Origin of the sequence: Kribbella catacumbae DSM 19601, from assembly GCF_000372465.1 — a bacterium.
GTDB lineage: Bacteria > Actinomycetota > Actinomycetes > Propionibacteriales > Kribbellaceae > Kribbella > Kribbella catacumbae.
In genome coordinates this window covers 1-57671 of the sequence record NZ_AQUZ01000008.1, presented here as the reverse complement: position 1 = coordinate 57671, position 57671 = coordinate 1, and the positions used below count along the sequence as shown (strand labels likewise).

49 protein-coding genes and 1 pseudogene (1 of these 50 running past the window's edge) are annotated in these 57671 nt (G+C 68.1%); 26 read left to right on the top strand and 24 right to left on the bottom strand.

The window, feature by feature from the left end; all coding sequences use genetic code 11:
- The 3 genes in view from A3ES_RS0111010 to A3ES_RS46885 are tightly spaced (each overlapping or abutting the next) and all read right to left on the bottom strand, a layout consistent with a single transcriptional unit that may run on beyond the window.
- Positions 1-5600, bottom strand: partial view of a WXG100-like domain-containing protein gene (locus tag A3ES_RS0111010; protein WP_020386860.1) — the 5' end (the start) only. 16972 nt of this gene lie to the left of the window's left edge; only the first 5600 of its 22572 coding nucleotides appear in the window; it begins with the start codon at positions 5598-5600; its stop codon lies beyond the left edge, outside the window.
- Positions 5601-5969, bottom strand: coding sequence for a hypothetical protein (locus tag A3ES_RS0111005; protein WP_020386859.1), 369 nt, complete (start codon positions 5967-5969; stop codon positions 5601-5603).
- Entirely contained in the window at positions 5966-6292 is a 327-nt protein-coding gene (locus tag A3ES_RS46885) for a YbaB/EbfC family nucleoid-associated protein (protein WP_020386858.1), read from the bottom strand. Before A3ES_RS46885 ends, A3ES_RS0111005 begins: the two co-directional genes overlap by 4 nt.
- A 113-nt stretch (positions 6293-6405) precedes the next feature.
- Here A3ES_RS46885 and mycP point away from each other — a divergent pair, with 113 nt between their 5' ends.
- Complete coding sequence (gene mycP / locus A3ES_RS46880) at positions 6406-7608, top strand: type VII secretion-associated serine protease mycosin (protein WP_020386857.1); 1203 nt, start codon at positions 6406-6408, stop codon at positions 7606-7608.
- A 232-nt stretch (positions 7609-7840) separates the two neighbouring features.
- Here the strand turns inward: mycP and A3ES_RS0110990 are convergent, their stop codons facing one another.
- On the bottom strand, positions 7841-8602 hold the full coding sequence (locus A3ES_RS0110990) for a neutral zinc metallopeptidase (protein WP_020386856.1): 762 nt from the start codon (positions 8600-8602) through the stop codon (positions 7841-7843).
- Between A3ES_RS0110990 and A3ES_RS56005 the strand changes: the two genes are divergently transcribed.
- Positions 8586-8870, top strand: a complete 285-nt coding sequence (locus tag A3ES_RS56005; protein ID WP_020386855.1) for a hypothetical protein — start codon at positions 8586-8588, stop codon at positions 8868-8870. The genes A3ES_RS0110990 and A3ES_RS56005 overlap by 17 nt on opposite strands.
- 83 nt (positions 8871-8953) lie before the next feature.
- Here the strand turns inward: A3ES_RS56005 and A3ES_RS0110980 are convergent, their stop codons facing one another.
- The 5 genes from A3ES_RS0110980 to A3ES_RS0110960 form a co-directional block, all read right to left on the bottom strand.
- Entirely contained in the window at positions 8954-9256 is a 303-nt protein-coding gene (locus tag A3ES_RS0110980) for a WXG100 family type VII secretion target (protein WP_020386854.1), read from the bottom strand.
- A gap of 14 nt (positions 9257-9270) precedes the next feature.
- Entirely contained in the window at positions 9271-9588 is a 318-nt protein-coding gene (locus A3ES_RS0110975) for a WXG100 family type VII secretion target (protein ID WP_020386853.1), read from the bottom strand.
- Between the two features lie 104 nt (positions 9589-9692).
- Positions 9693-11204 carry a hypothetical protein gene (locus tag A3ES_RS0110970; protein WP_026162756.1) on the bottom strand — a complete coding sequence of 504 codons (1512 nt, stop codon included), beginning with the start codon at positions 11202-11204 and terminating at the stop codon, positions 9693-9695.
- A 17-nt stretch (positions 11205-11221) separates the two neighbouring features.
- Entirely contained in the window at positions 11222-11650 is a 429-nt protein-coding gene (locus A3ES_RS0110965) for a hypothetical protein (RefSeq protein WP_020386852.1), read from the bottom strand.
- 103 nt (positions 11651-11753) lie between these two features.
- Positions 11754-15668 (bottom strand): type VII secretion protein EccC, encoded by a 3915-nt coding sequence (locus A3ES_RS0110960; protein WP_040454486.1) that lies wholly within the window; start codon positions 15666-15668, stop codon positions 11754-11756.
- 113 nt (positions 15669-15781) lie between these two features.
- On the opposite strand from A3ES_RS0110960, the gene eccD reads away from it, so the two are divergent.
- The 7 genes from eccD (at position 15782) to A3ES_RS0110925 (ending at position 24499) form a co-directional block, all read left to right on the top strand.
- The gene (eccD, locus tag A3ES_RS0110955) at positions 15782-17140 is read left to right on the top strand and encodes a type VII secretion integral membrane protein EccD (RefSeq protein WP_020386850.1); all 1359 of its coding nucleotides are present in this window, start codon (positions 15782-15784) and stop codon (positions 17138-17140) included.
- Positions 17141-17143: 3 nt separating this feature from the next.
- Positions 17144-18571 (top strand): type VII secretion protein EccB, encoded by a 1428-nt coding sequence (eccB, locus tag A3ES_RS0110950; RefSeq protein WP_020386849.1) that lies wholly within the window; start codon positions 17144-17146, stop codon positions 18569-18571.
- Positions 18572-18674: 103 nt separating this feature from the next.
- A complete protein-coding gene (locus tag A3ES_RS0110945; protein WP_020386848.1) occupies positions 18675-19025 on the top strand; it encodes a hypothetical protein in 351 nt (116 codons plus the stop codon).
- Between the two features lie 12 nt (positions 19026-19037).
- A complete protein-coding gene (locus tag A3ES_RS0110940; RefSeq protein WP_157630452.1) occupies positions 19038-20327 on the top strand; it encodes a hypothetical protein in 1290 nt (429 codons plus the stop codon).
- 344 nt (positions 20328-20671) lie between these two features.
- On the top strand, positions 20672-21445 hold the full coding sequence (locus A3ES_RS0110935) for a type VII secretion protein EccE (protein ID WP_157630451.1): 774 nt from the start codon (positions 20672-20674) through the stop codon (positions 21443-21445).
- Positions 21446-21590: 145 nt separating this feature from the next.
- A complete protein-coding gene (locus tag A3ES_RS52120) occupies positions 21591-22694 on the top strand; it encodes a helix-turn-helix transcriptional regulator (protein WP_020386846.1) in 1104 nt (367 codons plus the stop codon).
- Positions 22691-24499 carry a right-handed parallel beta-helix repeat-containing protein gene (locus A3ES_RS0110925; RefSeq protein WP_020386845.1) on the top strand — a complete coding sequence of 603 codons (1809 nt, stop codon included), beginning with the start codon at positions 22691-22693 and terminating at the stop codon, positions 24497-24499. The genes A3ES_RS52120 and A3ES_RS0110925 overlap by 4 nt, the downstream gene beginning before the upstream one ends.
- Before the next feature lie 273 nt (positions 24500-24772).
- On the opposite strand, the gene A3ES_RS0110920 is transcribed toward A3ES_RS0110925, so the two are convergent.
- Positions 24773-25384, bottom strand: coding sequence for a hypothetical protein (locus tag A3ES_RS0110920; protein ID WP_157630450.1), 612 nt, complete (start codon positions 25382-25384; stop codon positions 24773-24775).
- A gap of 130 nt (positions 25385-25514) precedes the next feature.
- Between A3ES_RS0110920 and A3ES_RS0110915 the strand changes: the two genes are divergently transcribed.
- Positions 25515-27026 carry a serine/threonine protein kinase gene (locus A3ES_RS0110915; protein WP_026162752.1) on the top strand — a complete coding sequence of 504 codons (1512 nt, stop codon included), beginning with the start codon at positions 25515-25517 and terminating at the stop codon, positions 27024-27026.
- A 3-nt stretch (positions 27027-27029) separates the two neighbouring features.
- Here the strand turns inward: A3ES_RS0110915 and A3ES_RS0110910 are convergent, their stop codons facing one another.
- From A3ES_RS0110910 to A3ES_RS51180, 6 genes are all read right to left on the bottom strand, one after another.
- Positions 27030-29051: a transglutaminase TgpA family protein gene (locus tag A3ES_RS0110910; protein ID WP_020386842.1), complete on the bottom strand. Its 2022-nt coding sequence runs from the start codon at positions 29049-29051 to the stop codon at positions 27030-27032.
- Complete coding sequence (locus A3ES_RS46870; protein WP_085955555.1) at positions 29048-30202, bottom strand: DUF58 domain-containing protein; 1155 nt, start codon at positions 30200-30202, stop codon at positions 29048-29050. The genes A3ES_RS0110910 and A3ES_RS46870 overlap by 4 nt, the downstream gene beginning before the upstream one ends.
- Positions 30199-31194: an AAA family ATPase gene (locus tag A3ES_RS0110900; protein WP_020386840.1), complete on the bottom strand. Its 996-nt coding sequence runs from the start codon at positions 31192-31194 to the stop codon at positions 30199-30201. Before A3ES_RS0110900 ends, A3ES_RS46870 begins: the two co-directional genes overlap by 4 nt.
- Complete coding sequence (locus A3ES_RS53940) at positions 31188-32993, bottom strand: fibronectin type III domain-containing protein (protein WP_020386839.1); 1806 nt, start codon at positions 32991-32993, stop codon at positions 31188-31190. Before A3ES_RS53940 ends, A3ES_RS0110900 begins: the two co-directional genes overlap by 7 nt.
- Positions 32994-33071: 78 nt before the next feature.
- Positions 33072-34382 (bottom strand): AfsR/SARP family transcriptional regulator, encoded by a 1311-nt coding sequence (locus A3ES_RS51185; RefSeq protein WP_169501764.1) that lies wholly within the window; start codon positions 34380-34382, stop codon positions 33072-33074.
- Positions 34383-34410: 28 nt separating this feature from the next.
- Entirely contained in the window at positions 34411-35181 is a 771-nt protein-coding gene (locus A3ES_RS51180) for a FadR/GntR family transcriptional regulator (RefSeq protein ID WP_020386837.1), read from the bottom strand.
- A gap of 309 nt (positions 35182-35490) precedes the next feature.
- On the opposite strand from A3ES_RS51180, the gene A3ES_RS0110880 reads away from it, so the two are divergent.
- From A3ES_RS0110880 to solA, 4 genes are read left to right on the top strand one after another with little or no spacing between them, the layout of a single operon-like run.
- Positions 35491-36366: an ABC transporter substrate-binding protein gene (locus A3ES_RS0110880; RefSeq protein ID WP_020386836.1), complete on the top strand. Its 876-nt coding sequence runs from the start codon at positions 35491-35493 to the stop codon at positions 36364-36366.
- Entirely contained in the window at positions 36366-37220 is an 855-nt protein-coding gene (locus A3ES_RS0110875) for an amino acid ABC transporter permease (protein WP_020386835.1), read from the top strand. The genes A3ES_RS0110880 and A3ES_RS0110875 overlap by 1 nt, the downstream gene beginning before the upstream one ends.
- Positions 37217-37975, top strand: a complete 759-nt coding sequence (locus A3ES_RS0110870) for an amino acid ABC transporter ATP-binding protein (protein ID WP_020386834.1) — start codon at positions 37217-37219, stop codon at positions 37973-37975. The genes A3ES_RS0110875 and A3ES_RS0110870 overlap by 4 nt, the downstream gene beginning before the upstream one ends.
- A gap of 10 nt (positions 37976-37985) precedes the next feature.
- Positions 37986-39191 (top strand): N-methyl-L-tryptophan oxidase, encoded by a 1206-nt coding sequence (solA, locus tag A3ES_RS0110865; protein WP_020386833.1) that lies wholly within the window; start codon positions 37986-37988, stop codon positions 39189-39191.
- Here solA and A3ES_RS0110860 read toward each other — a convergent pair.
- Positions 39103-39702: a TetR family transcriptional regulator gene (locus A3ES_RS0110860; RefSeq protein ID WP_202806481.1), complete on the bottom strand. Its 600-nt coding sequence runs from the start codon at positions 39700-39702 to the stop codon at positions 39103-39105. The genes solA and A3ES_RS0110860 overlap by 89 nt on opposite strands.
- A gap of 71 nt (positions 39703-39773) precedes the next feature.
- Here A3ES_RS0110860 and A3ES_RS0110855 point away from each other — a divergent pair, with 71 nt between their 5' ends.
- Complete coding sequence (locus tag A3ES_RS0110855) at positions 39774-40466, top strand: alpha/beta fold hydrolase (protein WP_020386831.1); 693 nt, start codon at positions 39774-39776, stop codon at positions 40464-40466.
- A gap of 518 nt (positions 40467-40984) precedes the next feature.
- On the opposite strand, the gene A3ES_RS0110850 is transcribed toward A3ES_RS0110855, so the two are convergent.
- Positions 40985-41926 (bottom strand): acyl-CoA desaturase, encoded by a 942-nt coding sequence (locus A3ES_RS0110850; RefSeq protein ID WP_020386830.1) that lies wholly within the window; start codon positions 41924-41926, stop codon positions 40985-40987.
- A 224-nt stretch (positions 41927-42150) separates the two neighbouring features.
- Between A3ES_RS0110850 and A3ES_RS0110845 the strand changes: the two genes are divergently transcribed.
- Entirely contained in the window at positions 42151-43197 is a 1047-nt protein-coding gene (locus tag A3ES_RS0110845; RefSeq protein WP_020386829.1) for a fatty acid desaturase family protein, read from the top strand.
- Between the two features lie 103 nt (positions 43198-43300).
- Positions 43301-43681, top strand: coding sequence for a GntR family transcriptional regulator (locus A3ES_RS46855; RefSeq protein WP_020386828.1), 381 nt, complete (start codon positions 43301-43303; stop codon positions 43679-43681).
- A gap of 57 nt (positions 43682-43738) precedes the next feature.
- Here A3ES_RS46855 and A3ES_RS0110835 read toward each other — a convergent pair whose 3' ends face one another.
- Positions 43739-44479 carry a DUF4097 family beta strand repeat-containing protein gene (locus tag A3ES_RS0110835; RefSeq protein WP_272944610.1) on the bottom strand — a complete coding sequence of 247 codons (741 nt, stop codon included), beginning with the start codon at positions 44477-44479 and terminating at the stop codon, positions 43739-43741.
- Positions 44480-44631: 152 nt separating this feature from the next.
- Between A3ES_RS0110835 and A3ES_RS0110830 the strand changes: the two genes are divergently transcribed.
- The gene (locus tag A3ES_RS0110830; protein WP_020386826.1) at positions 44632-45384 is read left to right on the top strand and encodes a GbsR/MarR family transcriptional regulator; all 753 of its coding nucleotides are present in this window, start codon (positions 44632-44634) and stop codon (positions 45382-45384) included.
- On the opposite strand, the gene A3ES_RS0110825 is transcribed toward A3ES_RS0110830, so the two are convergent.
- Positions 45381-45911 (bottom strand): hypothetical protein, encoded by a 531-nt coding sequence (locus tag A3ES_RS0110825; RefSeq protein WP_020386825.1) that lies wholly within the window; start codon positions 45909-45911, stop codon positions 45381-45383. The two genes, A3ES_RS0110830 and A3ES_RS0110825, sit on opposite strands and share 4 nt — an antisense overlap.
- 559 nt (positions 45912-46470) lie before the next feature.
- Here A3ES_RS0110825 and A3ES_RS57020 point away from each other — a divergent pair.
- Positions 46471-46791 (top strand): annotated as a pseudogene (locus A3ES_RS57020) (GNAT family N-acetyltransferase); the annotation flags it as partial.
- Here the strand turns inward: A3ES_RS57020 and A3ES_RS0110815 are convergent.
- Positions 46776-47441, bottom strand: coding sequence for a class I SAM-dependent methyltransferase (locus A3ES_RS0110815; protein WP_083933342.1), 666 nt, complete (start codon positions 47439-47441; stop codon positions 46776-46778). The pseudogene A3ES_RS57020 and the gene A3ES_RS0110815 overlap by 16 nt on opposite strands.
- A 115-nt stretch (positions 47442-47556) precedes the next feature.
- On the opposite strand from A3ES_RS0110815, the gene A3ES_RS0110810 reads away from it, so the two are divergent.
- From A3ES_RS0110810 to dapB, 3 genes are all read left to right on the top strand, one after another.
- Positions 47557-48252, top strand: a complete 696-nt coding sequence (locus A3ES_RS0110810; protein WP_020386822.1) for a class I SAM-dependent methyltransferase — start codon at positions 47557-47559, stop codon at positions 48250-48252.
- Positions 48253-48460: 208 nt separating this feature from the next.
- Entirely contained in the window at positions 48461-49312 is an 852-nt protein-coding gene (locus A3ES_RS0110805) for an EamA family transporter (RefSeq protein WP_020386821.1), read from the top strand.
- A gap of 301 nt (positions 49313-49613) precedes the next feature.
- On the top strand, positions 49614-50429 hold the full coding sequence (gene dapB, locus A3ES_RS0110800) for a 4-hydroxy-tetrahydrodipicolinate reductase (RefSeq protein WP_020386820.1): 816 nt from the start codon (positions 49614-49616) through the stop codon (positions 50427-50429).
- A gap of 246 nt (positions 50430-50675) precedes the next feature.
- Here dapB and A3ES_RS0110795 read toward each other — a convergent pair whose 3' ends face one another.
- Together A3ES_RS0110795 and A3ES_RS51175 are read right to left on the bottom strand one after the other, a co-directional pair.
- Positions 50676-51317, bottom strand: a complete 642-nt coding sequence (locus tag A3ES_RS0110795; RefSeq protein WP_020386819.1) for a response regulator transcription factor — start codon at positions 51315-51317, stop codon at positions 50676-50678.
- The gene (locus A3ES_RS51175) at positions 51308-53194 is read right to left on the bottom strand and encodes a sensor histidine kinase (RefSeq protein ID WP_083933340.1); all 1887 of its coding nucleotides are present in this window, start codon (positions 53192-53194) and stop codon (positions 51308-51310) included. Before A3ES_RS51175 ends, A3ES_RS0110795 begins: the two co-directional genes overlap by 10 nt.
- Before the next feature lie 155 nt (positions 53195-53349).
- Between A3ES_RS51175 and A3ES_RS0110785 the strand changes: the two genes are divergently transcribed.
- The 4 genes from A3ES_RS0110785 (at position 53350) to A3ES_RS0110765 (ending at position 56116) form a co-directional block, all read left to right on the top strand.
- Positions 53350-53937: a hypothetical protein gene (locus tag A3ES_RS0110785; RefSeq protein ID WP_020386817.1), complete on the top strand. Its 588-nt coding sequence runs from the start codon at positions 53350-53352 to the stop codon at positions 53935-53937.
- Between the two features lie 28 nt (positions 53938-53965).
- Positions 53966-54283 (top strand): hypothetical protein, encoded by a 318-nt coding sequence (locus A3ES_RS0110780; protein ID WP_020386816.1) that lies wholly within the window; start codon positions 53966-53968, stop codon positions 54281-54283.
- Between the two features lie 583 nt (positions 54284-54866).
- Positions 54867-55892 carry an urease accessory protein UreH domain-containing protein gene (locus tag A3ES_RS0110770; RefSeq protein WP_157630449.1) on the top strand — a complete coding sequence of 342 codons (1026 nt, stop codon included), beginning with the start codon at positions 54867-54869 and terminating at the stop codon, positions 55890-55892.
- Positions 55893-55894: 2 nt separating this feature from the next.
- A complete protein-coding gene (locus tag A3ES_RS0110765) occupies positions 55895-56116 on the top strand; it encodes a heavy-metal-associated domain-containing protein (RefSeq protein ID WP_020386813.1) in 222 nt (73 codons plus the stop codon).
- A gap of 122 nt (positions 56117-56238) precedes the next feature.
- Here A3ES_RS0110765 and A3ES_RS46840 read toward each other — a convergent pair whose 3' ends face one another.
- Positions 56239-57591, bottom strand: coding sequence for an MFS transporter (locus A3ES_RS46840; RefSeq protein ID WP_475008780.1), 1353 nt, complete (start codon positions 57589-57591; stop codon positions 56239-56241).
- Between the last annotated feature and the right edge of the window lie 80 nt (positions 57592-57671).

Genomic DNA, 57671 nt, shown 5'->3' with positions numbered 1-57671 from the left:
AGGTTCTGGTACGGGTCCGCCGTGATGGCTTGTCCCAGTGGAGACAGAGCGGTCGGATCGGCAGTATCCGCCGGCGTCGGCTGGGTGTCCGGATCGGCCGGCATCTCGGCCCGCGGAAAGAGCTTCTCGCGGTTCGGGTTCCGGCTCGGCCGCACGGCCGGCGTAGTGGCAGGCGGCGGCTCGGGCCGGGCGCGGAGGGCATCGCGGTCGTAGCTGCCGAGGTCGACGGTCTTCAGCGCGGTGTATGCCGCGTCGACGGCCCCGGCGCGCTGATCGGCGCCCTGCTCGGGTTTCCGCTGCCCGAACTGCTCCGCAGCCTGTACTACGTGGTCGGTGAAGCGGGTATGAATCGTCTCCGCGGAGTCTGCGAACTTGATCTCGACGTCGCGGAACTCGCCGAACGCGTCGTTCAGCTCCGCGGTACCGGGAGCGAAGAACCCGTCCCGCACCGTGGTGAGCACGAACGAGCCACGATCGCCCAAGGTGACCACGTAGCGTCGAACGTGGTTATCCGGCGCAGGCGAGATGGCGTCGATCCGGGTGATCCCCGCGTCGCGCAATCTCCCCTCATCGAGAAGCGGCATGCGTTCGCCCAGAACGCCACGGCCCGATGGCTGCGCAGCGTTGGCCGGGGCGGCTTGCCCGCCCGGATCGCCGGCCGTGACACCGTGCGGGTGACCCTCCGCGGTACGGCGTAGGAGCTCCAGCTTGTCAGCGGCCCCGCCCGGCCTCATCCAGCTGTCACCATCAAGGTCAGGCGGTCCGTAGCGGTAACGCGGCCGGTTCGACTCGGCCGGGTCCCGCTGCGGTACAACGGTGTGAGTCACTTGCCCAGGAGACTCGGTCCGCTTGCCCTGGTCATCGGGCTGCCCGACGCTGTCGTTCTGGGACGCTGGTTGCAGATTCGAGAGCCGTTCCTGGTAGTCCCAGTGCGCTCCGAACTGGAGATTCTCCTCAGCCCTGCGCAGGTTGTCGTGCGCTCGGCGGAGAGCCTCACCGGTCTGGTGCATGGTCTGCTCGGCGCTCCGCACGTCGGCTGCGACTGCGGCGGTGGCTATTGGCGCGCTCGCGCTCGCCTGGGCAGCGACGGCCTGCGCGTGGGCGATTGCAGCCTCGGTGTAGATCCGCTGTGCGGAGTCGCGGCTGGCAGCCTGCTTCTGGTAGGCGGCGGCTATTGGCGGCGCATCCTTGTGGTTCAGGAACAGTGCGTCTTGTTTTGAGACGTAGACGCCGGCCTCGCCGGGCGCTCCCTGGCGACCGACCCGGTTGACCGCCTGGATCGTGCCCCGGGGCGATCCCTCGTCACGGTAGCCGACTCGCATCGCGATTCCGCCTTCGGCCGCCTCAATGTTCTGCTTCGGCTGGCCGCGCAGCTCGGGGATTGTGAAGACCCGGGCACCCGGCGCCGCTACTTGGTGGCCCTTGAAGGTGGCCGCTGCGGGGTTGGGGTCGACCCCACGCCCCAGCACCCTGCCCCCAATGGTGACCATGCCCGGCTGGCCGGCGTCCACGAAGAACTTCGTCATCGAATCGGCGTAGGTGCCCGCAATCATGAAATCCGCCTGCTTGCTGGAGTTGAGGATCTGGATCTGGATCTTGCCCTCATACCCCCGTTCTCGGATCCGGTCCACCAGGCGCTCGTTGACGTAGGCGATTTCGCCCTCGTGGTCGGTGCCGATCATGTTTGGTCTGCCGGTGCTCGGGTCTCCGTCCTTCGCCATATCGGCGATGACCTCATCGATCACCGCATCCCACTTCTCGGCCCAGGTGTCGACAACCGTGTCGGGCTTCATCTTCATCTTGGGTGTGTTGAATTGATCGATCTCGACCACCCGGCTGACCCTGTCGGGCCCGAGGAGTTCCCGGATCTGCTGCTCGCCCAGCTTCGCAGTACCCGACATACCACTGACGCGGTCATAGGACTTCAGCAGTTCACCAGTGCTGATCGCATTACGGTGTTTCGGGTCTGCACGGATCTCCAAGCCGTGCTTGGCCTCGAGTGCCTGCGCCACCTTGGACCAACGTTGCTCCGTCAGGGTCACCGAGTCCATCAGCGGCCCGAAGTCCTTGCTGATGATGAGGATCTTCTCAACGCCGTCGATCACCTTGCGCAGGTAGTGCTGGTTCTCCACCAAAGTCCAGCGGGCCTCAGCATCGGCCTCCAGACGTTTGACGAGTACCTCGAAGCGGCGCGTGCCAACCCGGTCACCGACCAGTGCCTTGAACGCCTCCCTACCGCCGGGGGTGAGCTCGGGCTTCGACTGAGGCTCGGTCAGGCCCCGAAAAGCAAGCTCGGCCCCATCGTCGAGGATCCGCTTGGCAAAGGCCGGGTCCACCCCGAGATGGGCAGGGTCGAACCCTTCGTCCAGGATTCGCTTGACCAGGCGTACCGCTGCTGTCTCTTTGGCACTGGCGATTCCGCCCCCGTCGGAGCTGTGCGTGTAAAGCTGGTTGAACAGATCGATGACCACCGCGTCGATCTCGTCGACGATGGCGTGTTTGCCCGGGACCCGGTGGTTGGCGCCCATACTGTGGCCGAAGGCGGCCGCATCGCCCACATAGACAGTCGTCCGGGTCGGTGGAGGCTCCGGCCGGTTCACATTCACCATCCGGACGTCAACGCCGAGTGGTTCGAGAAGCTTCCGGAACAGGAGGTGGTTCTCGGCGGCGAGGTGGGGTGCCGACGTGATGAAATGGACCGGACCGTCTGGCGCGGCCATCCCGAGTGCGAGCGCGGCAAGGAGTGTCTTTCCTTCTCCGGTGTACATGTCCGCCATCATTTTGGCTCGCACCACGAGGCTGGCTTCGACCTGCGACACCCGCAGCGTGATGCCCTTCCCGTCCCCTTTCCCAGTGCGCTCGATACTCTCGAAGAGGGCGAGGAACCGGTTCTCCTCCGCATTCAGGTGCTCCCAGCCCTCCAGCCGATACTTATCCTGATACAGCCGTTGAGCCTGGTCGGGGGTGAGGGCCGCACGCACGCGGTTGGTTTCCGCGGCCAGCCGCACCAGCCGCGCCGACTCCGCCTTGTGCCAGGCATTCTGCTCACGCTCATCTGCCTTGCGGGCTGCCGTGGCGTTGTCTTGCGCGCTTTTGTCAGCTGCTACGGCCTCATCTCGCGAGGTGCTCGCTTCCTTGAGCCGCTGGCTTGCTTGGTCGAACTCGTTTTTCCTGGTTTTGGTCAGGTCGCGGGCTCCCTCGGCTGCCTGTTCAGCCGACTCCCGCCGCTTGGCGACCCGTGCTGCGGGCTCGCCATCGGCCCGCCCTGCGGCAGACTGTTCGGCGCGCTTTGCAGCCACTGCGGCGGCGATCTCGCGAGCGGTTTCTTGGTTGCGCGCCTTGGTGAGGTTTTTATTCGCCTTGTCGCGTGCCACCTCCTGCTCGCGGAATGTCTTCTGGGCCGCTGCGAGGTCTTCAGTCGCTTGGCGCGCCTCGAGCCGGGCCTGCTCGGTCGGCGGCGCCTTCCGGGTAGTGACAACATCCAGGAGCGCCTTCTCGCTGGCGAGCGTCTCTTTCGCCAGGCGCTCCACCGTCATGCTGTGCACCAACAGTGAGTCCTTGCCGGACTTGCCGGCGACACCTTGCTCCCCGGCCTCGACTTCCGCAAGCCTCTCTTCAGCCCGCCTCTCTTCCGCCCGCCTCTCTTTCACGAGATCATCGTGTTTTGTCGTAGCCTCGGCGAACCGTGAGGTCGCCTCAGCCATGGTCACGTGCTCCGGCTGGTAGGCAAACCGGCCGGTTCCGGACCCGCCGATGTGGGTGGTCGGGTCGGTGGGCGCAGCTGTGGTGCCATCGCGCGGGCCGCCGGGCCGCCCACCGTCGGGACCGCCGTCCGACGGTGGACGGCCGATATCCTCGGCGCTGCGACCGGCGTCCTTCGCGGCGCCCGGCGGAGAGGCCTGCTCCCCCTCGGCGAGCGCTCCCTTTCCTTCCGTTTCAGGGACGCGCTGCCCCTCCGATTCAGGGACGCGCCCCTCCGTCCCAGGGACGCGCTGCCCCTCCGATACGGGGACGCGCTGCCCCTCCGTCTCAGGGACGCGCTGCCCCTCCGTCCCAGGGACGCGTGGTCCGGACTGCTCGGCTGGCGCTGCTTTGCCGACGGGGTCGGCCACCGGATCTGCCTTGCCGGTCTGGCCGGTGGTTGCTTCCGGGCGGGTGTTCGCTGGGCCTTTCGTGGTCACCTCCGGATTGGTCGGGGGCAGCTTGCCCGGACCATCGCCGGGAACACTGGCGGAAGGAGGCTTCGGCGGGGGCGAGGTCGTGCCCTCTCCCGTCGAGTTAGCGGTCCTGCTCTGCGGGCGCGCAGACACGTCCGCCGCTACCGCTGCCACAGCAGAAGGTGGTAGGGCGCCCTGTACGCCGACCGCCGCATCCTGCTGGCTAACCTGCTCAGCGGCTGGTTTCTCTGCCCTGACCTCGGCTGCAGGCGCGGTTTTGGTGCCGTCGGCAGTAGCGGCGTGATCGGCCACGGCCTCGGGCTTCACGACCAGTTCGGGTGGGTTAGGTCCGTCCGGCGGTGGCCGATCTCCCATACCTTCGATCGCTCTCGATTCCGGGAGCTTCATGAGCTCCACCGGCGTCGCGTCGGGATGGCTCGGCCGTTCGGCAGGTGATCCGAAGGGGTGGGTGGGCATGGCGGCACCCATCACGGCAGCTCGCCAGAAGTCTTCCCCGGTTGGCCTTTGGCCAGTGACGATCAAGTTGGCGGCCGGCATGCTGGCTGCCATTGCCGTCGCGCCCATGACCCGTCGGCCGGCCCAGCTCCAGGCCTCGGTATTCAAGAACCCGACTTTGCTGACCGCGGCCTGGCCCATCTTTGCCACCCCTGCTCCGGCCACGATTGCGATCGGCAATGCCCAGGCCGTGATCTTCGTGTAAGTCCAGGTCTCCTCCCCGTTCCAGCCTTCCTCATGCTGGTACTTGCCGCCGGCAACGATCTCTCCCCGGCCGTCCTGACCTGTGGTGAGGCCGTAGATCTGGGCCGCTGTGTTGGGGCCGAGCCCGAACAGAACTGCCCCACCACCGCCTACAAGGATATTGCGAAGGGGCCCGGGCGGGATCGCCTTGATCTTCGCGCCGGTCCCGACCTTCGCCTTGTTGGCGGCTGCGCGGGCGGCACCCTCGGTGATGGCTTTCTTGGATCGATTCGTGATGAAGTCCCTGAGCAACTTTCTCAACGTGTTTCTGAAAGCCAAAGAGATCAGCTTACCGCCCGGAATTGCGTACATCGCGACGCCGATGATGACCTGCGCCCAGATCATCATCTTGGTGCGGGCGATGGTGTCGGCCTGGTCGCGCAGGTACTGAGCGAGGTCCCTGGCGTTCACGGCGATCGCCATGATCCCGCCGAAGTCCTTGCTATTCACATAGTTGGTGAGCTGGCCTGCGAGCGCCCGGCCGCCCTCGCCGTTCCACTCCGCCTCGAGAGATCTCGCAGTCTGCAGTGCAGTCTGGCCGAGCTGATCGACCAGGTGTGCCGCGATCGCGTCGTACTGATCGGCGGCCCGGCGCAGCGCGTCCTCGTCACCTTTTGGGTAGTGGTCGGGATCGACACCGACAATGGCACCGAAGAACTCGACGATCGGCCGAGGCCAGCCCACTCAGCTGCCCGTCTCGCCTGGGGTTGCCGGCAGGATGGTGCCGTCGGCCCGGAGGCCGAGGTCCGCGGCCTTGACCGCTTCGGCGTTGTGGCCGTCGGTCTGCCGGAGCAGGTTAGCGCCGCCCGAGACCCCGTCGCCGATGTTGACCAGGCTCGTTTCGAGCGTCGCCCCGGCGTCGGCCAGCCCGTCCGCCAGCAGGTTGTAGCCCTCGGAGATCTGGACGCCCATCTCGTCGCTGCCGCAGGCCTCGGCGATGCCGGACTGGCGGAGGTTGTCCAGCGAGGTGGTCAGCCAGTCGCCGCCCTCCAGACCGAGCAGTCGGAGGCTCTCGGCCAACCGATACACGGCGAGCAGGTTGACCTGGGTCACGAAACCTGCTCCTCGAACTCGCGGTAGGCGGTCGCGGCTTTGGCGGCCGCGGCGGCGTTCGCCTGGGAGACGGTGGCCAGGATCGAGGCGGCCAGCGCCTGCACGTCCTGCTCGCGGTAGATGCCGGGATCGAATTCCAGCCCGCGCAGCTCACCCCGGCCGGTCACGGTGACCTTGATCAGCCGGTCGGCCGAGACCGCTGTCGCCGTGATCGCGTCGAGAGCGCTGTCGAGTTTGCTGCTCGCCGACGTGAACCGCTCGAGTTCCTTCTCCAGGCCGAGCGCTGACAGTTCCTGGCCAAGCTTGAGATGCGACAGATCCATGGCGATACCTCCTGTCACTAGCTTCGAGGGTGGGAGGCATCGCGGTCAGGTTGTGACCCAAAGGGGTCAGAACCCGTGGCCAGATCGGGCCGCGTCGTACGGTCCGGAGCGTGATGACCATCAAGCGTGGCGGATCGGTGACCGTCGTACTGGGCGCGCTGCTGGCCGCCGCCTCACCGGCGTCGCTCGCGGCCGCCGTACCACCCGCCGGTCTGTGTCAGTCCGCCGAACCCGGCGGCCCGGCGGTCAGCAAGTTGCCCTGGGCACAGACTTGGCTCGCGCCCGAGCGGGTCTGGCCGTCGAGCACTGGCCAAGGCGTCACCGTCGCCGTGATCGACTCCGGCGTCGATGCCGACCACCCGCAACTACGGCAACCCGGTGTTGTCCTGCCCGGCCGTGATCTGCTCACGCCCGGCGACAAGCGGGCAGACTTCGACTGCGTCTCGCACGGCACCGCTGTGGCAAGCATCATCGCCGCCCGGCCAGTCGACGGCATCGGCTTCCGTGGCGTTGCGCCCGGCGCACGGATCCTGCCGGTCCGGGTCAGCGAACGGGACGCCGGCGACCAGCAGGGGGCGGCGGTCAACGCCACGGTCTTCGCCAGCGCGATCCGGTACGCCGCCGACGCCGGAGCGAAGGTCGTCAACATCTCGCTGTCCCTGTACGTCGATCTGGCGCCGGTACGCACGGCGGTGCGCTACGCCCAGTCCCGCGATGTGCTCATCGTCGCGTCTGTCGGCAACGCGCACAACAACCAAGGCACGGACCCGGTGACCTATCCGGCCGCCTACCCCGGCGTACTCGGGGTCGGCGCCATCACCATCGACGGCAGCCGGCTCCAGAGTTCGCAGCAGGGCGCGTACGTCGACATCGCCGCGCCCGGCGGTGGTGTGCTCGCCGCGACCCGTCAACGTGGCCACCGGTACTTCGACGGCACCAGCTTCGCCGCCGGCTTCGTCAGCGGGACCGCGGCCCTGGTACGAGCGGCCAACCCCCGCTGGTCGGCAGCCCAGGTCGCGACCAGACTGATGGCCACCGCCACGCCGGCCCCGGGACCTGTTGGCCAGTACGGCGCCGGGGTGGTCAACCCCTACCGTGCAGTGCGAGATGCGCTCGACACGTCCCCGCCAACCCCGCTCCCGAAGGTGAGCCCGTCGCCGGTCGATGTAGCCGCCGAGCGGCGTATCGCGGCGTGGCAGGACTCTGGCCGCCTGGCCCGGCGGTTCGCAGCAGCCGCTGCGGTCGGTGCCGCCGTTCTGGTGGTCGCGTCGATCGTCATCCCCGTCGGCCGCCGCCGCAGGTGGCATGCCGGCTGACCAGCCTGGGTGCATGGCCGTCGCTCGGACCGCCAGCACTCACTAACCTCGACTGGTTGCGTCCGGCTGAGCGTGCGCAGGCGTGCTACCGGGCAAAAACGGCAGGTTGGCATGTGGTGGCGGTCCGGGCCCGCCACCAACATCCCAAACTCCGGCTGTAGTACTGACGGAGCTTCGCCCGAGCCCGATGAGCCATGCCTTGGGTCGGCCCCGAGCAGACGGATGGTGGTGGCTATTCGAGCCAGCGCGAGTCGCGTGCCGCCCAGGGGTTGCATTCATAGATCGACGGTGAGACTCGCGCTGATGAGTTCAAGGAAGGGTGCCGGCCCCAACCGAACCAATTCGCGATGTTCTCGTTCGTGCCGTGCTGGCGCAGTTCGCCGCGGCGATCGCCGGCGTGGCTGTTGTTGTCGTAGGCCTGCCTGGACAGGGACTTGGTGATCGAGCCGCGACCGGTGTTGGTGCCGTAGAACATCCCGGAGAAACACCAGGCCTGCAGTTCGAGCTGCCGCGACAATAGTTGCCCGGCCCGGCTCTCGTATCCGAGTGACTGGCTGCGCGCCTGAAACGCGTCCATCACGCCGATCTGCTGCTGCAGGTGATGGCCGTACTCGTGGGACAGCACCGCCAGCGCATAGCCCTCGCCGTACCGGGCAATGGACCGCATCGAGTCGAAGGGCATCACGATGGTCTGGTCGGCTGAACAATAAAACGCTTCCCGGCCGGTGTCGTTGCGCCCGCACGCGCCGGAGTACTGGTTGCCTTGGGCACCTGCCCAGAGTTGCGGCCGCGCCAAGGTGAGATCGAAATGCTCCAGCGTGGCTCGCCAGGCGCTGTCGTGACAGCCGATCGCGGCGCTGTAGTAGGCCCGGGCGGCCGCAGCCTGGAGGCGCCATTTGGGCAGTCGGCAGTTCACCTCGGCGAGGCCGTACCCCTGCTCGAGATGCACCGGATTCGAGCCGAGCAGCGGATCGCTGATGACCGGACCGGACACCTGCGGCGACCAAGTCGGCGTACTCGAGGCGGAGGGTGGGTCAGTGGGCGTGAACGAAGTGGCGGTGGGCGGGGCGCTGGGTGTGACGGACGAGGGCATCATCGTCGGCTCGCTCTGCGCGGAAGGGCTGCTGGTCGACGGTCGGGCCTGCGGCTCGGGGGGTTCAGCTGAGCCGCAGGCTGCCGCGACCAGTGCCACCGCGGTGGTGGCAATGGCCACCTTCACGAACCTCGTCACTACCAGCTCCATTTCGCGGCCAACTGCCTGAATGATCGAGGCTGGCACACAGCAAGACCTCCGGACGGTGGAACTTGGGACAGGTCCACCGCACCGGAGATCCGCTAGTACCTGCTAGACCTCGAGGGCGTTCGCCGCCGACTGATCTGCCTGCTTCATCCTGAGCCAGGCGTCGTCCAGGGCGCCACCGCGCCTGCCGAGCACGTTGTTGATCGCCTCGTTGGACTGGGTCCAGACCTGCTGCACCTGCTGCAGTTGCGGGGACGCCGCCTGGCTTTGCCACGCCGCCAGCAGCGCCTGCATCGCTGTCTGCAACTGGACCTGCAGGTCGGCGACCTGGCGGGAACAGCTGCCGATATCGGCAGCACCTTGTGCCATCGGCATGAAGGGGTAGTTGATGAAATCTCCGTTGCCCATCGCGGGTCCTCTCCTTACAGCTTGCTGACGTCGATGGCGCTGCCGACCTGGGTGAAGGCGGCCTGGCTGTCGCCGTCCTGGGACTCGTACTGAACCTTCGAGGTGGTGATTCCCTCGGACATCCGGTGCAGCTTGGTGCAGAGGGTGGTGACTGCCTCGAGATGGCTGCTGTGGCCCTGCCAGAACACGTTCTTGATCTGCCCGTCCATCGAGCTGAGCCCACCCATCGCCGCGTCGAGCCGGTTGACCGCGCCCTTGAGTTCGTCGGCGATCCTGGCGGCGTCGGTGGCCGTGGACTGCATCCGCGCTAGTTCGGTGTTCACACCGGACATTTGGGTTCCTCCTCGCTGTTGTACCGCTCGTTGTGACGCTAGTGCCTGGTCCGATCCGCTTCAGCTGTGTTCCGGTTGTGGCCACCGGGTGGCAAGTTGTGCCTTCACATCCGCCACAGCTCTTCGTCGAGCACCTCGCGGTCGGTTGCCTTGCCGACGCGCGCGTCTCGTTTGCGCTTGCGCAGCGGGGGCCCGCCGGAAGTGGCCGGCTGCTCGCCGTTGGCGCGGCCCTGCAGGTCGGTCTGCACACCGTGCCGGCGCAGTCGTTCGGCCTCGGTCTGCTCCGCGGGCACGCTGAAGCCGGGACGAGACGGCGCCGCGCCCGATTTGATCTCGCCTCGTCCACCGTTGCCTGCGGCACCCATACCGCCGCCCATCGGTGGTGGATACATCGGCGACGTGGCCTGCTGTGAGCTGGAGGTGGCTGCCGCTTGGCCGGCCAGGGATGGTGCGGAGCCTGGCCCGCCGGCCGCCGTGGTCGCGCCCTTCGACGCCGACGCGATGCCGCGATCCGTCGTACCGGGCAGCTTGCCGAGCTTGCCGGTACCTGAGTCGATCCCGCCGACGCCGGGGAGGGAGCCCAACGAGGGCAACCCACCGACACCGCCACCGATCGTTCCGCCAGGCTGGACGATTCTGGCCTGGTCGAACGCAGGTTCAAGCGCTGTCCCACCGGCAAGGGTCGGCAGGCCTATCCCCGCCCCGTCGGGCACCGGCCCGTCCGTGATCGGGTTGTGCGTGTCGACCGACGGAGTGGTCGTGTCGGTCTCCCCAAGCAGGTCCTGCGCACTCTGCGCGAGCTCCAGCCACTTGGTGAGGTTCTCGGGAACCTTCCCGATCAGGTCGATCCCCTTGCCGATCACGTCGATCAGCTCCCCGGCCTCCTCGACCGGATCCGTGACCTCGGTTTCGTCGGGAGTCGTGGGCGAGTCGACGGGAGTGGCCGGGTTGACCCCGGCACCTCCGTCGTCGCCGGCGTCCCCAGTCGTGGCGGCTCCCCCGCCTTCGTCGCCATTTAGCGCGGCCGGATCGCCGCCACCAGACTGGTCGGCTGTTTGTGTCGACGTCATCGGCCCGTCATACTTCTCCGTGGGCAAGGTGGTGATGCCCTCGAAGGTCTTCTCGATCACCGAGGCCAGGTTGTTCATCACGAAGACGGCCGTTCCATGTGCCTGCTCCATGGCGTTTGATGCCAGCGTGGCCGTACCACGCTGGCCGTCCGCCATCGCGAGCCGGTAGACATTGTCGGCAACGGCGTAGTCTTGGGCCGCTGCCTCGACCACCGGCCAGGCGTTGCTGACAGCCCCCGCAGTGTTCGTCAGCCTGTTCCCGACATCCTGGGCGAACGTGCTCCAGACCGCGGCCGTTTTCTTGCTCGAAGCGACGGACGCGTTGAAAGTGACGAAAGCCTTCGAATCCGGGCTTCCGACGCCGCCGATGTCGTTGCGGTGAAAGATCGCCGTCTTGCTCCAGGCGTCGTCCAGGTCGGCCTGCGTAGTGTTGATGCTTGTGGCCATCGACCCCCAGGTGCTGGCGGCTTGCAGCCACACCTGGGGATTGACGCCGTGGACTGCGGCCAGCAGTTGCTCCATGGACTTAAGGCTGTAGTCGCCCATCGCGTTCCTCCAACAAGTCAGTCATAGGTACCCCAGCCGGAATCAGGAGCCAGGATGTCCACATCGGGGTCGCTGGGAGGCTGCGGCTGGTTCACGGCCGCTGGAGGCTGTGGTTGACGTGGCAGCTCACCGGGCTGGGACCACTGCCCGGTGCGAGTCTCGCCGTTCGCCTTGGCCATGACGTCGGTGGCACTCAGATCGGTGCTCTCGAAGCTGTCGGCCGCCTTCGTGGCGATCGTGCTGAACCCCTCGATTCCGCTCAGGAGATCCGTGGCGAACCCAGTCATGTGTGGCGCCCACTGCGCGACGAACGCATTCGGACCGTCGGCCTCTGGCATCCCACCGCGCAGATTGATCGCCGACATGTCGCCGTTGATCTGTGCGAAGTCGGCGGGCTCCAGCATGCCTGCGAAGTCCTGCAGTTCCTGAGGTGAGACCTGCACCATGAGTATCTCCTTTCGAAGGTTCCGCGATCAGCAAACACCAGCGGCCGGAGTGAACCCGTCCCGGCGGCCACATCAGGTCAGGAGTCGGCGTGCAGTGGCCAGGTCAGGTGGGGCACTCGACGAGTTGGGCGAGCTGGGCGTCGCCGCGGCGGGCTACCAGCCAGCCGCGGCCGGGGGGCAGTGGTTGTGGCTTGACCGTGCCGAGCAGTGCGCCCTCGGCCTTGTCGCCGCTCAGTACCAGGCCCGGAGTGCCGATGTCGCGCAGCCTGGCGATGAGTGGCTCGTAGATGGCCCTGGCCGCGCCACCGCTGCGCCGGGCGACCACGAGATGGAGTCCGATATCGCGGCCCTGGGCGAGATAGTCCACCAACCCAGCCAGCGGATTGGAGGTCTGCCCGACGACGAGGTCGTAGTCGTCGACGAGCAGATAGATCTGCGGGCCGGTCCAACCGCCGGACAGCCGCTGGTCGAGTACCGGTACGAGATCCGCGACCATCGCCTCGACGCCCCGTGGATCGGAGAAGGTCCCCATCAGGTGCTCGCTGGTCACCGCCTGGGTCAGCGATCGGCGGTAGTCGACCAGGATCAGCCGAGCCTGCTCCGGCGCATGAGTCGCTGCCAACGACCGGGCCAACCACCGCAGGTAGCCGGTCTTGCCGGTCTCGGCATCACCGAAGAGCAGGAAATGTGGGTCGGCCTCGAAATCGGCGTACACCGGTGCGAGGTCGCGTTCAGCGATACCGATCGGGAGTCCGGTCGGGACCGGAACACCCGTCTGCTGCTGCCGCCGGGCAGCGGTGACCAGGTCATCCTGCGAGAGCTGGAACGGCAGCAACCGGACAGTAGGTGCCCCGGGCAACGGCCACGCCGACGCGACCTGGTCGACGAGATCGGCCTGGTCCCGGTCCAGTACCGGTGTCGCCACGATCATGTGATGCCCGCTGCTGGCCAGGCCTCGCCCGGGAGCATCGGCCGGGACGTTCATCGCCGCCCGCCGATTCACCCCGGAGTCGGCGGGATCACCGAGCCGCAACTCGATCTTCGTGCCGAAAAGATCCCGCACTGTGCCACGCAGATCGAACCAGCGTGTACACGTCGCCACCACATGGACGCCGTACGCCAAGCCCCGGCCGGCGATCTCGGCCAGCGTCGCCTCGAGCTCTTCGAAGTCGTTCCGCAGCGTCAGCCAGCCATCCACGACGATGAACACGTCGCCCTGCGGATCGGCCGCGAACTCGCCCGCGGCCCGGCGTACGCGGTACGACGCCATGCTCTCGATCCCGTGCTGGGCGAACATCCGCTCGCGATCGGCGAGCAACTGCACGACCTCCGCCACGGTACGGCGAACTGCGCCGACGTCCAGCCGGGACGCAACTCCGCCGACATGCGGCAGGCCCCGCAGCCCGGCCAACGAGCCACCACCGAAGTCGAGGCAGTAGAACTGCACCTCGCGCGGCGTGTGCGTCAACGCGAGTGAGGAGATCAACGTGCGCACCGCCGTACTCCGGCCGCTGTGCGGACCACCCACGATCGCGACGTGGCCGGCGCCGGCGGACAGATCGACGATGAGGGGTTCACGGCGTTGTTCCAGCGGCCGGTCGATGAGTCCGATCGCCGTCCGCAACGTGCCGGGGACCGCAACGGTGAGTCCGCGATCGGGGTCGAAGACCAGGTTCGGTAGGAGTTCACCCAGGGTGGGCGAATCGGACAGCGGCGGAAGCCAGATCTGGTGAGCCGGCCTGCCCTTGCCCTCGAGCCGCTGGACCAGGATGTCGAGCAACGTCTCGCCCACGGCCTCGTCCAGATCCTCTTCCTCCGGCGCTTCGTCCGCGGCCTCCGCCGTGACGGGAGGCGACACATAGCTCGCGGTGAACTCGGACACCTCGAGGCCGTCGCCGGCCGCGTCGCCCGCGCCGCTCGAACTGACCGCCGGCCGGTACACCGCCGACACGTAGGCAGCCCGGAATCGCAGCATGGTCTCGGTATCGATCTGCAGGAAGCCGTGACCAGGCGCCCGGGGCAGCCCGTACGCGTCGGGCACACCGAGCACGACCCGGCTGTCCATCGCCGAGAAGGTCCGCAGGCCGATCCGGTACGAGAGGTGTGCGTCCAGTCCCCGTAGCCGGCCTTCCTCGAGCTTCTGGCTGGCGAGCAGCAGGTGGACGCCCAGCGAGCGCCCGACCCGGCCGATCTGGACGAACATGTCGATGAAGTCGGGCTTGGCCGACAACAGCTCGGAGAACTCGTCGCAGATGACCAGGAGCGTCGGGACCTCCGGCAGATCGGCGCCGGCCGCGCGGGCTTTCTCGTAGTCGCGCAGTGAAGTGAAGTTGCCCGCCCGGCGCAACAACTCCTGTCTGCGCAGCAGTTCTCCGTTGATCGCGTCGGTCATCCGATCGACCAGGGTCAGCTCATCGGCGAGGTTGGTGATCACCGCACTGGTGTGCGGCAGCCGGTCCAGCTTGGTGAACGTCGCGCCACCCTTGAAGTCGACCAGGGCGAAGTTCAGGCTGTCCGACGAATGCGTGATCGCCAGGGCGAGCACCAGCGTGCGCAGCAGTTCACTCTTGCCCGAACCGGTCGCACCGATCAGCAATCCGTGTGGGCCCATCCCGTCCTGGGCTGACTCCTTCAGGTCAAGTTCTACCGGCGTACCGTCCGCGCGGATGCCGAACCGCACCCGCAGCCGGTCGCGATTCGGCCGCGGCACCCAGGTCCGGGCCGGGTCGAAGTCATACGGGTCGCCGAGGTCAAGCAGTTCGGTCAGCCCGAACGCCGAGGCGAACCGCTCCTCACCCTCCGCCGCGGCGGAAAGCCGAAGCGGGGCAAGCTGCCGCGACAGCGCCTCGGCGGCTTCGACCGTGACGGTGTCCGCCGTTCCGATCTCCGCGTCGCCCTCCATCGTGACGCTGGTGAGAGCTCCGTCTTCCTCGACCTCCAGCAGTACTGCGGTGCGGTCGAGCAACCGGGGAGGCTGGCTGGTCAGGTCGATGACGCTGACTCCCTCGACACCTCCGTCGGTCATCAGGTGGTCCGATCCGGCCAGATCCCCGCCATCGAGGATGACCACCACGTGCGGCCCGTCGACCCGGGTCGTGACCGCTGGGTCGAACCGCGGTCGCGCTGCCAGCACGTCGTCCAGGATCGACTCCAGCGCCGGGATGCTCGTCGTGATCAGCCGGATCGGCCCCAGCGCATCGGACTTGTCTGGATGGTGCGCGTGCGGCAGCCACTTCAGCCAGTCCCACTCAGCTCGCGTCTCCTCACTGACCACGGCCGCGACGAGGAGATCGTCAGGAGCGTGCAGGGTGGCCAGTTGAGCGAGCAAGGCACGGGCCAGTCCGCGACATCGCTGCTCGTCGCCGTCGAGGTACACGTGCGCGAAACCCCGAAGCGCCATCGCCACTGGCAGACCAGGCACCGACGAGTAAGTCGTGATGAACCGTCGAAGCGCGCCGGCCGACAGTGGCTCCAGCTCTTCGAGCGGCGCGGTGTCCGGTGGAATGAGCGGCGTCGCCAGCGGTTGTGGTCCGGTCCCCACCCTGATGATGGCGAAGTCGGGATCGGTCCGGCGTCGTTCCCATAGCCGGTAGCTCGGCACCAGGGTCCACAGCTGGGCGGGATCCGGATGCAGGTACGCGAGCGCCTCGCGTTGCTGGGTGAGGCCGCGGCGGGCCCTGATCCGCTGCTGGGCCAAGTGCCGCAGATAGCTACGCCGGGCCTTGGCCATCTCTCGCCGTGGTGCGCCTTGGCCGGCGAACGCCATCCCAGCCATCCCCAGCGCCGACAGCCCAAACAGGCCGCCCACGACGTAACTCATCCGGCCGCCGCCGCCCATGCTGGAGTACATCAACGCCATCGCGGCACCACCGGCCAGCATCGGGACCATCATCACGAACTGGGACATCTGCTTGCCGGCGGGCTGCGGGACCGCAGGCGGTGCGTCGAGGGCGACGTCACCTGTGGGCAGGTGCGGCCCGTCCCGGCGCGGCGGTCTGCTGACGATCACGGTCGACATGCCGTTGACGGTACGAAGCCACACGGCCTCTGTGGCCGCCGCGGCCACTTGCTGACTGTCCTGATGCTGCAGCGTTGCGGCAGAGGCCGAACAGTCATGCCACGGTGGCTACCGTGAGTACCCGTGGCCTGGTCAAGGTGACCATCGATGCAGCGGAACGGCGGATCGATCTGGCCTTGCCGGACCGGTCCACCGTGGCCGAACTGCTGCCCAGCATCCTGCGGCACGCCGGTGACGGACTGGCCGACGAGGGCGCTCAGCAAGGTGGCTGGGTACTCCGCCGGCACGACGGCGACGCGCTCGAGACCCACCAGGACCTGGCCAGCCAGCAGGTCCGCGACGGCGAGATCCTGCACCTCGCACCCGCCCGGCAGCAGTGGCCGGAACTCGAGTACGACGACATAGTCGACGCGATCGCCATTGGGGCGCGAGGTGGCGGCCGGGAGTGGACCCGCGGCACCACGCGCTGGTTCGGGCTCGTCATCGGCTCGGCTGCGATCGTCGCGGCTCTGGTGATCCAGCTCCGGCCCGGGCCACCTTGGGGCACTGTGCCGGCCTTCGCGCTCGCAGTGGCTGCCCTGCTCCTGATCGCAGGCACACTGCTCACACGCGTAGCCGGAGACGCCTCGGCCGGTATGGTCGCCGGCGCTGTCGGTGTCGTCTGTGCCGGTGTTGGCGGGGCTCTGCTGTTGGCTGGCGACTATCGGCTGTCCGAGCTGGGCGCGCCGCATCTGACCACGGCCGGAGCCGCGCTGTTGTTGGCCGGACTAGCTGGCTATGTCGGGATCGCCAAGCACACAGCAGTATTCGTGGCTGCTTGCACGACCGGGATCCTTGCGACGGCTGCCGGCTTGCTCGCGACGGGCTGGCTGGACAGCACCCGTGCAGCAGCTGTCGTCGCCGCAGTGGCGGTAGCAATGCTGCCTGCGGCTGCCCCACTCGCGATGCGGATCGGCCGGTTGCCGAAGCCGGTACTGCCGAACACCACCGCCGACCTGCTCTCCGACGCGCCGCAACCGCCGCGAGAGGCCCTCTACGCCGCAGTACTGCGGACAGCAGCGCTCTACACCGGCATCCTTGCCGGCCTCGCGATTGGCCTGGCGGCTTGTCTCCTCGCCCTCAGCCGTTCGGAGTCCACCTCCGCGACAATTCTTGTTTTGCTGGTGGTTGGTGTCTGCCTGCTGCGGTCCAGGCTGCTGCCCGTGGTGTCGCACCGCTTGAGTCTGCTCATCACGGGACTCGCCGGCGCCGCCTGCCTCGTCCTTCCCGACCCCGGCACTCCAACGCCGTACGGGTTGGTCGCGTTCGCTGCCGCAGTGGTGTTCCTGGGTCTCTGGTACGCAGGACACAAGCCCAGCGCCTACTTCGCCCGGTACGCCGAGCTGGCCGAGATTCTCCTGGTGCTGTTTGTAGTACCCGTACTGATGTCGGTGCTCGGCCTGTACGGGTACGTTCGCGGCCTGGGCGGCTGAGCGATGGCCTCGAAGCGCGACCAACTGCAGTCGTATCAGTTCGTGCTGCAGCGGATGATGCATGCCGTCGTACTGCGCGAGACCGACCCGGAGCACCCGCCCTTCCGGCGCGGCATCATCGCGATGATCGCCGGCATCGTGCTCGCAGTACTGGCCATAGCTGCCGTCGGTGTCTACGGCATGATCTCGCCGGGTGGCAAGAAGTCCTGGCAGGCCGGCGATCGCGTCATCGTCGAGAAGGAGACCGGCACCCGCTACGTCTACGTGAACGGGGTGCTCTACCCGACAGCGAACTACGTGTCGGCGCTGTTGCTGATGAAGAAGTACAGCAAGCCGGTCATGGTGGCGCAGAAGTCGCTGCTCGGGGTGCCACGCGGTCCACGGGTCGGCATCGCTGACGCGCCGGACTCCCTGCCCACGAAGAAGCGGTTGCTCGCCGGCGGCTGGTCGCTATGCTCACAACCGGCAGTCGACGCCGCTGGCAGCAAGACAGTGCGCTCGGTCCTGCTGGTCGGCCAAGAACCGGACGCGGCGCAGCCGGTCAACGACGCTGCCCTGCTGGTGATCGCGCCCGACGGCCGCGGCTACTTCATCTGGCGCGGCTTCCGCCACGTTGTCCAAGAGGCGGCGACGGTGACTGCTGCGCTGGCGCTCGACACCGAGTCCTGGCAGCAGGTGTCACAGGCCTGGCTTGACCTGATTCCGTCCGGTCCCCCGCTGGCGCCGATCGCAGTGCCCCAGGCCGGCACGCCATCCAAGCTGTTGCGCCCCGGACGTGTCGGCGCGCTGTACGTCGTGCAGACCTCAACCGGCCAGGGACAGTACTACCTGCTGACTGGCGACCGGCTACTGCCGATCAGTGCGTTCCAGTACGACGTACAGCGCAGCGCGGCCGCGACCCGTAAGGCCTATCCGGGCGTGATGCCCGAAGCGATCCCGCTGGATTCAGCGGTCGTCGCGCGACTGTCTGGCGACGGCCGTGCCGCACCGGTGACGGATGCGGCGCTGCCGTCCACTCGCCCGCAGTTCGCGCGAACGCAGTCGGCGACCGACTCGGTGTGTGCACTGTTCCCCGGCGGCGGGTTCCAGCCGCGCTTCGCGATCGCTGCAGGACTGCCTGCCGCCGGGGAGTCCGGTGTCACCGCCGGGCGCGGTCCCGGTGGCCTGCCGTTGGCTGACCTGGTCGTCGTACCGCCTGGGCACGGTGCGGTGGTGGAGTCGATGGCCGCACCGGGGCAGCCCGCCGGCTCCGGGGCGCTGTCGTTCGTCAGTGACCTGGGAAGGCGTTATCAGCTGGCCAATCGCGACGTACTGGGCGTGCTCGGCTACGAGCAGCCGCCGGTGGTGCGCCTCCCGTCCGAGCTGGTCAGCCGGATGCCGGCAGGCCATCCACTGGAGCCCACGGCTGCGATGACCCCACTCGGGCCATGAGGACTTGGCCGCTCGACGCCGTCCGGTGGCCTGATGCGGTCTCAGCACCCAGCGCCGGGTGCGTCCCTGGTTTGGTGCAGGTAACAACACGCAAGGAGCAAACATGGACGGATCGGTCTCGAACCTCAGCCTGACGGTGGTCACCGACGAGCTTCGCAAGTTCGCCGGGATGGCTCCGCTGGCGACCATCAGCCCGGTGTCCGCCAGCGTCCAGGGGACTCCTCCGCTGTCCGGCGCGATGCCGGAGAGCATGTCCGCGGAAGCCCATGTCCGGTTCTGCGTGGAGCACGCCGGGACCTTCGCCACCCAGGCGACCACCGGGATCGGCACCCTGATCGACGCGGCCCTCAGCTTCGCCACCTCGTACGACACGGCCGACCTGGTGAACGCGCTGGCCCACAAGACTCTGGCCAATCAGTTGCCTTCAGCAACTGGCCATCCGGCCCAGGACTGACAGGAGCACATCATGGGCGCCTATATGGGGATGGAACTGAACACGATGGCCGGCATGCTCAACGGGCAGCGCGCGGAACCGTGGCATGCGAGCTCCGACATCTGGGGCTCGGCCTGCCAGCAACTGCTGGCCACCCACGGCGACCTCGCCGCTGCGAACGGGGTCATCACCTCTTGGCCACAGAGCATCGGCTCTGTCGCACAGGCAGCCTTCAGCGGCCAGGTGATCGGCAGCCACGCATCTCTGGCCGAGTGGTCGGTCTACACCGGCGCGATGTCCGCCGCACTCCGTCTCGGCGGCACCGCTCTCAACCTGGCGCAGGCGGTCATGCCTGGCCTGCAGAGCGGGTACAACACCGCGGTCGCGCTGAGCAGCGTCCCGTTCATCGGGCCTTTCGCCGCACAGGCCGCGGCTGCCATCAACGTCGCCGGAGCCGGGATGATGGAGGCAGTCGGGGTGGTCATGCAGGCACCGACCGCGGTGCCGACGCCGACCCAGGGCTGGCAAGGGCCTGGCGGCTCGTTGAACCCGCTGGCCGCCTCAACGGTGTCCCTGACGGACATCTCCACGGTGCTGGACGCCGCGGGCAAGGTCGCCGACCTCGCCGGGAAGGGCCTCGACCTCGCCCAGAGCGTGGCGGGCCTGGCTCAATCATCAGGCCTCGGGAAGGAACTGGAGGGCCTCGGCGACCTGCCCCAGCTCGGTACCCAGCCTATTTCCAGCCCGGACCTGCCCAGCCTTGCCGGTGGGGTGAGTATCGGCGCGCCGTCACTCAACTCACCGGGTGGTGGAGGCCTGCAGTTGCCGGGCAACGTGATCCCGCCCGCGGCGTTGGTGGCGAGCATCGGCGGGCTTCCTGCAGTCGCCACGATGAGAAGCTCTGTCGTCGGCGCACGGCCGAGCTTGGCCGAACTCGGCACGCGAGGTACTACGGGCGTCGGCGTGCCAGGCGCCCGAATCGCCGCGGGCACGGAGCCGGCGCTGGCCGGCGGAGCAGCACGGGCTGCGGCGGCCGGGGCGGCGAAGTCGATGCCTGCGATCGCGCCGCCGGTCGGCCATGGAGCTGGAAGCGGAGGAACCAACGAGATCCGGCCGGGCCGCCGTCGCGGCGCGGGCAGTAGCCCTGACGAGCAGGCCGACCTGCTGCAACGCAACGGAGTACAGGCTGAGCTTCAGGGCCGGGCTGCTCGGGAGCCGGCCGAACAGTTCGGTCTGCCGTCGGCTCGCAGGCGCAAGCCCGGCGCCGACGGTGCAGCAATCCTCGACGATGAACTGTTCGTCGCCGACTACCGACGCGACTGACCATGCCGACCAACTCAGGTACGGGCCTGGGCACACCCACCTGGGCTTCAGCCCGGCCGGTGGGCGTGGCGGGCCCACCCGGAGCGGGCGTGGCGACGGCCGAGGTGACGGCGACGATCGCACCACGCCGAGCGGTCCCGCAAAGCATGCCGACCACCACATCGGCGGGTGCGGCAGCCACTATGTCTGCCGGCGTAGCGGCCGGCTTGGCGGTTCGCCCGATGCCCGCTGTGCCCGCCCCTGCAACGTCCCCGCTGACACTGCGCTCGGCTGCCATCGCCAGTCCTGCTCCTCCCGCAGTGCAGCATCCTGGGCTTAGGCGTCCCCGGCTTCATCCCGGCCAGGTGGTGTGCTGGCAGCTCGCCGCGGGACTTGTCGCCGCATCGGTCGGCCGTGCCTGGTGGATGACAGCGGCAGCGGCCGTCGCTGGACTGGCGCTGGTCCTGGTGACCGCGAGCTGGTACCGCGACCTGTGGACCTTCCAGTGGGCAGCACTGCGTCTCGGCTACGTCATCCGCGACCGCCGGTTCGAACCACGCGCGGCCACCTGCGGCACACTCGAGATCGGCGACCTCACCGCGGCGACCGTCGTCCGGGCGACCGGCATCACGGTGCTGCTGGAGGTCCAGGCGAATCCGGATCAACTGCCCCACCCGTCGGCCTTGCTCGAGCAGCACACCGACCTGAAGGCCAAGCTGCTGGTGCAACGCGGCCGGTGCTGGATCGCGTTGACGGCCTCGCGGAGTGCCGGCTGTCACCGCGACACCGAGCTGGAGCTGCTACTGGCGAACGCGGCCCGGCGTCTGGTCAAGCGGTTGCACCGCCAGCGGATAGCGGCGGCAGCGCTGCGCCCCGACCAGCTCACCGACGTACTGGCCGAGCTGACGCCGCAACAAGCCCACGAGGAGTGGAACGGGCTACGGCTGGGGACTGGCGACTACCGGATGTACAGCGTGCCTCCAGACCTCGCCCGGGCCCTGCCCGTGGCGGTCACTGTCACCCTTTCCAGTGACCGCGACGATGCCCTCGTACTGGCGCCCGCCGGCGCCCCTCCCCCGCCCGGCGGCGCGCCCCTCACAGGGCGGCAGCGGTTCGCGTTCACTGCCGCCCTGCCCTGAGCCTGATACAGCGCGGATCCAGTTCCGCGCTGTATCAGGCTGGATCACGCCTGGATCAAGCGTTGAGGACGACAAGACCTCCGCTGGAAGCGACTCGGTCAGAGTGCTCGTAAACACTGCGCAACCGAACCAGTGAGGTGATTCCATGAGCCAGACCGAACTCGTCGAAGACGCGCTGTCCCCGGACGTCGTCTACCCGCATGTGGTGGGAACGGCCTCGAACGTCACCGGCCCGCGCTCCGTCGGCCGCAAGCTGGCCCACCTCGGCGTGGATGCTGCTGCCGAGCGGATGTACCTGGTCGTGCTGGAACGCCCGTCCTGGACCGCCGCCGAGTTCGGCGAGCGCCTCGGCCTGGACCGGTCCGGTACCCAGCGGGTGACCAGGCAGCTGGCCGAGCTGGGCCTGTTGTCCCGCGCTGGACTTCCCGAGGTGATCCGGCCGTTGAACCCTCGGCTCAGCCTCACTGCACTGCTCGCCGAACGCGAGGCCGACCTGGCCCGGACCACTCGCGACCTGGAGCGCAGCCGGGTGGCCGCCGCGGAGATCGCCGGCGAGTTCGCCCGTCGCAACCCAGCACCAGCCGGCGACTTCTACGGCTCGCCGGACTGGGCGACCAGTCCAGCCGCCGCGCAACGCATGATCGAGGCCCTGCTCAGATCCGCCGCCGGTGAGGTCCTGGTGAGCAGCCCGGCCACGACAGCGGTCCCCGACCCGATCGCGGGACTACGGGAGCTAGGTACTGGCCAACTGGTCGCACCGGTCCGGTACCGCATCCTGGTGCCCGACGCAGCCCGCACCGACCCGGCACTGTCCCGGCGACTACTGCAGCTGACCCGCAACGGGGCCTACGTCCGTACTGCGTCCAGCGTCCCGCTCTGCGCCCTGGTGGTTGACGCCTCCACCGTCGCGCTACCGGCCGACCGCAGCGGACGCGGCGCGGTCAGCACTCTGCGGGTGGCCGCGGCCGTGAGCGCGGTGTCGGAGCTGTTCGAGCGGATCTGGCACACCGCCACGCCGCTCCGGCAGCCGACCGGCCTCAGCGAGACCTCGGGACTGACCGTGCGCGAGCGCGAGGTGCTGTCGTTGCTCAGCGACGGCGGCACCGACGCTTCGGCGGCTGCTCAACTCGGTGTGTCCGTGCGCACCGTCCGCCGGATGGTGTCGGAGATGATGGCGCGAATGGGCGCCCGCAGCAGGTTCCAGGCCGGCGCCAAGGCCGCTGAGCGCGGCTGGGTCGGGTCGCGGTGACCAGGAAACTGTTGGTCGCCGCCGACCGGCCGGGCGCGTACTCGACCATCGGCGCCGCGGTACTGGACGCACCCGACGATGCCGTCATCTCGATCGTGGCCGGGGTCTATCGGGAGACGATCGATGTCGCCGATCGCTCGGTGACTCTGCGGGCCGACGGTTCGGCCGGTGGCGTGGTGATCGACGCGACCACGACCCAGTCGCCGGTACTGCGGACCAAAGGCGGGCGACTGACGCTGCGCGACATCACCGTCCGGGCCGGGGACGCGGCGGCGGTACAGGTCGACGGAGGAACGTTGCAGGCCGAGCGTTGCACGCTGTCCGCAGGCTTTGGTCCGGCCGTGCTCGTCACCGGACCGGCCGAGGTCTCGGTATCGCACTGCACCGTGGACGGTGGCGAGCACGGCCTGGTGCTGGAGGACTGCACGGCGCTGATCGAGCACACCAAGATCTCCGACGTGGCCGGGGACGGCGTCATCGTGCGCCTGGGAGCCACCGTGACGATTCGCTCCAGCCAGCTGACCGGTTGCGGCCGGCGCGGTGTCTACGCGTACCAGTACGGTCGGCCGACAGTCGAGGACTGCGAGGTGTCGGGCACCTCTGAGACAGGCATCCTCATCGCCCACGACTCGACCGCAGTACTGCGGCACTGCCTGGTCCGCGACACCCGTGGACCAGCGGTGTCCTTCGGGCGCCGGTGCCGGGGCGAGATCGTGTCGTGCCGCTGGGAGAACACTGCCGAGCCGGCCCTCGACCTGGCTGAGCCGGAGCTCGTGAAGGTGACCGCGGCGGCAAGTGTGGAGTCCCGTCCCGTCGCGGACGAACCAGCTGGAACAGACGTCGAGTCGCTGCTCGCCGAGCTGGATGCGATGGTCGGTCTGGCGAGCGTGAAGGACGAAGTACGCAGCCTGATCGACGAGATCCAGGTCAACGAGTGGCGCCGGAAGGCAGGGCTGTCCGTCGGCAGTCTCAGTCACCATCTGGTCTTCGCCGGAGCGCCTGGTACCGGCAAGACCACGGTGGCGCGCATCTACGGCAAGCTGCTCGCAGCGCTCGGCGTACTGCCGAAGGGACAGTTCAACGAGGTCTCGCGACGTGATCTGGTCGGGCAGTACCTCGGACACACGGCGGAGAAGACGACCTTGCTGTTCCAGGGCGCCAAAGGCGGCGTGCTGTTCATCGACGAGGCCTACGCCCTGTCGCGGGCCGGGGCCGAGAGCGACAGTTTCGGCCAGGAGGCGATCGACACCCTGGTGAAGCTGATGGAGGACCATCGAGACGAGGTGGCCGTGATCGTGGCCGGCTACAGCGACGAGATGCTGGACTTCCTGGCGGCCAACCCCGGCCTGGCATCGCGCTTCTCGAAGACCATCGAGTTCGAGAACTACTCGCCCGACGAGCTGACGCTGATCGTCGACCGGATGATCACCGCGCACGAGTACGACCTCGATGCCCAGGCCCATCCGGTGCTGGTCCGGCACTTCGCGGAGGTCTCGGGTGCCGTCAACTTCGGCAACGCGCGCGATGCCCGGAGAGTGTTCGACCGGGTCCGAGCTGGGCCTCGGGCGTGCTGGCCGCATTGGCTTCCTGTTCGCCGATGGTCGCCAGTACTTCGCAATGAGCCCACAGCGAGGGAGCGACCCAACCCCACTGCCACAGCTCGAACGCCGCCGAGCTCACGATGGCCAGCGGTTCCAGGCCGGGTACGCCGATGGCGAACTGGTCCAGGTCGTCGGGGCGATTGCCGAGCCCGAGGAAGAGCGACGCCATCCGGTACTGATGGGCGAACGAGGCCGAGTCTGTGACCTCCACCAGGATCCCGCGACTCAGGAGCGCAGGCACGTGCTGCTCGATGTCCGGCAGGCCCAGGCCAGGGCCTGCAGCCACCAGATCGGCCACAGTCCACGCCCGGCCGTCCGGCTCGGCCGGGTAGTGGGCGAGCACCCAGGTAGCGAACTCGGCCTCCGTCAGCTGCTCCAGGGTGCGGCCCACACGCACCAAGTGATGAGTAGGCGCCTCTCCCTCGGCAGGCACGAACGGTCCGGCTCCATGACCGACCGGGAAGACTGCAATGGCCGTCACGGCTGGTACTCCGGTACTGCGAGGTCCAGGCAGGCCGCACTCGGTGCAAGCAGCGAGTGCATGGTCGTCAGCGCCGCGGTGAGCAGGCCTAGCGCGTCTGGGCTGTCCGACGTCGCCCGTTCCTCACAAGCGGCCAGCAGGTTCGGCGCGAGATGAGCCCACAACCACATGTCGTACAGAGTCTTGGTCATCCCGACGAGCGGCTGCTCCGTCGTACCGGCGGCGAACATCGTGCTGTACTTCGCCGAGTTGCCCAGGCCGAGGTGCAGCGGGAGCAGCCGGTGCTGCCGGGCGAAGTCAGCAGCGGCAGGGCTGTCCACGTCGACCTCCGCGAGCAGGCTCCGGGTCAGCAACTGGTCGACGAGTTCGGCCGCATTGCTGACCCCGCTGTCCGCGAAGGCATCCTCGACGCAAGCGCGGTCCCAGGGACCGGGAACTACCTCCGGTTCGTCGACCAGACCGTGAGCGAGCGACCAGACGGCGAACTCGTGGTCGGTCAGCTCGACGATCTCGCCCCCGAGCCGGACCTGCTGGACGTGGTCGTCCGGATCGCCGCCGGAGTAGTGCGTTCCGAGGCAATGGCCGATCGGGAAGATCAAGATGGTCACAGTCATCACCGTGGCAGGGATCCCAGGCGTTCGGCCGCTCCTTGCAGCATGTGGCCAGCGGGTGGCCGCACCCGTCACGGCAGGTATGCAGTATCAGTGCGGGCAAGCGAGGATAGGAGTCGTGACTGACATGGCAGGACCCGATCTGCTTCCGGATCTTCCGGGCTGTACGGACCTGGTTCTGGTCCGCTCAGGCGTCCCCAGGGTCTACCGGTGCCAGCGCCGAGGGACCGATGCCACCGCGTTGGTCTACCCGGCGCGGGTCGACTCCACTACGGCCACGGCCTTCACCAAGCAGGCCGAAGCGCTCGGCAAGATCAGTCACCCACAGGTCGCCCCCGTACTCGATGCCGGCCTGTCCGATGGGCTCCCGTACCTAGTCAGCGCACCTGACGCCGGCACTCTGGCCGAGCAGCTCCGGATCCGCCGGCTATCGCCTGCTGATCTGGCGGTCCTCGGCCGCTACCTCGCAGAGGGTCTTGCGGCGATCCACTCCGCCGGCCTGATCCACGGCAGCCTCACACCGGGGGCGGTTGTCCTCGCACCGGACGGCCGGCCGATGTTGTCCGGCCTCATCCTGGGCCTGGGTCAGCACACCGGCCACGCCTCACTCAACTCCCCCAGCCAGCTGTACCTTGCACCTGAAAGCCTGCGGGACGGCACCACCACAACGCTGTCCGACCTGTATGCGCTCGGCGCTGTCCTGCATGCCGCGCTCACCGGGCGACCGCCGCTAGCGGCCAGGATGGGCGAGACGGCAGGTGAGCACATCCTGCGGGTGCTGCACGAACCGCCTGCGCGGCTTGACGAATTGCCGGATCAGTTCGCCGACGTAGTCGGCCAACTGCTGGAGAAGGATCCAGCGAACCGTCCGCAGGATGCCGAGACGGTCGCCGCGTTGCTGGCGGCCCAGCAGACCGAGTTGACCGCAGCGGCCGCCTCCCGACCGGTTGTTCGCCCAGTAGTCGCGATGTCTAGTCCGCCCAGCGCCGAGGCGAGCCAGCCGCCACCACCCGCCACCGCGACCACGCTCCAGCGCCCCCGGCCTGCTCTGATGTCCCGCAGCCGGTTGCGATCCTGGCCGCCCGCCGTGCCGGCGCCCGACGCCGCCCAGCCGCGACCCAGCGCTGCGGCACAACCGGCGAAGGCTCAACCGGTCCCACGGACAAGCACGCCAGCTGCCGCGCCGCCTCCCAGCAGGACACCGCCTGCACCGGATCCAGCAGTCGAACCGCGCCCACCGCGGCGGCGAACCTGGTTGTTCGTGTCGGCCAGTGTGGCCGTCGCTGCCGCCTTGATCACAGCGCTGGCGATCGCCAACCGCCAGGACTCACTCAAGGCATCCCCCACAGCACAGTCGTCGCTCAGTCCGACGCCGGCGCTTTCAGTGCGGCTCAATCCACCCGCCGACCACAGCACCTACGTCGATCTCAGCTGGACGGGCGATCCCGGCCTGAACTACGTCGTGGTGATCGCACAGGTCGGCAAGCCGGCCGTCCCGAAGCTCGTGTACAAGCGGACGAAGCACCGGGTGGCCGTGGTACCGGGAGTGCAGTACTGCTTCGCCATCCAGGCAACCGACGGCATCAGCACGACAGAGACCAAGCCCCAGCCCGTCCGCGACGCACAATGCGACGCCTGACCGTCACCCAACCAGGCTGCGGGTACTGAGCGTCATCCTGATCCGGCGGGACAGTCGCCCCTGGATCAGGCCACGGCGTGCCTTGCGTACTGCGGACCACGCGAACTCCCGGTCCGGGTCGGAGTCCTGGCCCGACCACAGCGCCCGATCCAGGCATCCGGCCAGCAGCGTCATCGCTTGCCCCACAGGTCCATCGGCAACGCGGGCCAGGTCGCGAGCAGTCGCTGCTGCCGTCACCTGCATCCCGTTATCGCGCAGGAGATCCCGAGCCTCGGCCCACGCGCCGACCGTTCCCTGGCGTCGCCGTCTGCGCCGGCGGATGGCTTTGACAGCCGGTACTCCGACCAGCCACGCCAACAGCGCCGCCACAACTCCTCCGCCCGCGACCAGGAGAACAACCTGCCAAGGCCACTGCCGCCGCGGTCCGTCCGGTTGCGCCGACGGCGCGGCCGGTTCGGACTGATGCTCCCGCTCGATTTCCGTTGTCGGAGGCAACGATCGGCGCACCTTCTCGGCCGCACTCGCGAGTCCACGGCCGCCCGCCGTGGACTCGGCCGTCCCGGTCGGATCGAGCGGCACCCAGCCAACACCTTCGACGGCGACCTCGGGCCAGGCGAGGATGTCGGCGTTCCGGACGACCGATCCCTGCGGCTGACGGAACCCAACGACAAGCCGGGCGGGAAGGCCCAGCTGACGAGCCAGTACGACGTACGCCGCCGCGAACTGTTCCGAGGTGCCACGCTTGCTGCGCACCAGGAAATGGTTCAGCTGGGCATAGCCGTGACCGGTCGGCAGATCGTCACCGGTCGCGACCTTGTAGTGCGTGCGCAGGTACTCCTCGAGCACGAGAGCCATCTGGAACGACGGCCGCAGACCGCCACCGATCTGACCGGCCAACTGGTCGATACCGTCTGGCACCTGTCCCAGGTTCAGATCGAGCAGATCCGGTTCCACCCCCGCGGCCGAGAGCTGCTCGGGCTCGACCGCCGGATCGTCCCAGGTCACCGTGTACTGCGAAGGCCGTGCCTGGTCGGCCAGCAACGCACCCGACGCCGGATCGACCAGCAGAGCAGGCGCATTCGCGACCGACCGGGTCCGCGCCTGGCTGGGCAACCACGGCAGGGACCAGTCGACCAGCGACACCTCGGCCGTCTGCGCGCTGACCGGCACGGTGACGCGCGGGTCCAGCGGAAGCTCGCGGCCCAGTCGCTGGAACCGGGGTTCGACCGACCAGGTCGCGCCGTCGAAGGTATCCAGCGCGATCAGCGGCCATCTCTCGACCGGGTCATCCGTCCGCACGGTGAACACGACCGTGTCCGGGGAGCGCAGTCGCGCGGCGATCTCGTTCAGCGGGTTGCGGAGTACAGACGGCGTATCTGCTGGACTCGGCTTGGGTAGCTGCGCCGCGGGTCGGGTCGGCGGTACGAGTCCGAGAACGGTCGCGCCGACCGTCACCGCAGCCAACGCGGCAACCAGCCGGACCCACGCCGTACGATCGCCCGGCCATCGAAGCAGCACCAGGGCGGAGGATCCGGCCAGTGCCAGGCCGGCCAGCAAGGCATCGAGGCCGGTCAAGGTGACATACGCCTGCGAGAACCCGGCGACCGCTACCGCTGGGACCAGGCACCACGCGCGGGAGACTTGCAGTAGCCGGGCGCCAAGCAGGCAAGCGATCAGGACCAGGATCGGAACGAAGGTCACGAGCTCGGGGTCCGGCCGGGCCGGCCAGGTCGATTCGAGTGTCCGTCGCCAACCAGTGGTCACGCCGTGCCACAGGCTCACGGGACGCCCGGCAACACCAGGAACGACAGCCGCCAACGCGACCAGGCCCCCGGCCAGCGTCAGCGGCACACGCCATCGCGCGAGTCCCGGCCGACGGAGGATCGCCTCCTCCACGAAGTACGCGACGACCGCGACAGCCAGCGTCGGCCAGAGCACTGCCGTAGTACCGAAGACCGGGGCGAACAGCGACCCGGCCACCACGCAGGCGGCCAGTACGCCGATGATCGGGAGCCGTCGCTTCACGCCGCGGCACCAGTGGACAGAGAGCTCCAGGCATCGATAGCGGCCTGGGCCGTGCATGCCTGGATGAGGTAGATGCTTTGGTCGGTTCGGGTCGCTTGCTCGTCTGCGGCCAGGTCGAAGCAGACCACCGGCCAGTGGGCGGACTGAAGATCTGGGGCCAGGATGGCGGCACCTTCACCGCCAGTCAGCACCACCAAGGCTCCGCCATCTCTACCCGGCCGGAAAGAGCCGAGGTTGTCCTCGGCCGACTGTTGAAGCACGGCGAGCTCGTCGAGCAGATCGCTGATCGACTCCACCTCGTGGTCCGTACCGCTGGTCGTGTTCAGCCGCAGGCGATGGCCGGCCTGGGCGGACGCGACCATGATCGACGCCGCGACCGAGACGGCCGCTTCGAACTGGCCGGGATCCAGCACGGACGCACGAGTGTCGAGTACCAGGCGCAGGCGCGGCTGATCCGGGTCGGCGTACTCACGAACCATCAGCTGTCCGGTCCGCGCCAAGGCCTTCCAGTGCACGTAGCGAGAATCGTCGCCGGGCACATACTCGCGCAGCCGCCGCAGGTCGATCGACCCGCGCAAGGGGCCCGCGGACACCGGACCCTCGAAGTGGTGCCGGCGCCGGATGCCGGTCGCCGGGCCGGCGGCGTACCGGCGGGGGTGAACCAGGAGCGTGGTCGGCGAGCCGATCGTCACTCGGCTTGAGACCAGCCCCAGGGCATCGGTCGAGCTCAAGGTCAACGGCCCGACCGGCAGCGGGCCGCGGCGCGAGGTGGGTAGCTCGTAGTGGTACGTCGCCGCGCCGCCGGGCGCCAACGAGTCGACCAGCACCTGCGCCTCGTGCGTGCCGGCGGAATCGGTGGCGACGAACGAAGGCTGTCGCCGGCCCGACTCGTTGCGGACCATCAGCCGAGCCAGCGCGGGTTGCTCGCACTCGACCCGGTCGGGGTACAGCACCCGGTCGACGGAGACCCGCGGACGGCGAGGGAGTGTCAGGAGGCTGATGGCCACTGCGGCAATACCGGCGCCCGCCAGCACTTGCAGCACCGGGTAGCCGAGTCCCTGTCCCAGCGCGAGCAACGCGATCGAAGTACCGAGCACACCCCAAGCGCGCGGGGTGAGCCGAGTTTTACTTGCTACAGGCAACCACTTCATGTCACCGCGCCAAGGGACCACTGCCGGTCCCGGCGTACCGGGTTGCCGGGTGCGGGCGTCTCCTCCAGCACGTCGCCGATGACATCGTCCGCGGTACGCCGGGCCAAGGCGGCGTCCGAGGTCAGCACCAGCCGGTGAGCGAGCACAGGGCGGGCGATGCTCTTCACATCATCCGGCGTGACGAACTGCCGTCCCTCGGTGGCGGCGATGGCGCGCGCGGCCCGGACCAGGGCGATGCTGCCGCGTGGACTGGCGCCGTACCGCACCGAGCTGTGCAGACGCGTCGCCGCGGCGAGCTTCACCGCGTACCCCATCACCGCCTCGTTGACGTAGACCGACCGGACCGCGGTCACGACCTCCCGCAGCGTCTCCAGGTCGATCACCTGCTCGAGATCGTCCGGGGTCAGCCCGCTGCCGTCCAGTGCCACCACCTCGACCTCCGACTCGTGGTCGGGATAGCCGACCTCGATCCGCATCAGGAACCGGTCCAGCTGCGCCTCGGGCAACCGGTAGGTGCCTTCCATCTCGATCGGGTTCTGGGTAGCCACGACCATGAACGGGGTGGGCACCGGATGGGTCTCGGCGTCCACGGTGACCTGCCGCTCGGCCATCACCTCCAGCAGTGCCGACTGCGTCTTCGGCGTACCGCGGTTGACCTCGTCGGCGAGCACGACGTTGGCGAAGATCCCACCCGGGTGGAAGACGAACTTGCCCTGGCCCTGGTCGTAGACCACCACGCCGGTGATGTCGCCGGGCAGCAGATCGGGGGTGAACTGGATCCGGCTCGACCGGCCGCCGATGCTGCGCGCGAGGCCGCGGGCCAGGCTGGTCTTGCCGAGGCCAGGCAGATCCTCGATCAGCAGGTGCCCGCCGGCGAACAAGGTGGCGATCGCCAGCCGGACGACAAGCGGCTTGCCTCTGATCACCCGCTCGATGTTCCCGGCGATCAACTCGTACGCCTGCTGTGGGTCCAGGTCGCCGCGCTTCACCACACCGGGTCCTTACGGTTCGGCCGGACGCGCCGCCCACTGGCCTGCGGTACTGCGCCTGGCGCGCCACTACCTGACGGCCATGCCTGTCCCTGCTGCCGTTCCGGAGGCTTCGCCAACTTGTCCACCGCCGGTCCAGTGCCGACCTTGTTCGTCGCCGACACGGTGAAGATGTAGCTGACCATGTCGAACAACTGGGTGAAGGTGGCGCTGCGCTTGGTGCCGTCGACCACCATCGACCCTTCCGCCGGGAGACCGATGACGTAGGACCCGGGCGCGAGCCGGAACCGCACCGTGTACTTCGTGATCGCTGCCCCGTTGTTGCGAGCCGCGGCCCACGTCACCGTCCCCTTGCCATCTCCTCGTTTGACGGAGACCGACCCGGGTGCGCCGGGCGCGGAGACGCGCGGTGGGGTCGGTTTCGGGGTCGGCGGTGGCGTTGGCTTGGGCGTCGGGCGCGGTGTCGGTTTGGGGGTCGGCGTCGGCTTGGGCGTCGGGCGCGGCGTGGGCTTCGGGGTCGGCTTCGGCTCTGTGCTCGGAGTCGATTCCGGCTCCCTCGTGCGCTCGGGCTTCGGGCCCACCGTCAACCGCGGCCGCACTCGGATCGGTGGGAGCAACGTCGTCTTCGAGGTCGGGGCCGGTGTCGTCGCGGGGGTTGGCTTCGAGGTCGTCGGCTTCGGGGTCGGTTTGGTCGTCGACGTCGGCTGGGCGGACGGGGAGGTCGGCCGGTTGCTGCCGTCGGTCTTCACCTCGCTGACGCTGCCGTCGCCGTCCACCACGGTCACGACCGCGCCCGCGTCGTCGTCGATGTAGATTCGCCCGTCCTCACCCGCGGTCGCCCTCGGCTTCGCGGTCGCCTTGCTCTTCCCCGCGGCCAGGTTGTGAGTACGAGCTGCTTTGCCATCGGCATCGAAGGTCCGCAGTACGCGGCGGCCGGTGTCGAGTACTGCGATCGCCGAGCCCGTCGCGGCCAGCGCGTCGTACTTGCCAGGGTTCAGGGCGACGGTGATCGCCGGCTTGCCGGCCGTGACGAGGAGCAAACGATCGCCGGCCAGGATCGGGACCCGGCCGCCGACGTCCGACTGCGCCACCACGGAGGTGGCCGGCAGCGAGCCGTCCACGGCGAGTGCCACTGCTCGACCGGCGGCGTCACCAGTCAGCGGAGTCAGGGTTTGCTTCGCGAGATTCACGAACGCCGGCTTGCCGGCCATGCTGAGCAGGCCTCCCGCATCGCCGGCCGGTGCGCGGAGCGAGCAGTCCAGCTCCGTCGAACTGGCCGGGAGCCGGCAGAAGTGGTCGGTCCCGCGCAGCCACAGCGTGCCGTCCGGAGTCGCGATCGCGCTGGACACAGTGCTGCCCACGGCGATGGTCTGGTGCGAGTCGCCGAGCCGCACGATCTGACCATGCTGCCGGTACACCAGGTACGGCCCACCAGGGGCCTCGATCCCGAGCGGCTGCTCCGGAATCCCGGTCCTGATGGTGCTCTTGACGGTGAGATCGGACTTGCCGAACACGACCACCTGGTCCGACCCGACCACGTAGCCGTTGCTCTTGCCCTGCAACACCGGGCTGCCCGGCTCGGCCTGGACGCCGGATACCTCGGCGTCGACGTTCTTGCCTCCGCCGTCCACGCGGAACACCGCGCCGAGGGGCGAGTTGTACACCCAGTGTCCAGCCTGCTGGAAGGCGACTGCGGGAGCACCACGACCGAACGCGGAGAAGCCGATGAACGTGCCCAACAGGAGCGCCGTCACGGTCCACAACGCGACGGGTCGACGAAGCACGCTGGCGAATCGTGTCATTCCACTACCTTGCCCTTCAGCTGTCCAGCAGCGATCTGACGCCGATACATCCGGCCACAGGCAGGCCGGAACCGGTCGTCACGACGCGACCGACGGCATGCCGGGCCCAGCGGACTCTCCGAGTTCGGCGAGGTTGACGAGGACGGTGCCCTCCGCGTCACGGTCGTCGTGGGCGGCAGCGAGGCTCAGGGCCGCGGCGAACTCGGCGCGGGCCTCGGGGACCCGGTCTGCCCGGGTGTAGGCGATGCCCAGGATGTTGCGCGCGATCATTTCGCCGTACCAGTCATTGCCGGCGTGGGCAGCCGTGGCGACTCGGGCCACCAGTTGCGGCCAGTCGTCGAACTCGCCGCCGGACTCGACGTACTCGTGCATGGCGCTGGTGAACAGCCAGGCGCTTGCCACGTCCTGTTTCGCCAGGCTGTCGGCGATCGCGGCGATGATGCTGTCCCGTTCCGCCGTGAACCAGCCGAGCGCCGCGGGCGGATTCGTAAACGCCGCGTTGCGGTCAAACCCGCTGAGCGCCGCGGCCGCCTCGAGAACGGTCCGAAGATACCCAGCCGGCGCCTCGGATGACCGGGCTTCCTCGGATGCCTCGGGTTGCTTGCGTGGCTCGGGTGCCTCGGGCGACGGGCTGGGGCTGGTCGGTGCTTCGGCTGACAGGAGGCGTTGCTGGAGTTCGCGCAGCTCCGGCCCGGGCTCGGTGCCCAGCTCGCGGACGAGCGCAGTACGGGCTCGCTGGTACGCCGCCAGCGCGTCGGCCTTGCGTCCCGCGTCGCGAAAGGCCACCACCAGCCGGACCCAGACGCTCTCGCGCAGCGGATCCTCGGCCGTGAGGCTGGTGCACAACGCGATGGCGTCGGGCAGCCGGGCGGTGGCGATCAGCGCGTCGGCCAATCGCTCCCGGGTCGTCCAGTGCAACTCGGCGAGACGGGCCGCCTCGGGCTGGTGCGCCTCGGTCAGCAGCCCTTCGAACGGAGCGCCCCGCCACAACCCCTGCGCCCCTTCCAGATGACCTACTGCTTCCGCCGGAACGCCGGCTGCCAGCGCTTCGGTACCGGCTGACAGCGCAGACTCGAACCGATCCGTGTCGAGCTCGCCGGACTCCACCCGGATCCGGTAAGCACCGGACCGGCTCTCGATGCGCTGCCCCTGCTCCCCGAACAGCGGCAGCATCTTGCGCAGCTGCCAGATGTACGTGCCGATGTTGCGTTCGGCCGAGGCCGGTGGCGTCTGGCCGGCCCAGACCACGTCGACCAGCTCCGCGACGCTGACCCAGGCATTCGCCCGGAGCAGGAGCAAGGCCAGCAAACTGCGGGGCTTGCGGGCACCGATGTAGTTGATGGCGCCGGTGCCATCGACCTCGATCGGACCTAGCACGCGAAACAGCATCTGCATCCCACCTCCATCACGCCGCTGGTCAGGTCTCAAGGGGCTCCGCATCGTGGCCGGCATCGATCTGCAGGCCGGTGAGCATCTCGTCGCGGTAGTGGACGAGGTGAGTTCGCCACACCTCGGCAGCCTCCCGGGCCTCGCCCCGGATCACGTGCCGGACGACCCGCCGTACTTCGTCCACATGGCCTTCGCGGATGACCTCGGGGCGCAGGGCGGACGAGCGCAGTTCCTTCCACCGGGCCGTTTCGGTGTGCCGCAGAGCCTCTTCGAGGGCGGTCGCGAGGACCGGGTTGCGGGCGGCCCGGGCGACGGCGCGGTGGACCGGGAGGTCGCTTCGGTAGTGCCCCGTCCGCGCGAACTCCTCCTCGAGGTCGGCGCCGGCCTGCCGGAGTACGGCGATGTCCTCGGGATAGCGCTTCTCGGCGGCGAGCCTGGCCAGTTCGGGCTCGATCGCCAGCCGGGCCTCGAACACCTGGGTCGGGGTCATCTCGGCACCCCAGTTCGCGACGACGGCCGCGGACGCGACCACGACCGTGCCATGGCCTTGCCTGGATCGCACCAGCCCGGCCAGCTCGAGGCCCGCGAGTGCTTCGCGCAGCGTCGGGCGGCTGACCCCGAGGGTGCGGGCGAGTTCACGCTCGGCCGGAAGCCGGTCGTCGGGCCGGAGCCTGCCCTCCCGGATGGCCGCGACGACCTGGTCCGCGACCTGAGCGGGCGCACTCCGCGGCGCGACCACGGGAGCGAACGGGCCCGCGTCCTCGCTGGGGTCCGCTGAGACCTTCTCGGAGGTGTTCACGACGACAGCTTAGAACAAGTTGCCAGGTGGTCAGGCCAATCCATCAACGTTCATCTAGGCGGCAAACCGGAAAGCGCATCCCTGTTCCGTTCGCCCGGTAGCGCGGCGGAAATGAGCTGCTGTCCTTGGTCTACTGCGGGTGTGATCGCGCCAGGAAGTCGTACTCGCCACCGCCCTCTGCGCCACCTACTTGCCGCCGGGATCCTCCTTCTGACCACCGCCGCGTGCGCGGATCCAGTCCCCCTCTCAACCACGGCCGGGCCGCCGAGGCCCACGTCCTCCACGTCGGCGCCGCAGGTCGCACGGCTGGTGCCCGACGCCTTGAAGAAGAAGGGCACCCTGGTCCTCGCGACGAACGCGCCGTACCCGCCCCTGGAGTACTTCGATCAGGACAACAAGACCCTGATCGGCTACGACATCGACCTGGGCACGGCGATCGGCACCGCGATGGGCCTGAAGGTCGAATGGAGGAACATCTCCTTCGACTCGATCATCCCGGGGTTGCAGGCGGGCAAGTACGACGCGGGGATGGCCGGCTTCAGCATCGAGCACGAGCGACTGAGCACTGTCGACTTCGTCTCGTACTACCTGTCTGGCGGCGGCTTCCTGATCAAGCAGGGCAGCGGGCTCAAGGTCGGCTCGTTCGCGGACCTGTGCGGCTACCGGGTCGCCGTCCAGAAGGGCGTCAGCCAGGTGGCCGCGCTCAGCGACCAGAGCAGGAAATGCCAGTCCTCGGGCCGGAAGCCGATCACCATCCTGCAGTTCCCGGACCAGAACATCGTGGTCCTGAACCTCACCACCGGCCGTGCCGACGTGGTGGTCGGCGACAAACCGCAGGTCGAGTACGCCGCCGGGCACGCGGACGGCCTGTGCGTGGTCAGCACCTACCAGACCGGGCACAGCATCGCGGGCATCGCCGTACCCAAGGGACACCAGGAGCTGGCCGCCGCTTTGCAGGCCGCGATCGACCACTTGATCAAGACCGGTACCTACGCGCGGATCTCGACTACCTGGAAGACCGGAGTCGAGGGCGCGGCCTTGTCGGCGGAGTACCGGAAGATCAGCGAACCGTGGGGTGTCGGACCCGACGGGACGATCGAAAGGTCCTTGATCTTCACGGATCCCGCTGCCATTCCGGCCGGGCATTCCTACTACCACCAGCCCGTGCGCGAAGGCTGTCAGTGATGGACTCTTCGGCGAGCGACGATCGGGGCGAGCTGGAGATCCGGGCGATTCCGGCCCGGCATCCGTGGCGATGGGCGGGTGCTGCCCTGGTCGTCCTGCTGGCCGCGATGCTGGTCCGATCGTTTCTGACCAATCCCCGGTACGAGTGGGATGTCGTGTTCTCCTGGCTGCTGGCCAGGACCATCATCCGAGGCCTGCTGCTGACGCTGGCGCTGACCGCGGTGTCGATGCTGGCCGGCATCTTGCTGGGCGTGCTCCTCGCGGTGATGCGCGGTTCGCCGAACCGGTTGCTGTCCGGTGCCGCCGGCAGCTACATCTGGTTCTTCCGCGGTACGCCGTTGCTGGTCCAGCTGGTGTTCTGGTTCAACCTGAGCGCGCTCTATCCGCGGATCGGCCTCGGGATCCCGTTCGGCGGACCGGAGTGGGCCTCGCTCGACGCCAACGCGCTGATCTCACCGATGACGGCGGCATTCCTCGGACTCGCGCTGAACGAGGCGGCGTACCTGGCCGAGATCGTCCGGGCCGGGATCGTCTCGGTGCCGGCCGGCCAGGTGCAGGCAGCGGCCGCGCTCGGGCTGACCCGGCGCAAGACGATGCGCCGGATCGTGCTGCCGCAGGCGATGCGGGTGATCGTCCCGCCGACCGGGAACCAGACCATTTCGATGCTCAAGACCAGTTCGCTGGTCAGCGTGCTGGCCATTCCGGAACTGCTCTACAGTGCGCAGATCGTCTATTCGCGGACCTTCCAGACCATCCCGCTGCTGATCGTGGTGAGCATCTGGTATCTGCTGCTGACGTCGGCGCTGACCGCGGTCCAGGGACGGATCGAGCGGCGGTACGGGAGGTACGCATGACGTTGCTGCGGGCCGAGCGGGTGTTCAAGAACTACGGGGCGAACGAGGTGCTGAAGGGTGTCGACCTCGAGGTCACGGCCGGCCAGGTGGTTTGCCTGCTCGGTCCGTCGGGGTCGGGGAAGAGCACCTTCCTGCGCTGCATCAACCACCTGGAAAGGATCCGGTCCGGCCGGATCTGGATCGATGGCGAGCTGATCGGCTACCGCCAGGCCGGCGACAAACTGTACGAGCTCGACGAGAACGCGATCAGCAGACAGCGCGCCGAAGTCGGCATGGTCTTTCAGGACTTCAACCTGTTCGCCCACTACACCGCGGCCGAGAACGTGATGGCAGGCCCGGTCCTGGTCCGCGGCGAGGACCGGCGCCGGGCGCGCGATCAGGCTGTCGGCCTGCTCACCCGGGTCGGACTCGCCGACAAGCTCGACGCCTATCCGCGGCAGCTGTCTGGTGGCCAGCAGCAACGAGTGGCCATCGCCCGGGCGCTCGCCATGCGCCCGAAGCTGATGCTGTTCGACGAGCCGACCAGCGCGCTCGATCCCGAACTCGTCGGCGAGGTGCTCGAGGTGATGCGCGCGCTCGCCGACGACGGCCAGACGATGATCGTGGTGACCCATGAGGTCGGCTTCGCGCGCGAGGTCGCGGATCTGGTGGCGTTCCTGGATCAGGGTGTGATCCTCGAGCTGGGCCCGCCTGCCGAAGTACTGGCCAACCCTGCCAATCCCCGGACCCAGGCCTTCTTGTCGAAGGTCCTGTGAGGAGGCTTTCTTGAGGTACGACGTCGCTGTCCTCGGACTCGGGGCGGTCGGCGCCTCGGCGGCCTGGCGTGCCGCCGAGCGCGGCTGCTCGGTGATCGGGTTCGAGCAATTCACTCCCGCACACGCCCGCGGGTCGTCACACGGCGGCTCGCGGATCTTCCGCAAGACGTTGTTCGAGGGGATCGAGTACGGCGCGCTGGTCGATCGCGCGGAACTGTTGTGGGGCCGGCTGGAACGTGAGTCGGGGGCTGCGCTGTTCCGGCGTACCGGTGGGGTCTGCATCGGTGCGGAGGATGGTGAGCTCGTCCGGGACGCGGTGCGGTGTGCGGCAGCGGGTGGGGTCGAGGTGGAGTTGCTCGACGCGGACGCGTTGGCGGCGCAGTACCCGCAGTTCGCGGTGGCGGCCGGCGACATCGGCGTACTGGAGCCGGGGGCCGGCGTACTCGATCCTGAAGGGTGCATCCGGGCCGCGCTCGAACTCGCCTCGGTGGCGGGCGCCGACTTGCGTTTCGAGACCACGGTGACCGCGTTGGATCACGATGATGACGGCGTGCGGATCTGGGTGGGCGCGGAGAGCTTCACCGCCCGGCGCGCGATCGTTGCGACGGGTGCGTGGTTCACGGATCTGCTCCCGGAACTGCCGCTACGCGTGCAGCGGTCGGCATCGGTGTGGTTCGCCGGCGAGGATCGAAGTGCCTTCGGCCCGGACCGCTTTCCTACCTTCGTCTGGGAGAGCGACGGACTGGACGGGTGGGGCATCCCGGACGTCGACGGGCGAGGAGTGAAGGTCGGCGCCGGGCCGTCAGCGCCGAAGCCGTGGCTCGATCATGCTTCCGCCAATGACTATCCGATCGGGCCGGCCGACACCGATCCGCCGGAGGACTTCGTCCGGCGCGCGCTCCCTGGCCTCACTCCGAAGGCGGCCGCTGCCGTGGCCTGTATGAACTCCAAATCGCCCGACGGTGACTTCGTGATCGGTACGCCGCGATCGGCGCCGTCGCTGGTGCTCACCGGCGGATTCTCTGGCCACGGCTTCAAGCATGCTTCAGCTGTCGGCGACATCGCCGTCGACCTCGCCACCGACGGTACGAGCGAGATCGCTCTCACCCGCTTCTCCCCCGATCGGTTCAGCGAGGCTCCAAGTCGAGGGCGAGCTGGAGCTGGCGGGTCCACCAGCGCAGCTGATTGGCTGGGTCGCTTGCGGCGGCGCCGGTGAGGCCCGCGCTGCGGCGGAAGGCGCTGCCATAGAGCGGCTCTGTCGCCATCGCTTGGTGGAGGGCCGCGACGGCGAGCCGCGTGTCCTCGAGAGACGCCTTGGACGGCCGGAGCTCATGGAGAGCCTCTACGACCGGGTTCAGCATCCCGCTGCCGTGCTCTCGCCAACCGGCCGCATGCAGCGCGATCGCCAGCTCGCCATAGCCCTGCCGGTACAGACCGGCGAGTGCCTCAACAAGCTCAAAGAGGTCGGCACCCTTCTCCAGCCACGAGTTCAAAGCTTCCTGTACGGCGGCTCGCAGCTGACGTCCACCGTGTCGCAGCAGTTCGCGCAGCAGGTTGTCGCGGCTCTGAAAGTGGTGCGTCACGCCAGTGTCGGTCATGCCGACCCGGGCGGCCACGGCGCGAACCTGTACGGCGGCGACGCCTCCCTCGGCCAGCAACGCCGCAGCGGCGTCGAGAATCAGAGCGCGAGCCTCCTGCGGTGTTCTCCGAATGCGCTCTGCCGCCACAACACCTGACCTTACCTTGACCCGCCAAGGCAACCGCGCTTACCTTGACACCTCAAGGTAGAGGAGGCGAGATGCCCGAGGTCACCCTCACCCGAGGCGACGTTCAACTGCGAGGCACAGCAACCGGCAACGGCCCAACCGTCCTACTACTCCACGCCGGCGGCGAAGACCGCAGCGTGTGGACACCAATCGCGGCGATCCTAACCAAGCACCAGCTACGAACGCTGGCCTTCGACCTACGCGGCCACGGCGCCAGCACAGGACAAGCAAACACGCTCCAACCGATCGCAGACGACGTCACCGCGATGATCCACAACGAGCCACCACCAGTCATCGTGGTCGGCGCCTCCCTCGGCGGCCTGGCCACCATCGCCGCCCTCGCCAACCCACCCACAACCCAAGCTGTCGCCGGACTGATCCTCGTCGACGTCGTACCCAACCCCGACCCGGCCCGCGTTCGCACCTGGCTCGACGACCGCGGCCTCCGAGACCACCGCACCGACCTCGTCGAGGACATCCTCAACCACAGTCACGAACTACTGACAACAGCTACGAAACTCGACCTACCAGTCCTGCTTGTCCGCGGTGGGCCGACCTCCCCCCTCACCGACGCCGAAGTACACCGCTTCCACGCCCTCATCCCCACCCTCACCATCACCCAGATCCCCACCGCAGGACACCTGATCGCCCACGACGCTCCCGACCAACTCGCCCACATCATCACTAACCAGGCGTCGGCGTGGCTCACTGAACACAGCACCTGACGCTATACGCGCGTTGTTCCTACCGACAGGACGTAGTGCCTGTACTGCGGCCGGCCGCCGCCCGCGTGAGCGTAACGCCCGCCCGAACGGCCGACTACGTCCTGTCGGTCGGGACAGCCAACCGGTCGCTGCCGAGCCAATCCATCGCTAATACAACCGGCGGTGGCGGAGACGAGGGGTGAGATTCGTCTCCAGCGGTCCCGGTGAGCCTGGGAGCGTTTAGCTTGGCCTCGTGGAAGTCCGCCTGCTGGGGCCCCTGGAGGTTGGGTCGGGGGTCGCCGGATTGCGATCCTTCGCCGGCGAGAGCGTTGTCTGTTGGCGATCCTTGCCATCGAGCAGGGGCGGAGCGTGCCGGCGGATCGGCTGGTGGACCTGTTGTGGGACGGCAGGCCGTCGCCTGCCGCGGCCACGCACCGGCGCTGACCCGTGCCCTCGCCAACCAGTCGGCCCTCGAAGGTGTCCGCGACCCCGCCTGAACAGAACCCCTGCCTTGAGGATGCGGTCGATCCGGTCCACTTCTAAGCGGCTGCCACGCGCTTTCTCTCAAGGCGTTCCGGGTCGGGCCACTTGACGTCGTATGCCCAACCAAGCTGTTCGAAGCGCCGGATGTAGCAGGCGTTGATGTCGACCTGTCCCTTGAGCACACCATGGCGTGCGCACGTGGGGTCGGCGTGGTGGAGGTTGTGCCACGACTCGCCCTGACTCAGGATGGCCAGCCACCAGACGTTTCCCGACCGGTCGCGGACGGTGAAGGGTTTGTTGCCGGTGACATGACAGATCGAGTTGATCGAGAACGTCACGTGGTGCATCAGCGCGATCCGGACCAGCGTGCCCCAGAAGAAGCCGGTCGCGGCGCCGTGCCACGATCTGTCCCACAGCCCACCGATGACCGCGGGGGCGAGCACGGAGATCGCCACCAGCGCACGGAAGAGCCGCGAGATCGACACCATGTCGCGGTCCTTCAGGAGGTCCGGAGCGTAGCGTTTCGGGTCGGCGCGATCCTTGCCCCACAGCACCCACCCGACGTGGGCGAAGATGAACCCCTTGGTCACCGCCCAGGCGGAGGTGCCGTAGCGCCAGGGCGAGTGAGGGTCGCCATCGCGGTCGGAGAACTTGTGGTGTTTGCGGTGGTCGGCCACCCACCGGATGACCGGGCCTTCGAGCGCCATACTGCCGGCCACGGCGAGGGCGACCTTGAGGCCACGCTTGCTCTTGAAGGCGCCGTGGGTGAAGCCCCGGTGGTAGCCGACGCCGATACCGGTGTTGGTGATCACGTAGAACACCACCAGAAGAACGATGTCGTGCCAGCCGATCCAGCCGCCCCAGGCGAAGAAAATCCCAGGCAGGAGCGCGACCGTCGGCACGACGATGAAAACCCAGATGAGCCCACGCTCGAGCCTGCCGCCGACGGGCTGGAACTCGCCCGGAGGCGGATCATCGTCAGGTACTGCAGAAGTCATGTGGTCCCCTTCAGGCCGGCGCTGCACTACCCAGGTTCCCCTAACCTCGATCTCTATTCCGGCCCACGCCCGACGCCGGGAATACATCCGCCGTCGCTGACGTTGAGTTCGGTAGGGCGACGGATCTTGATGTGCCGCACGACGGCATCGGCCGGCGCCGCTCAACGGTCTGTGTTTCCCGCCCGGACCTCCCCATTGCGAAGGACCTCTCCTTTATGGCACCCATGAGTGCCCTGCTCGACCGGCCCACCACCACCCGTCCCAAGTCCAAGGGCAGCGACTTCACACCGCTGCTTCGCGAGATCAAGGACTCTGGGCTGCTGCAACGCCGTACCGGCCGTTACCTGGACTCGATCGCGGTGAACCTGCTGTGCCTGGCCGCGGTCGTAGCCGGCCTGATCCTGCTCGGCAACTCCTGGCTCGTACTGCTCCTCGCGATCCCGGCCGCACTGTTCACCACCCGCGCAGCGTTCTTCGGCCACGACGCCGGTCACCAGCAGATCGGCCGCTCCCGGCGCCTCCACGACGCGCTCGGGCAGTTGCACGCGAACCTGCTGCTCGGGATGAGCTATGGCTGGTGGAACGACAAACACAACCGTCACCACGCCAATCCCAACCACACCGACAAGGACCCCGACGTCGCCGCCGGCGTACTCGTCTGGACCCTCGACCAAGCCGAAGGCCGTACCGGCCTGCACGGCTGGCTCAGGTGCCACCAGGCCCGCATCTTCTTCCCGCTGCTGACCTTGGAAGGCCTCGCGCTGAAGGTGTCCAGCATCCGCTACCTGGCCGGTCGCCCGGTTCGCGAAGCGTGGCTGGAGCTCAGCCTGATCGCCGCACACCTCACCCTGTACTTCGGTGGGCTGCTGCTGATCATGTCGCCGCAGAAGGCGATCGTGTTCGCGATCCTGCATCACGCCTTGTTCGGACTGCATCTGGGCAGCGTGTTCGCGCCGAACCACAAAGGCATGGAGATGCCCGGCGCCGACACCCACTGGGGCCACCTGGAAAAGCAGGTCCGCACCTCCCGCAACGTCAACGGTCACCCGGTCACCGACTGGATGATGGGCGGCCTGAACTACCAGATCGAACACCACCTCTTCCCGAACATGCCCCGCGCCAACCTCCGCCACGCCCAAGGCGCCGTCCGCGCGTACTGCCAACGAATCGGCGTCCCGTACCTGTCCACCACCATCATCGACTCGTACACCCAGGGCCTACACCACATGCACGCCGTCGGCCACGAACTCCGCGAACCAGCCACCGCCTAACCAGCGGAGCTCCAGCCCATCAATGTCCCGGAGTTCGGCTCGCTGCCGCGCTCACGCGCCCCCGCCGAGCATCCCATTGATGGCCTGGAGCGCCTGACGCCAAGTGCGAATCGCCCGCCAGCGGCTCGTCGACGGTGAACCGCTGTCGCTGGAGATCATTCACGTCCTGGACGAGCTCGTCCCGTCGCTCGATCTCGGGGCGATCGAAACCGGATCGTTCTACGCCCTGCTGCGCGAGCAGTACGGCGTACTCCCAACGGACGCCGAACAGGTCCACGAAGCAGCCGCAGCGGATGCCACCGAGGCCGGCCTCCTCGGACTGACCGAGGGCGCACCGATCCTCGTCCTCGAACGAGTGACCCGCGACCAGCACGGCCGGCTCTTCGAGTACACCCGCGCGGCCTATCGCGGTGACCGCTACCGCGTGACGAGCCACTTGTCCCTCACCGAACAGAACCAGACCGAGACCATCCCAGATCCCTGAGGATCACCAGCTGGTACGTGATCTGCCGCCACTCAGGCCCTCCTTAAAGGCTGCGTGTTACAGGCTGCGGGCGGTGATGTCGCCGTGGTCGGTGGTGGCGTGGATGGTGAGGCCGGCGGTGGCGCCTTCGGTGTTCTTCAGCGAGTTGCTGACCCGGCCGTAGCTCGTACCGGCGTCGAGCGAGGCGGAGACTCCGGGGGCGGCGTCGACCGTCACGTTGCCCATCACGGTACGCAGTACGAGCTTGCCTGCGGTGGCCTCGGCGACGTGGATGTCGCCCTTCTGGGTGCTGATCTCCGCGGACCCGGTCAGACGGCCGACCGTGACGTCACCGGCCAGGGCGGCTAGCCGCATGCTCGCGGCCTCGTCGATCTTGACCTCGCCGTTCGCGCCCTCGCAGGCGACGTCGCCGAGCCGTCCGACACCCCGGAACTCGGCAGCGCCCGCCTTGGCCTCGACGCTGGAACCGGTGGGCAGCTGGACCGTCACCTCGATGGATCCGGACGCGCCGAGGATCTGATTCTTCCCCTCCGGGGCCACGATCCGCAGTACGCCGTCGCTGAACTCGACCTTGGTCTGCTCGGCGGCCTTCACGTCGCGGCCCTTGGAAGCGTTGGCCGGCCGGACCTCGACGGTGGTGTCGGCCCGGTCAGCGGCGATGACCTGGATGCGCCCGGCGGGGATGTCCACGACGGCGGTGATAGCGGCGGGGGTCTCGAACTTCTGCATGATGTTCTCCTGGTCTCTGTTGTTGTTTCTGATATCGAGAACGCTACGTTGCGTTTGTGAATCTGACAACTGCTTCGTTGCGTAGAGACTGCATATGCGCAGGTCAAAGGCTATATTTCGTTGCAACAGCCATGAACCAAACGCAATGCTGCATCGCCGTCAGCGTTGCATCAGGCAGCGGCGAACGCTACGCTGGCGGCCTTCGAAGAAGGGGGATCCCGGTGTCGGGAGGCAGACTCACCCAGCAGGAGCGTCAGCAGATCGCGCTGGGGCTGGCCGACGGCCTCGCCTACGCGGAGATCGCCCGGCGTCTCGACCGCCCCACCTCGACGATCACGCGTGAGGTGATGCGCAGCGGCGGCCCCACCTCGTACCGCGCCGACCTGGCCCAGCGTGCCGCGGAGCGCCGCGCCCATCGGCGCGCGCAAACGCCACCCCGGGAGCAGAGAGCGCTGGCGCAGGGCCACGGGCGGGACGACGAGGCCGTGCGGGAGTACGAGGAAGCGTTCACCACCCTGCTGATGCAACAGGGCCTGCCCAAGATGATGGCCCGGGTGCTGACCTGCCTCCTCATCGCCGACGCGGGCAGCGTCACCGCGGCCGAACTGGTCCAGCACCTCCAGATCAGCCCGGCGTCGGTCTCCAAGGCGATCACGTTCCTCGAAGCCCAGGGCCTCCTCCGCCGGGAACGCCGCGACGTTGGCCGAGACGATCGCCACCGCGAGCGCTACTTCGTCGACGACGACGTCTGGTACCAGTCGACGATCGCCAGCGCCCGCGGCAGCGCCCAGATCGCCGAGACCGCACGGCAGGGCGTCAGCGTCCTCGGCGCCGGTACTCCGGCCGCCGCGCGCCTGGAGAACATCGCCCGCTTCAGCGACTTCATCAGCGAGAGCATCCTCCGCGCCGCCGAGCAGGTCCGTGAAGTCCTCCACACAAAACCCGCGGACGGCACGAGTTCAGATCGCGGCTAGTCCTTCGTTTGTGGCTTGCGGGGACGGAATAGCGAGCGGAACTTCGGGTCGTACTCCAGCTGCGTGTACCCCGAGGAGTGAACTCCCAGCGCGACGGCTCCCACGGCCAGGAACACGATCCCGGCAACCATGGACATATGCCAGAAGCCCGCCGTGATGCCGACGTACGCCGAGCCTTGAGCCACCGACTTGGCCACCTCGACAGCCAGCGACTTGCTCACCCGACGACGAAACGCCTCCTGCCGATTCAGCATCAGGAGCGCGGCGAGCAACGGGATCGAGACAGCGATTGCGATCACGCAAACCATCGCCGACGGATCCAGCGAATCCTCGGTCAAGAACGGCTGCACCACCACCAGCCCGGCGCCCACCAGCCCGCCGTAAATCAGATTCGACTGCCGGATCCACTCCTCCTGAACCACCGGGTCAGCCGCGGCATCTTTGACCTCCTGCCGAATCCGCTCGGCCTCAGCTTCAGCCTCGACCTCCACCAGTCGCGCCTGCTCAACCGTGAAGTCCTCGTCCATGCGCCCCATCCTCCCTGGAGCCAGGGCCCAGGCCCAAGACCCGGTGGCAAAGCGGTTCGGGGGAGGTACCACGCTGACGCCGACCCGCAGGCAGGTGCACGGACAAGCGCGCGGACCGCCGCGCACCCACACCCCGCTCCCAACGCCCCGACACACCGAGGGAAGCGCTTGCTACCCGAAGACGGGTATGCACGGATGTCCGGCCCCTTCCCGACATCGGCCGGAGGGCTACGTACCGGCGTACGCGGCCAAGCCCGAGCCAGGCGGGCCAGATCACCCTTCATCCATGCCGGCCACGCCGGTTTGCGGCTTACCGATGGCGGATTCTGGGGCCGATGGCGCGCTGTAGCAGGCTATTGGCCCCATAGGGCGCTATCGCGCATACCGGAACGCCCGTGGTTTGGGAATTGGCAACACCGCCTGACGACCGCAGGCATACAACTCGAGCAGGGCCCAGTCCCCGGGAACCGGAGCCTCGGCCCAATCACCAGCGTCTACATCCGCACCCCGACGCAAACCTCATAGAGATCAGCGTCTACACCGTGGCCTAAGCAGGTCTCGAACCCTCCACGACCCGGACCTGAACCGGTACGTCGTCGTCGCAGAGGACGTCGGCGCCATCGTCGGCTACATCGCCTGGAACCTCAACCCAGCAAGGCGCCACGGCGAAATTGACATCCTGGCAATCGCCTCGAGTCACCGCAGGCATGGACTCGGCAAGACCCTCTGCGAACACGCCTTCACAGCCCTGAAGAACCGCGGCGTCGAAGTCATCGAGATCGGCACCGGTGGGGATGAATTCCACGCACCGGCCCGCGCCCTGTACGAAAGCCTCGGCTGCACGCCCTTCCCAGCAACCAGGTACTACAAAGAAATCTGAGCTCGTTGGGCGACGAGCACCAAGGAAGGAACGCCGGCCACGCTCTCGGTAAGCCGCAGTTCGGCCACCGGATCGAGGCCGGCCTTCCCTAGAATGGCCCAGAGCTCATCGGGCTGCCACAGATGAGTTGTCCAGCTGACCGGTACTGCGCCGTACGCCTCGGTCCGTACGATCTCGCCGTCCCCCAGGTGGGTTCCGATGATGAAATGCCCACCCGGAACCAACGCCCGGGCGAAGGACTCGATCACCGAGGGAAGAATGTGCCGCGGCAGATTGAACAGCGACCACCACCCAAGAATCCCCCCGAGCGACGACTCCACCAACTCCAACTCGGTCGCCGAAGCAACGTCAAACCGCAGCCCAGGATGCAACCGCCGAGCATGCTCGATCATCCGCGCCGACAGATCGACCCCGGACACATCGAGCCCGCTCTCGGCCAGATACGCAGTCACGCTTCCAGGACCACACCCCACATCCAGTACCGGCCCAAGCCCCCGCACCGCAGCCGCGAACCCGTCGATCGCCGTCCGCAACCAGGGATATGCCGTGATGTCACCAAGATTCATCTCGACGTAGTTGTCAGCGACACGGTCATAGGAGCTCCGCACCAACTCAAGATCAACAGGTTGCTCGATACGCAAGGCATTCATAGCCCCGGATGCTAATTGCCACCCGGTGCAACCGACCTCCGGCCGACACCCGGTCGACGGTTCGGCAGGCGCCGTGCCTACGGTGATTCGATTGAGGCGCCGAGAGGAGTTCGCTATGACACGCATACTGAAGCCGCCCGCGCGCTATGACGGCCTCGCCGACTGGTACGACGAACAAAACGCCGCCGCGGCCGACGCCAATCGCTCCCCTCTGATGGATCTGCTCGGCCAGGGAGTCGGCCTGTGCCTGGATCTCGGCTGCGGTACCGGCCAGAATCTGCAGACGCTGCGCGCCACCGGACGCACCGTCATCGGCCTCGAGTACTCCGCGGACCAGCTGCGTCTCGCCCGACCACGCACCGCCTGCGGGGAGGCCCTTGTCCAGGCCGACGCCGCCACTCTGCCGTTCGCCGACGAGGTCTTCACAACTGTCGCGGTCCTATGGCTTTCCACCGACGTCGACGACTTCACCTCGGTACTCCGCGAGGCCGCCCGCGTACTGCGTCCGGGCGGCGTCCTGGCGTACTACGGGGCCCACCCATGCTTCAACGGCCCACACACCGAAGCCCGCGACGATGGCCGGCGCATCATCCACCCGACGTACCGCACCGCCGGCCCACATCCGCCCGCGCCCTGGTGGGGCAAGGATGGCATCCGCCAACGCCTCGGCATGCGACACCTACCACTCGCCGACCTGCTCAACTCACTCACTGCAGCAGGCCTGAGCATCACCCAGGCCGCCGAGCCACGCAACGATCCGGTCCCATGGGTTCTGGCACTGCGTGCAGAAAAACGACCGCAGAACGCATAGCGTCGGCGGGCCTCGTACCTGCAGCTCGAAAACGGTTCGGTGGTCGGGTCGGCGGGTTGCTAGGGTCGCGAACATGCATCGAATCATCACTCCGCCGGCCGCCGCTTAGCGGACGGCCAACCTCAGCGCGCCCAGGGTTCTGACCTGGGCTTCTTTGGGCTGTTCGCAGACGCCCCGATCTCTTCCTGCGAACACCGTGGAGTGTCTGATGCATCACCGTCTCGCGCCGTCTTCGGCGCGTGGTCTCCTGTACGTCGCCCTGGCCGGAATCGCCTGGGGCACTGGCGGCCCCACCGGCGCCCTGCTCCTCCAAGACAGCGGCCTGAACTCGACAGCGATCTCCTTCTGGCGCCTGCTCAGCGGTGCCATCTGGCTCGCAGCCGCCTGCCGCCTACTTCGGCGGGGCCGGATCGCCCGCCAGTTCGCGGCCGCCCCACTGCGCTACCTCCTCAGCGGCCTAGGCCTGGCTGTCTGCCAACTCGGGTACTTCGCCGCCATCCCACGAGTCGGCGTCGCCGTCGCCACCGTCATCTCACTCGGCGTCGGCCCACTCTTCATCGCTCTGGGTGCTCGCGAACGCATCACCGGCACGCTGCTACTCGCAGTACTCGGGCTGGCCCTTCTCATCTCCGGCGGTGGAGGCACCGGCGGCGCATCGATCGCGGGCATCGCCTTCTCACTCCTGTCAGGGGCCGGCTACGCGCTCACCACCCTGCTCAGTCGCGATCAGCAAGACCCCATCACCAGCGCCTTGCTCGGCTTCACCGCCGGCGCACTCATCTTGTTGCCGTTGGCAATGACAACAGGAATCACCCCAGCACCGGACAGTTGGCCTCTGCTCGCGTACTTCGGTCTCGTACCGACCGCACTCGCCTACGCCTTGTTCTACACCGGACTCAGAGCGATCCGCGCGTCCACGGCCGCCGTCATCGCCCTGATCGAACCACTCCTAGCCGCACTCATCGGCGTACTCGCGTTCCACGAGCACCTGACCGCTCTCAGCCTCACCGGTGCAGCCGTCCTCCTCGCCGCAGTCCTCCTCCAAGCCCGCCGCGAGTAACTGGTAAAGACATAACCATGACACTGGTCAAGACCGGCGACGCCACCGTCCCGGCCGCAGAGCCCTCATACGCCGAATCCTGGCCCCCTTGTGCCGCCGCTACATGACCAACGGCATGACCAAGGCAACCCAACTAGCAGAGGAGACCGCCCGAGGCCGATGACCCCGACCATGTGAGCGATTCAGACCATCGTGCCCAGTTCTTCCCGACGAGCAGTGCGCGCGGACATCAGTGGAGCGTCGACCGCAGGTCTTGCTGAGTCGCGGACCCGCCGAGTGACCCGCCACGTAGGGTCTTGTCATGACGAATGTCTGTTTCGCTGGCATCACCGGCTGGACCGCGCCGCCGATCGTCGCCGCGATCGCGGCCTCCGATGACCTGACGCTCACCGCCGGAGTGTCCAGGTCGGCGGCCGGTCAGGACCTATCGACGGTCACAGGCTCGACCGCCGCTGGATCGATCTACGCGACGGTCGCAGAGGCCCTGCGATCAGCTCCGGTGGACGTGGTGGTGGACTTCACCAGTGCGGCCGCCGTCAAGACGAACGTGGTCACGGCGATCGAGGCCGGCATCCATGTCGTGGTGGGGTCGAGCGGACTGACCGCTGCCGACTATGCGGAGCTCGACCGTACGGCGCGCGACCGTGCCGTCGGCGTGATCGCGGCAGGAAACTTCTCTGTGATGGCGGCTGTGTTGCTGCGTGCCGCGTCGATGGCTGCAGAGCATCTGGAGCACTGGGAGGTGCTCGACTACGCCAGTGACCAGAAACCCGATGTCCCCAGCGGCACGTCACGGGAGATTGCTGAGGCCCTCGGAAGTGTGCGCCGGCCCAAGGCGGCGATCCCGCTCCCGGAGCTGCACGGTCCGGTCGAGGCCCGTGGTGCCGAGGTTGGCGGCACCCGGATCCATTCCGTCCGGCTACCCAGCTTCGTGGTGACCACCGAGGTGGTGTTCGGTGCACCAGGGGAACGACTCGTGATGCGCCACGATCCCGGTTCTACCGCGGAGCCGTACGTCGCCGGAACTCTGCTGGCGATTCGCCGGGTCGCCGATAAGCCAGGACTCCGAAGAGGACTCGGCTCGCTGCTGTTCGGCGACCGTGAGGCCGGCCGATAGCTGTTCCTCTGACGCTGACAGCGAAGACTTCAGGACGCTCGGGCCGAGCGCACCTGCACAACCCGAAGTTCACAGCGGACGGCAACCCCGGTGCGACCTCGGTCTCCGGACAAGGCCGCCACGGTCACCTACGACATCGCGAGCGGCCCCGTGCCGCGGCGCCAAGTGCAGCCCATCACTGGCTACGACCCCTACAACTAGCCCGCGCAGCCTGCCAGGCAAACGTATGACGCCGCCTGCGCGGGTTCATCGTGTGGTTTGGAGGTATGCCAGGACCGCCAGCACTCGCCGGTGGGAGTCGTTGGACTCGGGGGCGTCGAGCTTGGCCAGCACGTGCGCCACATGGGCCTCGACCGTGCGCGGGCTGAGCACCAGCCGGTCGGCGATGCCGGCGTTGTTGAGGCCTTCCGCCATCAGAGCCAGCACATCTCGCTCCCGTTCGGAGAGCCGGTCGAGCGGCCCCGGTCCGCGCTGAGCGACCAGCGCGGAGACAACCTGAGGGTCCAAAGCCGACCCACCGGCCGCAACCCGCTCGGCGGCCGCCATGAACTCGTCGACCTCGAGGACACGGTCCTTGAGCAGGTAGCCGAACCCTGGATGCGGGACCAGGTCGACGACGTGGTCGGTCTCGACGTGCTGCGAGAGCAGGAGTACGCCCGGCGGATCGTCGCAGGCCTTGAGGCGCCGGGCCGCGACGAGCCCTTCGTCGGTGAAGGTCGGTGGCATCCGAATGTCGAGGACGACAAGATCGGGCCGCCCAGAGGTCACGAGCTCGTCGAGGCCCTCGGCCGAACCGGCCCGGCCTACGACCTCATGCCCCGCGTCAGTGAACAACCGGGCGAGGCCCTCGCGAAGCAGTGCCTGGTCCTCGACCACGATCACTCGCATGGCAGTCTCGCCTCCACTCGGGTCCCGGCACCGGCCGGCGAGTCCACCGTCAGGGTGCCACCGCGGGCGAGAACCCGGTCGGACAGTCCAAGCAGGCCGGACCCTCGACCGACCTCGGCCCCGCCACGGCCGTCGTCGCCGATCACGACCAGCAGGCTGTCGCCATCACGGCTCACCTCGACGGTGAGGGCGGCGGCCGCGGCATGCTTGACCGCGTTCGTCACCGCTTCGCAGGCGACGAACCAGGCGACCGACTCCAGGTCCGGACGGAACCGCTCGGAGGTTGTCCGCACGGTGGTGGTGACCGGCGTACGGGCAGCGAGGTCCCGCAGGGCCGCACCGAGACCCGACTCCAGGGCGGCCGGCCGGAGGCCCCCGGCCAGGGAGCGCAACTCACTGATGGCGTTGGTGATCTCGGCGACCGCGCCATCCAGATCCCGGCTGACGTCCTCGGACGGGTCGTCCCGCAGCCTGTGCTGGACATGCCGCAGTCCAAGCCCGATCGCGACCAGCCGCTGCTGGGCGCCGTCATGGAGGTCGCGGGCGATCTGGTGGCGCCCCTCGTCGGCGGCGGCGACGACGCGCGACCGGGACGCCGCGAGCTCGACGAGTTGATGCCGAAGCTGGCCCTGGAGCGCCGCGATCTCGATCGCCAGCCGCCCCGCATCGGTGCCGTCGGCGACCAGACCGGAGTCCTCGACGCGGTGGATCACGACGGCAGGGCCCGCCGGCAGCGCAGTACGGCCGGGAGGGACGTCGTACGCCGAGCGCGGTCGGAGTACGAGTTCGAGATCAGGGTCGCCTACTGCCGACCGCAGCGCCTGTACGACGTCGTCCGCCGCGGCCTCACCTCGGCGTACCCGGTCGACGAAGTCGGACATCGCCTGGCGCACCTCGTAGCGAGCACGCCGGAACCGGCGGTCAACCGCGTTCTGCAACCGCTCGCGCAACGGTCGGAAGGCCACCGCCACGAACAACGCTCCGAGCGCGGCCGAGGCGGGTGAAGCGAACACCAGACCCGCCATCAGCACCACCGCGGCGTAGCCTCCGAAGAGCGTCACTGTGAGCAGCACCCAGCTGACCGTGCGGCTGACCACCAGATCGATGTCGTACAGGTGGTAGCGCAGCAGCGCGACGCAGGCTGCGATGGGGAGCAGCGGAAAGGTAAGGGCGACGAACACCTGGATCGGCGGCCACGTGGTCCACAGTGCCGACGAGACCGGCAGGAGGACGCCGAGCACCCCGGCCGCAAGCAGCACCCACTTGATCTGCTGACGCTCGACGCCGTGAGATCGCCGGAAGCGCAACGCCAACGCCACCACCGACAACACGAGGCTGCCGCCGATCAGGGCCGCCCCGACCGCGAACATCAGACCGGTCGGGATGTCGTCGCGGGCGAAGGGGTTCACTCCCGACTCGAACTCGCTTCCCAGCACGGGGTTGAGCGACCAGCCCGGGATGGCCAGCGCGGCACCGACCGCCCAGCCGATCGGGACCGCCCACCAGCGCCGGCCGGGCAGCCGCCCATCCGGGAACAGCAGGAACAGAGCCCAGAGGCCCGCCCCGGCGATGATCCACGACGCGAGCGCGGTCAGCTGGGCAAGGTCATCGAGCGGCCATCCATTGACGGCCGCCCGCTGGCCGTACGCCAAGGCAGCGTCCGAGACCGCGGCGTTCCAGAGCGCGAAGCCGGCGAGCAGCCATCCGATCACGTGCCGGGGATGGCGCCACACGATCAGGGCGCCGGCAACGGCCTGGGTGACGGCGTACACCGCGTAGGCGACACGGACGACGGGCGAGTCGGTGGCGAGGGACACCGCGGCCACCTCGCACGCCACAGTAAGCGCCACGACGGCCACGACGATTCCCCTTGCCATGGTGCGAGTGTGGCAGCAGAACGTCGGGTGTGGGAGCGGGTTCGGCCTTGTTCGCGGTAGGTGCTGGCACGTAGTGCGAACGCGGGTCTTGACCGATGTGTGAAGCCGGGCCGAGGTCGACGCTGGACCTCACAGTCCCCGAACCGGAGGTCACCATGTCCACCCAGCTCACCCCGACCCGTACTGTCGTCACGCCCCTCGTCGCGGGCGGCCTTCTCACCCTGGTCTGCGGCGTTGCCGTCCAGGCTCTCGTCATCCCGCTCACGGATGTCTCCGACGACCGGTTCTCCTACCCGTGGTCGCCGGCTGCTCTCCTCTGGGTATCCCTCCTCTACGCCGTCTTCCACGTGCTCATCGCCTATGGACTGTGGGCTGTACGCGACCGAGCCGGCACCCGGGCAGGCCGGGGTGGGCTAACGCTGGCGGCGGGCGCCACGCTGCTCCTGTTCGCGGGTGAGATCGCGAGCATCCCGCTGCGCGATCGGCCGCTGGACGACGCGACCGTCGGCCTGGCGACCGGGCTGCTCTTCGGCCTCGGGACGCTGGTCTCCGCCCTCGCCATGCTGGTGGCGGGCATCGCCGAAGTACGGGCCCGTCGATCGCCCTTCAGCATCGCCGTACTTGCTTCCGGCCTGGTGACGGCGGCCCTGCTCGCGCTGATCCTCACGCCCGTGATGGCGCTGGCGATTGGCATCTACGGAGCGTCGATTGCCGTCGTTGGCTTCACCGCCCGCAACACCTGAGCTCATTCAGTACCAGGAGCGTGTCAACATGTCCCGATCCCAGCTTGCACAGCTCGCCGGTTTCATCGGTGTTGTCGGTGCTGTCGTACAGATCGCGTACGGCGTAGTCGCACTCGCGGTCGGGCACCCGGCTGTCGACCGTCTCCTGCCCCTCGTCGTCCTCCTCGCCGGCATCATCGCCGCATCCTTCTACACCCCAGCACCCGCCGTACACTTCCCCCTCCTCGGCCTACTCTGGGGCCCCACCTGGCTCTACCTCGCCACCACCACCCTCGGGCAACCGCAACCCTGCAACAGCCCGCACGACCAACTAGATCCAAGACCTCTCGGCCAGGTCTTGCCGTAGTGGGCGTCCTTGGTGATGACCGCGTCCAGGGTGGCGGCGGTGGCTCAAGAGGGCGCGCATTGAGGTCCATGCATCTAGTTGATCTACGATCTGGGGCATGTCCGCGGCGGTTCGGGTGTCGGCTCAAGCGCGTTGGGCGCTGATGGCATGCCTGCTTGCCCTGATCTGCTTTGCGGGTAGCGGTTGGTCGCCCTCGCACGAAGAGTCCTCAGTGCCGATGGCAACGATGGCTGGGATGGAACAGCACGGCGAGCCGACGATGGATCTCGCCGATCATCACGGGCACGAGACCACACGCCATTGCATGGACACCAGCCAGCAGTGCCACCCGGCCACGCCGGACAGCGGGTCGACGCCTGCTCCGCTCGGGGATCTCCTGGTCAACGGGAAGATCGCTATGCCAGCGACCCCGACGTGTGCTGTTCGTGTTGACCAGCCGGCGGCTAGACCGCCCGACATTCATCAACTCTGTGTGAACCGGACCTAGCAGCTGACCCAGCACCCCCCGTGGGTGCTATCTCGCCCTGCATCGTCCGTCATCACCGCGGTATCAATACCGCGGCACACAGAAGGATCCTGCCTGATGGCTAGTTCCATGACCTTGTTCGTCACCGGCCTCACCACCGGTCTCCTGGCGGGTGGCGCCTCCTGCGCCGCAGTACAAGGCGGTCTGCTCGCCAGCGCCGTCACCCGCCGCCACGACGCTTTGTCCAACGAGAGCCACCGCCACGTCGGACCATTCGCTCCCGTAGGCGCCTTCCTCGGCGCGAAGCTCATCTCCCATAGTCTGCTGGGCGCAGCACTCGGCATCGTGGGAGCTGCGATCCAGCCGAGCCCTCACGTACAGGCGTTGCTACTTATAGCGGCGGCGCTGCTTATGGTGCTTTTCGCGCTAGACCTGCTCGGGGTCTCCGCCGTACGCCGCCTTGTCCCACACGCACCGACGGCGTGGGGCAAGCGCGTCCGCCGATCCGCCAAGTCCAGCAGCGCCACCGCACCTGCAATCCTCGGATTCCTTACCGTCCTGATCCCCTGCGGCGTCACCTTGAGCATGGAACTCGTGGCCATCACCTCCGGTTCGCCAGTTGCCGGCGCGGCGGTGATGGCGGGATTCGTCCTGGGCACAGGGCCACTCTTCGCCGTCATCGGCGTGGTACTGCGCTCTACCGCGCGCCTCTGGCAGGGCAGGCTCAGCATTGCCACTGGCGTCGTCATCCTCGCGGTAGCGCTCTGGACCCTCACTTCCGGCATCCGACTCGGCGGCTGGTGGCCAGATGGCTCCACCACCTCAGCGGCGAGCGCAGTACCGGCAGACACTGTTCGTACTGCGCCCGACGGCCGCCAACTCGTCACCATCCAGGCCCGGAGCGACGGGTATCAGCCCGAGATCGTCACGGCCAAGGCCGGGATCCCCACCACCCTGGTGATCGCCACGAACAACACCGGCGGCTGCGTGCGATCGCTCGTGGTACCCGATCTGGACAAGCAACTCGTCCTCGAGCCGACCGGCGAAGCCACCATCGACATCGGCACACCGAAGCCCGGCACTCTCAGCTACACCTGCGGGATGGGCATGTACCGCGGCCGCGTCATCTTCCAGGGAGCCTGACTGTGGCCACCGAACTCATCTTCGAAGTCACCGGAATGCACTGCTCCAGCTGCGGACTCCTCGTCGACGACGCCGTCGAGGACGTCCCCGGCGTCACCTCATCCACCACCGACGTACGAACCGGCCGCACCACCGTCGAGATCGCCTCACCAGGCGTCGACCCATCCGCCATCCACAACGCGATCACCAGCACCGGCTACAGCGCACGCCGCCTCACGCACTAGGCCGGAGGTCCTGGTTGTCCAGTGGCGCTGCGATGACCGGATGTGACAGCGAAGCGCCGGCCTGACCCTGTGCTGCGTGGGTCTGGCCGGCGCGTTGGCTCCGATCGGGGTCACACCTGGATTCACTTCAGCACATCTGCGGTCTCCTTCTTGTTGGTGGGCTTGGCGGTGCGCAGTGTTGCGGCGGCGAGGATCGCGCCAATTGCGGCGATGACGGCGGCGCCGAGGAATGCGGCGGAGTATCCGTCGGTCAGCGCGCCGGGGTCGCCTAGCTGGTCGGCGCCGGCTGCCGCGGCGACCGCCGTCATGGCGGCCAGGCCGAGCGCCGAGCCGATCTGGTAACTGGTGTTCACAATTCCTGAGGCAAGTCCTCCTTCTTCGGGCCGCGCCGAGGAGAGCGCGATGCCCAGGCTGGGAATGAAGGCGAGCGACATACCTGCCGCTGCGATCAACGAAGCCGGCAGCACGTCGACCCAGAAGGACCCGGTGGATCGGATCAAGGACAGGCCGGCCAGCCCGGCGGTGAGCACCGTCATGCCGGTGACCAGAGTCCGCTTCGGACCGAAGCGGGCGATGAACCGGGGCGCGACGACGATCATGCCGAGCATGATGAAAGTTGTCATCGGCAACAAGGCGGAACCGCTGGGGAAGGCACTCAGGCCGAGCACCTGCTGCAGATAGAGGTTCAGGAAGAACCACATCGGTACCCAGGCAGCTCCCAGCAGCAGTTGGGCGACATTGGCCGCGGCCAGGTTCGGGGCGCGGAAGATCGCGAGCCGCATCAGCGGTTCGGAGCGACGGGCCTGCACCGCCACGAAGGCAACCAGTAGCGCGACAGCCGCCGCTCCGACCAGCAGCGTCTCGCCGCTCGCCCAGCCCGCTTCCGGTGCGCGGACGATCGCATAGACAGCGGCGCCGATCCCGCCCGTGGCAGTCAGTGCGCCTACGAGGTCAACGCTTCCGCGGCGAGCGACCGCGGCCGGCATGAGGGCGGGAGTGGCTAGCAGTACGGCGATTGCGATCGGGATGTTCAGGTAGAAGACCCATGGCCAGCTCGCGTACTCGGTGATCACGCCACCGAGAAATACTCCGGCCGTGCCCCCGGCCGGTGCCGCGGCGCCATAGAGGGCCAGCGCCTTGGTCAACTCCTTCGGCTCGGAGCCGAACAACATCATCAACAACGTGAGCGCCGATGGGGCGATCAACGCCGCGCCAACGCCCTGAACCGCCCGGCCAGTCAACTCCAGGCCGACGCCGTTCGCCGCGCCGGCGAGGACCGATCCGGCGAGCAGGACGATCCAGCCGGTCGAGAAGATCCGGCGTGCGCCGAAGAGGTCGGACAGCCGCCCGCCAAGGAGCAGCAGGCCGCCGAACGCGACCACATAGGCATTGAACACCCACGACAACGCCTGTGGNGNGAAGCCAAGATCCGNCCGTATCTCNGGNAGCGCGACTCCGATGATCGACGTGTCCATGATGACCATGAACTGCGCCGCGGCGATCAGACCGAGCGCCCACCAGCGACGCGACGCCGAACGCGTGACTCCAGCTGTAG

Excerpts from the sequence above, each read along its gene's own strand:
- A3ES_RS46885 (WP_020386858.1), bottom strand. The coding sequence starts at position 6,292 with ATGGATCTGTCGCATCTCAAGCTTGGCCAGGAACTGTCAGCGCTCGGC.
- mycP (WP_020386857.1), top strand. The coding sequence starts at position 6,406 with ATGACCATCAAGCGTGGCGGATCGGTGACCGTCGTACTGGGCGCGCTG.
- A3ES_RS56005 (WP_020386855.1), top strand. The coding sequence starts at position 8,586 with ATGACCGGACCGGACACCTGCGGCGACCAAGTCGGCGTACTCGAGGCG.
- A3ES_RS0110980 (WP_020386854.1), bottom strand. The coding sequence starts at position 9,256 with ATGGGCAACGGAGATTTCATCAACTACCCCTTCATGCCGATGGCACAA.
- A3ES_RS0110975 (WP_020386853.1), bottom strand. The coding sequence starts at position 9,588 with ATGTCCGGTGTGAACACCGAACTAGCGCGGATGCAGTCCACGGCCACC.
- A3ES_RS0110970 (WP_026162756.1), bottom strand. The coding sequence starts at position 11,204 with ATGGGCGACTACAGCCTTAAGTCCATGGAGCAACTGCTGGCCGCAGTC.
- A3ES_RS0110965 (WP_020386852.1), bottom strand. The coding sequence starts at position 11,650 with ATGGTGCAGGTCTCACCTCAGGAACTGCAGGACTTCGCAGGCATGCTG.
- A3ES_RS0110960 (WP_040454486.1), bottom strand. The coding sequence starts at position 15,668 with ATGTCGACCGTGATCGTCAGCAGACCGCCGCGCCGGGACGGGCCGCAC.
- eccB (WP_020386849.1), top strand. The coding sequence starts at position 17,144 with ATGGCCTCGAAGCGCGACCAACTGCAGTCGTATCAGTTCGTGCTGCAG.
- A3ES_RS0110945 (WP_020386848.1), top strand. The coding sequence starts at position 18,675 with ATGGACGGATCGGTCTCGAACCTCAGCCTGACGGTGGTCACCGACGAG.
- A3ES_RS0110940 (WP_157630452.1), top strand. The coding sequence starts at position 19,038 with ATGGGCGCCTATATGGGGATGGAACTGAACACGATGGCCGGCATGCTC.
- A3ES_RS52120 (WP_020386846.1), top strand. The coding sequence starts at position 21,591 with ATGAGCCAGACCGAACTCGTCGAAGACGCGCTGTCCCCGGACGTCGTC.
- A3ES_RS0110915 (WP_026162752.1), top strand. The coding sequence starts at position 25,515 with ATGGCAGGACCCGATCTGCTTCCGGATCTTCCGGGCTGTACGGACCTG.
- A3ES_RS46870 (WP_085955555.1), bottom strand. The coding sequence starts at position 30,202 with ATGAAGTGGTTGCCTGTAGCAAGTAAAACTCGGCTCACCCCGCGCGCT.
- A3ES_RS53940 (WP_020386839.1), bottom strand. The coding sequence starts at position 32,993 with ATGACACGATTCGCCAGCGTGCTTCGTCGACCCGTCGCGTTGTGGACC.
- A3ES_RS51185 (WP_169501764.1), bottom strand. The coding sequence starts at position 34,382 with ATGCTGTTTCGCGTGCTAGGTCCGATCGAGGTCGATGGCACCGGCGCC.
- A3ES_RS0110875 (WP_020386835.1), top strand. The coding sequence starts at position 36,366 with ATGGACTCTTCGGCGAGCGACGATCGGGGCGAGCTGGAGATCCGGGCG.
- A3ES_RS0110870 (WP_020386834.1), top strand. The coding sequence starts at position 37,217 with ATGACGTTGCTGCGGGCCGAGCGGGTGTTCAAGAACTACGGGGCGAAC.
- A3ES_RS0110855 (WP_020386831.1), top strand. The coding sequence starts at position 39,774 with ATGCCCGAGGTCACCCTCACCCGAGGCGACGTTCAACTGCGAGGCACA.
- A3ES_RS0110850 (WP_020386830.1), bottom strand. The coding sequence starts at position 41,926 with ATGACTTCTGCAGTACCTGACGATGATCCGCCTCCGGGCGAGTTCCAG.
- A3ES_RS0110845 (WP_020386829.1), top strand. The coding sequence starts at position 42,151 with ATGAGTGCCCTGCTCGACCGGCCCACCACCACCCGTCCCAAGTCCAAG.
- A3ES_RS0110825 (WP_020386825.1), bottom strand. The coding sequence starts at position 45,911 with ATGGACGAGGACTTCACGGTTGAGCAGGCGCGACTGGTGGAGGTCGAG.
- A3ES_RS0110815 (WP_083933342.1), bottom strand. The coding sequence starts at position 47,441 with ATGAATGCCTTGCGTATCGAGCAACCTGTTGATCTTGAGTTGGTGCGG.
- A3ES_RS0110810 (WP_020386822.1), top strand. The coding sequence starts at position 47,557 with ATGACACGCATACTGAAGCCGCCCGCGCGCTATGACGGCCTCGCCGAC.
- A3ES_RS0110805 (WP_020386821.1), top strand. The coding sequence starts at position 48,461 with ATGCATCACCGTCTCGCGCCGTCTTCGGCGCGTGGTCTCCTGTACGTC.
- dapB (WP_020386820.1), top strand. The coding sequence starts at position 49,614 with ATGACGAATGTCTGTTTCGCTGGCATCACCGGCTGGACCGCGCCGCCG.
- A3ES_RS0110795 (WP_020386819.1), bottom strand. The coding sequence starts at position 51,317 with ATGCGAGTGATCGTGGTCGAGGACCAGGCACTGCTTCGCGAGGGCCTC.
- A3ES_RS51175 (WP_083933340.1), bottom strand. The coding sequence starts at position 53,194 with ATGGCAAGGGGAATCGTCGTGGCCGTCGTGGCGCTTACTGTGGCGTGC.
- A3ES_RS0110785 (WP_020386817.1), top strand. The coding sequence starts at position 53,350 with ATGTCCACCCAGCTCACCCCGACCCGTACTGTCGTCACGCCCCTCGTC.
- A3ES_RS0110780 (WP_020386816.1), top strand. The coding sequence starts at position 53,966 with ATGTCCCGATCCCAGCTTGCACAGCTCGCCGGTTTCATCGGTGTTGTC.
- A3ES_RS0110770 (WP_157630449.1), top strand. The coding sequence starts at position 54,867 with ATGGCTAGTTCCATGACCTTGTTCGTCACCGGCCTCACCACCGGTCTC.